Origin of the sequence: Flavobacterium sp. MAHUQ-57, assembly GCF_051908335.1 — a bacterium.
Lineage (GTDB): Bacteria > Bacteroidota > Bacteroidia > Flavobacteriales > Flavobacteriaceae > Flavobacterium.
The window spans coordinates 1,385,912-1,443,582 of the sequence record NZ_JBPZTE010000006.1; the positions used below are offsets into that span (position 1 = coordinate 1,385,912).

59 protein-coding genes (2 of these 59 running past the window's edge) are annotated in these 57,671 nt (G+C 33.9%); 15 read left to right on the plus strand and 44 right to left on the minus strand.

Annotated features, from left to right (window positions below; genetic code table 11):
- The 3 genes in view from ACS8MM_RS06810 to recF are tightly spaced (at most 26 nt apart) and all read right to left on the minus strand, a layout consistent with a single transcriptional unit that may run on beyond the window.
- Positions 1-160 carry the 5' end (the start) of a DUF2461 domain-containing protein gene (locus ACS8MM_RS06810; RefSeq protein ID WP_379714519.1) on the minus strand. Its footprint begins 515 nt before the window's first position, so only the first 160 of its 675 coding nucleotides appear in the window; it begins with the start codon at positions 158-160; the stop codon falls past the left edge of the window.
- The gene (gene trxA, locus ACS8MM_RS06815; RefSeq protein ID WP_379714521.1) at positions 160-858 is read right to left on the minus strand and encodes a thioredoxin; all 699 of its coding nucleotides are present in this window, start codon (positions 856-858) and stop codon (positions 160-162) included. Before trxA ends, ACS8MM_RS06810 begins: the two co-directional genes overlap by 1 nt.
- A gap of 26 nt (positions 859-884) precedes the next feature.
- A complete protein-coding gene (recF, locus tag ACS8MM_RS06820; RefSeq protein ID WP_379714524.1) occupies positions 885-1,964 on the minus strand; it encodes a DNA replication/repair protein RecF in 1,080 nt (359 codons plus the stop codon).
- A 129-nt stretch (positions 1,965-2,093) separates the two neighbouring features.
- Here recF and ACS8MM_RS06825 point away from each other — a divergent pair, with 129 nt between their 5' ends.
- From ACS8MM_RS06825 to ACS8MM_RS06850, 6 genes are all read left to right on the plus strand, one after another.
- On the plus strand, positions 2,094-2,885 hold the full coding sequence (locus ACS8MM_RS06825) for a tetratricopeptide repeat protein (RefSeq protein WP_379714527.1): 792 nt from the start codon (positions 2,094-2,096) through the stop codon (positions 2,883-2,885).
- Between the two features lie 52 nt (positions 2,886-2,937).
- Positions 2,938-3,426: a 6,7-dimethyl-8-ribityllumazine synthase gene (gene ribH, locus ACS8MM_RS06830; RefSeq protein ID WP_379714529.1), complete on the plus strand. Its 489-nt coding sequence runs from the start codon at positions 2,938-2,940 to the stop codon at positions 3,424-3,426.
- 78 nt (positions 3,427-3,504) lie between these two features.
- Positions 3,505-4,275, plus strand: a complete 771-nt coding sequence (rluF, locus tag ACS8MM_RS06835; protein ID WP_379714532.1) for a 23S rRNA pseudouridine(2604) synthase RluF — start codon at positions 3,505-3,507, stop codon at positions 4,273-4,275.
- A 138-nt stretch (positions 4,276-4,413) separates the two neighbouring features.
- Positions 4,414-6,099 carry a hypothetical protein gene (locus tag ACS8MM_RS06840; RefSeq protein WP_379714534.1) on the plus strand — a complete coding sequence of 562 codons (1,686 nt, stop codon included), beginning with the start codon at positions 4,414-4,416 and terminating at the stop codon, positions 6,097-6,099.
- Positions 6,092-7,342, plus strand: coding sequence for a radical SAM protein (locus ACS8MM_RS06845; RefSeq protein WP_379714536.1), 1,251 nt, complete (start codon positions 6,092-6,094; stop codon positions 7,340-7,342). Before ACS8MM_RS06840 ends, ACS8MM_RS06845 begins: the two co-directional genes overlap by 8 nt.
- Positions 7,342-8,049, plus strand: a complete 708-nt coding sequence (locus ACS8MM_RS06850; protein ID WP_379714538.1) for a sterol desaturase family protein — start codon at positions 7,342-7,344, stop codon at positions 8,047-8,049. Before ACS8MM_RS06845 ends, ACS8MM_RS06850 begins: the two co-directional genes overlap by 1 nt.
- Before the next feature lie 4 nt (positions 8,050-8,053).
- Here the strand turns inward: ACS8MM_RS06850 and ACS8MM_RS06855 are convergent, their stop codons facing one another.
- On the minus strand, positions 8,054-9,616 hold the full coding sequence (locus ACS8MM_RS06855) for an NAD(P)/FAD-dependent oxidoreductase (protein WP_379714541.1): 1,563 nt from the start codon (positions 9,614-9,616) through the stop codon (positions 8,054-8,056).
- A 117-nt stretch (positions 9,617-9,733) separates the two neighbouring features.
- Here ACS8MM_RS06855 and ACS8MM_RS06860 point away from each other — a divergent pair, with 117 nt between their 5' ends.
- Entirely contained in the window at positions 9,734-9,970 is a 237-nt protein-coding gene (locus ACS8MM_RS06860) for a hypothetical protein (protein WP_379714543.1), read from the plus strand.
- 60 nt (positions 9,971-10,030) lie between these two features.
- Here the strand turns inward: ACS8MM_RS06860 and recQ are convergent, their stop codons facing one another.
- Complete coding sequence (gene recQ, locus ACS8MM_RS06865) at positions 10,031-12,226, minus strand: DNA helicase RecQ (RefSeq protein WP_379714545.1); 2,196 nt, start codon at positions 12,224-12,226, stop codon at positions 10,031-10,033.
- Positions 12,227-12,309: 83 nt separating this feature from the next.
- Between recQ and ACS8MM_RS06870 the strand changes: the two genes are divergently transcribed.
- The 4 genes from ACS8MM_RS06870 to lptB all read left to right on the plus strand — a co-directional run bounded on the left by ACS8MM_RS06870 (position 12,310) and on the right by lptB (position 15,292).
- Positions 12,310-13,275 (plus strand): KpsF/GutQ family sugar-phosphate isomerase, encoded by a 966-nt coding sequence (locus ACS8MM_RS06870; protein ID WP_379714548.1) that lies wholly within the window; start codon positions 12,310-12,312, stop codon positions 13,273-13,275.
- 1 nt (position 13,276) lies between these two features.
- Positions 13,277-14,107, plus strand: coding sequence for a twin-arginine translocase subunit TatC (gene tatC, locus ACS8MM_RS06875; RefSeq protein WP_379714551.1), 831 nt, complete (start codon positions 13,277-13,279; stop codon positions 14,105-14,107).
- Positions 14,082-14,432, plus strand: a complete 351-nt coding sequence (locus tag ACS8MM_RS06880) for a carboxymuconolactone decarboxylase family protein (RefSeq protein WP_379714554.1) — start codon at positions 14,082-14,084, stop codon at positions 14,430-14,432. The genes tatC and ACS8MM_RS06880 overlap by 26 nt, the downstream gene beginning before the upstream one ends.
- A 119-nt stretch (positions 14,433-14,551) precedes the next feature.
- Positions 14,552-15,292, plus strand: coding sequence for an LPS export ABC transporter ATP-binding protein (gene lptB, locus ACS8MM_RS06885; protein WP_379714557.1), 741 nt, complete (start codon positions 14,552-14,554; stop codon positions 15,290-15,292).
- Between the two features lie 51 nt (positions 15,293-15,343).
- Here the strand turns inward: lptB and ACS8MM_RS06890 are convergent, their stop codons facing one another.
- Together ACS8MM_RS06890 and ACS8MM_RS06895 are read right to left on the minus strand one after the other, a co-directional pair.
- Positions 15,344-16,192, minus strand: a complete 849-nt coding sequence (locus ACS8MM_RS06890) for a glycoside hydrolase family 25 protein (RefSeq protein ID WP_379714559.1) — start codon at positions 16,190-16,192, stop codon at positions 15,344-15,346.
- A 3-nt stretch (positions 16,193-16,195) separates the two neighbouring features.
- Entirely contained in the window at positions 16,196-16,912 is a 717-nt protein-coding gene (locus ACS8MM_RS06895; RefSeq protein WP_379714561.1) for a CDP-alcohol phosphatidyltransferase family protein, read from the minus strand.
- 197 nt (positions 16,913-17,109) lie between these two features.
- Here ACS8MM_RS06895 and ACS8MM_RS06900 point away from each other — a divergent pair, with 197 nt between their 5' ends.
- On the plus strand, positions 17,110-18,102 hold the full coding sequence (locus ACS8MM_RS06900; protein WP_379715012.1) for a PorV/PorQ family protein: 993 nt from the start codon (positions 17,110-17,112) through the stop codon (positions 18,100-18,102).
- Between the two features lie 35 nt (positions 18,103-18,137).
- On the plus strand, positions 18,138-19,238 hold the full coding sequence (locus ACS8MM_RS06905) for a lipoprotein N-acyltransferase Lnb domain-containing protein (protein WP_379714564.1): 1,101 nt from the start codon (positions 18,138-18,140) through the stop codon (positions 19,236-19,238).
- Between the two features lie 19 nt (positions 19,239-19,257).
- On the opposite strand, the gene ACS8MM_RS06910 is transcribed toward ACS8MM_RS06905, so the two are convergent.
- The 11 genes from ACS8MM_RS06910 to ACS8MM_RS06960 form a co-directional block, all read right to left on the minus strand.
- Positions 19,258-20,646, minus strand: coding sequence for an exopolysaccharide biosynthesis polyprenyl glycosylphosphotransferase (locus ACS8MM_RS06910; RefSeq protein ID WP_379714567.1), 1,389 nt, complete (start codon positions 20,644-20,646; stop codon positions 19,258-19,260).
- A gap of 84 nt (positions 20,647-20,730) precedes the next feature.
- Positions 20,731-21,747, minus strand: coding sequence for a glycosyltransferase family 4 protein (locus ACS8MM_RS06915; RefSeq protein ID WP_379714570.1), 1,017 nt, complete (start codon positions 21,745-21,747; stop codon positions 20,731-20,733).
- Positions 21,707-22,933 carry an O-antigen ligase family protein gene (locus ACS8MM_RS06920; protein ID WP_379714572.1) on the minus strand — a complete coding sequence of 409 codons (1,227 nt, stop codon included), beginning with the start codon at positions 22,931-22,933 and terminating at the stop codon, positions 21,707-21,709. The genes ACS8MM_RS06915 and ACS8MM_RS06920 overlap by 41 nt, the downstream gene beginning before the upstream one ends.
- Positions 22,934-23,070: 137 nt before the next feature.
- Entirely contained in the window at positions 23,071-24,144 is a 1,074-nt protein-coding gene (locus ACS8MM_RS06925) for a glycosyltransferase (protein WP_379714574.1), read from the minus strand.
- On the minus strand, positions 24,144-25,187 hold the full coding sequence (locus ACS8MM_RS06930) for a glycosyltransferase (protein WP_379714577.1): 1,044 nt from the start codon (positions 25,185-25,187) through the stop codon (positions 24,144-24,146). The genes ACS8MM_RS06925 and ACS8MM_RS06930 overlap by 1 nt, the downstream gene beginning before the upstream one ends.
- A gap of 77 nt (positions 25,188-25,264) precedes the next feature.
- Entirely contained in the window at positions 25,265-26,359 is a 1,095-nt protein-coding gene (locus ACS8MM_RS06935; RefSeq protein WP_379714580.1) for a glycosyltransferase family 4 protein, read from the minus strand.
- 89 nt (positions 26,360-26,448) lie between these two features.
- The gene (locus tag ACS8MM_RS06940) at positions 26,449-27,591 is read right to left on the minus strand and encodes a glycosyltransferase family 4 protein (protein WP_379714583.1); all 1,143 of its coding nucleotides are present in this window, start codon (positions 27,589-27,591) and stop codon (positions 26,449-26,451) included.
- Positions 27,591-28,241, minus strand: coding sequence for a CatB-related O-acetyltransferase (locus tag ACS8MM_RS06945; RefSeq protein ID WP_379714587.1), 651 nt, complete (start codon positions 28,239-28,241; stop codon positions 27,591-27,593). Before ACS8MM_RS06945 ends, ACS8MM_RS06940 begins: the two co-directional genes overlap by 1 nt.
- 6 nt (positions 28,242-28,247) lie before the next feature.
- Entirely contained in the window at positions 28,248-29,630 is a 1,383-nt protein-coding gene (locus ACS8MM_RS06950) for a hypothetical protein (protein ID WP_379714590.1), read from the minus strand.
- Positions 29,623-30,750 carry a UDP-N-acetylglucosamine 2-epimerase gene (gene neuC, locus ACS8MM_RS06955; RefSeq protein WP_379714593.1) on the minus strand — a complete coding sequence of 376 codons (1,128 nt, stop codon included), beginning with the start codon at positions 30,748-30,750 and terminating at the stop codon, positions 29,623-29,625. The genes ACS8MM_RS06950 and neuC overlap by 8 nt, the downstream gene beginning before the upstream one ends.
- A 1-nt stretch (position 30,751) precedes the next feature.
- The gene (locus tag ACS8MM_RS06960; protein ID WP_379714595.1) at positions 30,752-31,792 is read right to left on the minus strand and encodes an N-acetylneuraminate synthase family protein; all 1,041 of its coding nucleotides are present in this window, start codon (positions 31,790-31,792) and stop codon (positions 30,752-30,754) included.
- A 24-nt stretch (positions 31,793-31,816) separates the two neighbouring features.
- Between ACS8MM_RS06960 and ACS8MM_RS06965 the strand changes: the two genes are divergently transcribed.
- The gene (locus ACS8MM_RS06965; RefSeq protein WP_379714597.1) at positions 31,817-32,026 is read left to right on the plus strand and encodes a hypothetical protein; all 210 of its coding nucleotides are present in this window, start codon (positions 31,817-31,819) and stop codon (positions 32,024-32,026) included.
- Between the two features lie 21 nt (positions 32,027-32,047).
- Here the strand turns inward: ACS8MM_RS06965 and ACS8MM_RS06970 are convergent, their stop codons facing one another.
- The 17 genes from ACS8MM_RS06970 to ACS8MM_RS07050 are packed head-to-tail and all read right to left on the minus strand — an operon-like array spanning position 32,048 to position 47,643.
- Positions 32,048-32,725, minus strand: a complete 678-nt coding sequence (locus tag ACS8MM_RS06970) for an acylneuraminate cytidylyltransferase family protein (RefSeq protein ID WP_379714599.1) — start codon at positions 32,723-32,725, stop codon at positions 32,048-32,050.
- 1 nt (position 32,726) lies between these two features.
- Positions 32,727-33,743, minus strand: a complete 1,017-nt coding sequence (locus ACS8MM_RS06975; protein ID WP_379714602.1) for a glycosyltransferase family A protein — start codon at positions 33,741-33,743, stop codon at positions 32,727-32,729.
- On the minus strand, positions 33,734-34,882 hold the full coding sequence (locus ACS8MM_RS06980) for a glycosyltransferase (RefSeq protein WP_379714604.1): 1,149 nt from the start codon (positions 34,880-34,882) through the stop codon (positions 33,734-33,736). Before ACS8MM_RS06980 ends, ACS8MM_RS06975 begins: the two co-directional genes overlap by 10 nt.
- A complete protein-coding gene (locus tag ACS8MM_RS06985; protein WP_379714606.1) occupies positions 34,883-36,058 on the minus strand; it encodes a glycosyltransferase family 4 protein in 1,176 nt (391 codons plus the stop codon).
- A 5-nt stretch (positions 36,059-36,063) separates the two neighbouring features.
- Positions 36,064-37,056, minus strand: a complete 993-nt coding sequence (locus tag ACS8MM_RS06990; protein WP_379714608.1) for a glycosyltransferase family 2 protein — start codon at positions 37,054-37,056, stop codon at positions 36,064-36,066.
- An 11-nt stretch (positions 37,057-37,067) separates the two neighbouring features.
- Positions 37,068-38,018: a glycosyltransferase family 2 protein gene (locus ACS8MM_RS06995; protein WP_379714610.1), complete on the minus strand. Its 951-nt coding sequence runs from the start codon at positions 38,016-38,018 to the stop codon at positions 37,068-37,070.
- On the minus strand, positions 38,018-38,935 hold the full coding sequence (locus ACS8MM_RS07000) for a glycosyltransferase family 2 protein (RefSeq protein WP_379714614.1): 918 nt from the start codon (positions 38,933-38,935) through the stop codon (positions 38,018-38,020). The genes ACS8MM_RS06995 and ACS8MM_RS07000 overlap by 1 nt, the downstream gene beginning before the upstream one ends.
- On the minus strand, positions 38,936-39,673 hold the full coding sequence (locus ACS8MM_RS07005; RefSeq protein WP_379714616.1) for a DUF1796 family putative cysteine peptidase: 738 nt from the start codon (positions 39,671-39,673) through the stop codon (positions 38,936-38,938).
- Between the two features lie 41 nt (positions 39,674-39,714).
- A complete protein-coding gene (locus ACS8MM_RS07010) occupies positions 39,715-40,746 on the minus strand; it encodes a glycosyltransferase (RefSeq protein ID WP_379714619.1) in 1,032 nt (343 codons plus the stop codon).
- Entirely contained in the window at positions 40,703-41,626 is a 924-nt protein-coding gene (locus ACS8MM_RS07015) for a hypothetical protein (RefSeq protein ID WP_379714622.1), read from the minus strand. The genes ACS8MM_RS07010 and ACS8MM_RS07015 overlap by 44 nt, the downstream gene beginning before the upstream one ends.
- 1 nt (position 41,627) lies before the next feature.
- The gene (locus tag ACS8MM_RS07020; protein WP_379714624.1) at positions 41,628-42,281 is read right to left on the minus strand and encodes an acetyltransferase; all 654 of its coding nucleotides are present in this window, start codon (positions 42,279-42,281) and stop codon (positions 41,628-41,630) included.
- Positions 42,282-42,286: 5 nt separating this feature from the next.
- A complete protein-coding gene (locus ACS8MM_RS07025) occupies positions 42,287-42,922 on the minus strand; it encodes a class I SAM-dependent methyltransferase (protein WP_379714626.1) in 636 nt (211 codons plus the stop codon).
- Positions 42,923-42,924: 2 nt separating this feature from the next.
- On the minus strand, positions 42,925-43,623 hold the full coding sequence (locus tag ACS8MM_RS07030; RefSeq protein ID WP_379714627.1) for a WbqC family protein: 699 nt from the start codon (positions 43,621-43,623) through the stop codon (positions 42,925-42,927).
- Positions 43,620-44,696 carry a DegT/DnrJ/EryC1/StrS family aminotransferase gene (locus ACS8MM_RS07035; protein WP_379714630.1) on the minus strand — a complete coding sequence of 359 codons (1,077 nt, stop codon included), beginning with the start codon at positions 44,694-44,696 and terminating at the stop codon, positions 43,620-43,622. Before ACS8MM_RS07035 ends, ACS8MM_RS07030 begins: the two co-directional genes overlap by 4 nt.
- Before the next feature lie 2 nt (positions 44,697-44,698).
- Positions 44,699-45,475, minus strand: coding sequence for an FkbM family methyltransferase (locus ACS8MM_RS07040; RefSeq protein ID WP_379714632.1), 777 nt, complete (start codon positions 45,473-45,475; stop codon positions 44,699-44,701).
- 13 nt (positions 45,476-45,488) lie between these two features.
- Positions 45,489-46,751: an ABC transporter ATP-binding protein gene (locus ACS8MM_RS07045; RefSeq protein ID WP_379714634.1), complete on the minus strand. Its 1,263-nt coding sequence runs from the start codon at positions 46,749-46,751 to the stop codon at positions 45,489-45,491.
- A gap of 31 nt (positions 46,752-46,782) precedes the next feature.
- Positions 46,783-47,643 carry an ABC transporter permease gene (locus ACS8MM_RS07050; protein WP_379714637.1) on the minus strand — a complete coding sequence of 287 codons (861 nt, stop codon included), beginning with the start codon at positions 47,641-47,643 and terminating at the stop codon, positions 46,783-46,785.
- Between the two features lie 202 nt (positions 47,644-47,845).
- Between ACS8MM_RS07050 and ACS8MM_RS07055 the strand changes: the two genes are divergently transcribed.
- The gene (locus ACS8MM_RS07055; protein ID WP_379714640.1) at positions 47,846-48,583 is read left to right on the plus strand and encodes a tyrosine-protein phosphatase; all 738 of its coding nucleotides are present in this window, start codon (positions 47,846-47,848) and stop codon (positions 48,581-48,583) included.
- Positions 48,584-48,611: 28 nt separating this feature from the next.
- Here the strand turns inward: ACS8MM_RS07055 and ACS8MM_RS07060 are convergent, their stop codons facing one another.
- The 9 genes from ACS8MM_RS07060 to ACS8MM_RS07100 all read right to left on the minus strand — a co-directional run.
- Positions 48,612-50,969, minus strand: coding sequence for a GumC family protein (locus ACS8MM_RS07060; RefSeq protein ID WP_379714642.1), 2,358 nt, complete (start codon positions 50,967-50,969; stop codon positions 48,612-48,614).
- Between the two features lie 9 nt (positions 50,970-50,978).
- On the minus strand, positions 50,979-51,773 hold the full coding sequence (locus tag ACS8MM_RS07065) for a polysaccharide biosynthesis/export family protein (RefSeq protein ID WP_379714644.1): 795 nt from the start codon (positions 51,771-51,773) through the stop codon (positions 50,979-50,981).
- Positions 51,774-51,777: 4 nt separating this feature from the next.
- Positions 51,778-53,700: a polysaccharide biosynthesis protein gene (locus ACS8MM_RS07070; protein WP_379715014.1), complete on the minus strand. Its 1,923-nt coding sequence runs from the start codon at positions 53,698-53,700 to the stop codon at positions 51,778-51,780.
- Between the two features lie 147 nt (positions 53,701-53,847).
- Positions 53,848-54,984 (minus strand): DegT/DnrJ/EryC1/StrS family aminotransferase, encoded by a 1,137-nt coding sequence (locus tag ACS8MM_RS07075; RefSeq protein ID WP_379714646.1) that lies wholly within the window; start codon positions 54,982-54,984, stop codon positions 53,848-53,850.
- An 8-nt stretch (positions 54,985-54,992) separates the two neighbouring features.
- Entirely contained in the window at positions 54,993-55,640 is a 648-nt protein-coding gene (locus tag ACS8MM_RS07080; protein ID WP_379714649.1) for an acetyltransferase, read from the minus strand.
- On the minus strand, positions 55,618-56,361 hold the full coding sequence (locus ACS8MM_RS07085) for an SDR family NAD(P)-dependent oxidoreductase (RefSeq protein WP_379714651.1): 744 nt from the start codon (positions 56,359-56,361) through the stop codon (positions 55,618-55,620). The genes ACS8MM_RS07080 and ACS8MM_RS07085 overlap by 23 nt, the downstream gene beginning before the upstream one ends.
- Entirely contained in the window at positions 56,361-57,413 is a 1,053-nt protein-coding gene (locus tag ACS8MM_RS07090) for a ketoacyl-ACP synthase III (RefSeq protein WP_379714654.1), read from the minus strand. The genes ACS8MM_RS07085 and ACS8MM_RS07090 overlap by 1 nt, the downstream gene beginning before the upstream one ends.
- A 2-nt stretch (positions 57,414-57,415) precedes the next feature.
- The gene (locus tag ACS8MM_RS07095; protein WP_379714657.1) at positions 57,416-57,646 is read right to left on the minus strand and encodes a phosphopantetheine-binding protein; all 231 of its coding nucleotides are present in this window, start codon (positions 57,644-57,646) and stop codon (positions 57,416-57,418) included.
- A 9-nt stretch (positions 57,647-57,655) separates the two neighbouring features.
- Positions 57,656-57,671, minus strand: the 3' portion of a protein-coding gene (locus ACS8MM_RS07100) for a 3-oxoacyl-ACP synthase III family protein (RefSeq protein WP_379714660.1). 995 nt of this gene lie beyond the right edge of the window; 16 of the gene's 1,011 nt are visible here — the last part of the coding sequence; its start codon lies off the right edge, out of view; its stop codon occupies positions 57,656-57,658.

Sequence of the window (57,671 nt, forward strand, 5' to 3'; positions counted from 1 at the left end):
GAGACGGATCCAAAGGTTTCATTTCTTGAAGCACGGAAGTAATTAACTGATGATAATCCTTTTTATAAGACTCATACCGTTTTTTATTGTCATGCATCCATTCGGTGGCATTATTATTTTTTAAATCCTCCAGAAATTGAATCGCTTCTTTAGTAAACATTATAATTTCTTTTTTAAATCTTCCTCACTGATATATCCAAGATTCTTCCAAATTTCCTCACCTTTTTTATATAAAATAAGTGTAGGCAATCCTTCGATTTTAAGTTGTTGCGCTAATAATTGATTTTTATCGGCGTCAATTTTAACAATTACTAAGTCACCTTTCATTTCCGCCTTCATTTTTTCCATATACGGTGCCATTTTTTTACAAGGACCGCACCATTCCGCATAAAAATCGATTAAGACTTTTTTATCCGATTGCGTTATTTTTTTATATTCATCCAGTGACATTCCATTAGCATTTGGTGCCGGCTTTCCTAAACCCAAAGCATTCCATTTGGTAATTCCGCCTTCCATATTGTAGACTTCTTTAAATCCCAACTCAGTCAAATGATTAGCCGCCTTTGAACTCCTACCGCCAGCAAGACAATACACAAAAACTGGCTTGTTTTTATCCAACTGTGCTACTTCTTTGTCAAAAGCAGAATTATTAATATTAATATTGACTGCATTATCCAAATGCTGACCATTGAATTCTTCAGGAGTTCTAACATCCAAAACCTGCGCCCCTTTAGTAACTCCAATTTTCTCTGTAAAAGCTTTAGGATCCAAATCGGTTACCGACTTATCCGTTTGCCCTTTACAACCAGTTAAAGTCACTGATACTAAGTATAAAAAAATGATAATTGTATTTTTCATAGGTTAAAAAATTTATGCTAAGATAATTAAATATTGAAAATCTTGTAGCTCTGATGCGTCTGCTTTACAATGTTTTCTGTACGTTCTGGATGCGTATCCGAAATAAACAACTGACCGAATTGATCGTTGTCAACCATTGAAATAATTTTAGAAACACGTATTTCATCTAGTTTATCAAAAATATCATCAAAAAGTAGAATTGGTTTTTCACCACTTTGTTTTTTCACAAATTCAAACTGCGCCAATTTCAAAGCAATCAAGAATGATTTTTGTTGGCCTTGGGAACCAAATTTCTTAATGGAAAAACCTTCAATTTCAAACAAAAGATCATCCTTATGAACCCCAACACTGGTATATTGCAATGCTCTATCTTTCGCACTATTTTCCTGAAGAAGCGACAATAACCCTTGGTTGTGTAATTGACTTTCATACACTAATTGTACATTTTCAGTCGAATTGGAAATATCTTGATAATAGCTATTAAAAATCGGAATAAACTGATCTAGAAATTCCTTTCTTTTGGCAAAAATTCGTGTCCCAAGAGCATCAAGCTGCTCATTGTAAATTTCCAAAGTTGAAGATTCAAATACACGATTGAGTGCAAAATACTTTAATAATGCATTACGCTGCATGATTATTTTTTGGTAATGAATCAAATCCTGTAGATAAACCACATCCAATTGTGCAATAACACTATCCATGAACTTACGTCTGGTTTCACTACCTTCACGAATCAAATCAGCATCTGTTGGGGAAATAATTACGAGTGGAATAAACCCCAAATGATCCGAAAACTTTTCATATAACTTACCGTTGCGTTTCAGAATCTTTTTTTGTCCCTTTTTGAGGCTACATAAAATTTGCTCTGCGCGACCTTGCTTTTCGAACTCACCATCAATAACAAAAAAATCCTGCCCATGTCTGATGTTTTGTACCGCCAAAGTATTAAAATAGCTTTTCCCGAAGGCCAAATGATAGATCGCATCAAGGACATTGGTTTTACCTATACCGTTTCTTCCTACAAAACAATTGATCTTTTGCTCGAACTCGAAATGAATTTCTTCAAAATTTTTAAAATTTAATGCTGAAATTTTTTTTAAGTACATAAAATACTGCAGATTGTGGGTTTGCAATCAAAGTTGCTAAAGTGCTCGCAAATTATTAAAAATATAGTGAAAACTTGTTTTGTTTTTCAATAAAAATTTTATTTTTGCACCTCACTAATTAAAATACAAATGGCAACTTATAATAAAAGAGGATACAAAGCTCCAAAACCTGAAGCTGAGAATGTAGAAAATGTAGCTGATCTGGAACAAGACATCAAAGTTGATGAAAAAGACAGTACAACCGCTAATGTATTTAACACATTAGACGAAACAGCATCCAAAACGGAAGAGTTTGTTGCTAAAAATCAAAATATTATTTTAGGAATTGTAGGAGGAATTGCACTTGTTGTAGCTGGTTATTTATTGTATCAGAAATTTGTTGCTGGTCCATCTGAAAACAATGCGGCTAGTGACATGTACCAAGCACAAAAATATTTCCAACAAGCAGTAGACGCTCCTGAAACCAATGACTCTCTTTACAATTTAGCCTTAAATGGTGGTGAAGGAAAACAAGGTTTCTTAGACATCATCAAAAACCACGCTGGAACCGATGCTGGAAACTTAGCTAACTATTATGCAGGTGTTGCTTATTTGAACACAAAGCAATTTGATAAAGCAATCTCTCATTTATCTGATTTCTCGACAAAAGATCAATATGTTAATGCTAATGCAATTGGACTTATTGGAGATGCTAAATCTGAGTTAAACAAACCGGAAGAAGCTTTGGAATATTACGTTAAAGCTGCTGAAAGCTCAAATAACAAAGTAACAACACCTCGTTTCTTATTAAAAGCAGGACAAGTGGCTTTATCATTAGGTAAAAAAGAGGACGCTTTAAAATATTTCACTCAAATTAAAGAAAAATTTGAAGATGTTCAAGAAGCTCAAAACATCGATGCTTTAATCGGACTAGCTCAATAAGAAATTGAAATTAGAACAATTCTTTTTCAATTCACCATTCTAAATTTAGAAAATGGCTACAGAAAATAAAAATTTATCGAATTATGATAAAAACACAATCCCAAATGCGAAAGATTTTCGGTTTGGGATTGTTGTTTCTGAATGGAACGAAACCATAACAGAAGGATTATACAAAGGTGCAGAAGCAGCGCTTTTAGACTGTGGCACTTTACCAGAAAACATTATCAGATGGAATGTTCCGGGAAGTTTTGAATTGATTTATGGTGCCAAAAAAATGATTGAAACACAAAATGTAGATTGTGTAATCACAATCGGATGTGTTATCAAAGGCGAAACCATGCATTTTGAATTCGTTTGCGAAGGAGTAACTCAAGGGATCAAGGATTTGAACATTCAAACTGATGTACCCGTTATTTTTTGTTTACTTACAGACAACACCATGCAACAATCCATTGATCGCAGTGGTGGCAAACACGGAAACAAAGGAACAGAAGCTGCTATTGCCGCAATCAAAATGGCTGATCTTAGAAAAAAAGCATAACTCAAAATCTTCAAACTATATAAAATCACCAAAGCCTGCATTTAAAGCAGGTTTTAGTTTTTTTAATACCTTTGCAAAATGGAAGAAAATAAAACACGCATCAATAAATTCCTTTCCGAAACCGGATACTGTTCACGTCGTGAAGCCGACAAGCTTTTGGAACAGGGACGTATTACCATAAACGGAAAAACACCTGAATTAGGAACCAAAGTCTCATTGGAAGATGAAATTCGTGTCGATGGAAGATTAATTCGTGAAAAAACTTCCAAACCAGTTTATTTGGCTTTTAATAAACCAGTCGGTATTGAATGTACTACGAATCAAAGTGTCAAAAACAACATTGTCGATTATATCAATTATCCGAAACGTATTTTCCCAATCGGACGTTTAGATAAAGCCAGCGAAGGATTGATTTTCATGACAGATGATGGTGATATCGTCAACAAAATACTCCGTGCAAGAAATAATCACGAGAAAGAATATATCGTCACTGTTAATAAGCCGATAACTGATCGTTTCATTGACCGAATGGGAAATGGAGTTCCAATTCTTGATACAGTAACTAGAAAGTGTAAGGTAGAACAAGTCAGCAAATCTGTATTCCGAATCGTTTTAACACAAGGTTTGAACCGACAAATTCGTCGTATGTGCGAATACCTAGGTTATGAGGTTACAGCTTTAAAACGCACCAGAATAATCAATATTTCTTTAGACGTACCAGTTGGTCGTTATCGTGATTTATCGGATGCCGAAATAAACGAATTGAATACTTTAATCGCACCGTCTAGTAAAACGGAGGAAGCAAGTTTACCTAAACCTATTTTAAATAGAGGAAATAGAAGACAATAAGCTAGTTTCCAATATAGAGTTACCAAATTCTTAACCCACTTTTTCTGAATAAAAAAAAGAGCAACCGGATTTTTTTTCGTAATTTTACTTGCTTCAAATCTTTGATTTTTAACATTTTACAAACAAAAGCTAAATGTTATGAAAACAAAACAAAGATTATCCGTTTCTAGTCTTTTACATCTGCTTAGAAAAAGCAACAAGACGTTGGCTTATTTTTTTACGTTTTGTATTTTGAACCTCACCATAAGCTGTTCGTATTATGGTATGAAAAGAACCCAAATTAGTAACACAAACTTTTCCTCAGAATACAAAACAGCAACATCAAAAAAGCAGCGTTATATTATCCTACATGATAACAGTTCTATCAAACACCTTACAAATGTTAGCCTTGATGATGAAAAAAAAATCATATCAGCCGATGTAGAGCCAGTGGATCCAAAGTATCACTTATACCCAATTAAAGAAGGAAAAAAAACAGCGAGTTACACCAAATCGAAAGTCAATAAAACGTTAGAACTTCATTTCTATACCAATAAAACAATTAACGAATCGCAACCCGTAAACCTTTCCTATTCTGACATTTACCTAATGGAAGTATACGAACCTAACACTCAAAGAACCGTTTTAAACGCTGTAGGTTGTACGTTGGCTGCGTTAGCATTAGTCGCCATAATAATTGCAGCAACTAAAAGCTCTTGTCCTTTCGTTTATAGCCACAATGGAAAAGAATACACTTTTGCCGGCGAAATGTATCCAGGTGCTATTTTACCTAACCTAGAAAGAATCGATTATTTGCCTTTGCCTAATTGCGTTCCTGATGAAAACAATCAGTTTTCAATAAAAATCACTAACGAATTACAAGAAGTACAACAAACCGATCTTGTAGAACTAATTGTAGTTGAACATCCTGAAAACATCGAAGTGCTATTAGATCAAAAAGGTGGCATACAAACCATATCTCAAAAATTATCTCCAAAAAAAATAATAAGCAATCAAAAGAATTTGATTCTTCAGCCTGCATTACACAAAGACCACAACACCTATTTATTCGATTCTAAATCAAACAACAAAGGCATAAACACTTTGGAATTAAGTTTCAAAAAAGAAGCTACAGAGAACGGAAAACTAATACTCTCCGCTAAGAACACGCTTTGGTTTGATTATCTGTATGGTAAATTCAATGAAAAATTTGGAAGCTACTTCACAACTTTTCAAGAAAAACAACGCAAAACATCGAAAGAAGAACTGGAAAACTGGAGAAACAATCAATCTATTCCTCTTTCGGTATATCTCAAATCCAATGGCGAATGGAAACTAATAGAACAAATAAATCCAGTTGGACCAATGGCATTCAGAGATATAGTTATCCCGATAGAATTTAAAGACATTACTGAACCCACAATAGAGTTAAAGTTAGAAACTGGATTTATGTTTTGGGAAGTGGATTATATTGCCATGGATCAAAATTTAAATTATCCCGTATCAATTTCAACATTACAACCAAATGAAGCTATTGATGAAAACGGAACCGATGTTACAGATCTGCTCATCCATTCAGATCAAAATTATTTGATTCAACCTTCAACAACAAACGAAGTCACCGTAAAGTTCCGTTCAAAAATCCCTAAAAAAAGACATCATCAATCGGTATTTTTAAAAAACAAAGGCTATTACGAATACATTCGAAATTATACCAACCGACCCCATTTTTCTGAATTGAAAACATTTAGAGAACCAGGGAGACTTTCCGAATTTTCTGAAGAAGAATATTTCAAATTCATCACACAAAAAAACATTAACGAAATTGTTTTTAAACATGAATAGTCGAAAAAATCATTTCATTTCTCCTTCAATGAATCTGCTTTATGAGATTACTCATGCGAAACGATTACCTATTCCTAAAAAAATTCAACAAAAGATCATTTTCGGGTTTAAAAAAGAAATTATTGAATTATTTTTCCGCTTCACCATCTTCAGCATAGCTATCAAAACTTACAAAAACCCTGTACTTTGGGTTAAAGTTCCATTAGCATTAGACAGAAAAAGACGTGAAAATATCGGAACTCACCGATTGCAAAAACTTGCACAAATTGAGAAAACCTACTTTTGGGGTTTGTACACACCGGGATGGAGTTGGAAAAGTCAGACATTTAAAAATTTTATCGCCGGAGAGATGAATCGCATCGTTCCATTTTCTAAAAAAAGTAATCGGTTGACTAATGCCTATGTTTCCATTACAAAAAAGTGCGCTTTGCAATGCGAACATTGTTACGAATGGGACAATCTAAACAAAAAAGAAACACTTTCTCAGGAAGAGTTACATCAAACAATAGAAAAACTACAAAATCTTGGGGTTGCTTTAATACACTTTTCGGGAGGTGAACCGCTAATAAAAATAGATTGTATTATCGAACTAATAGCAAAATCAAGAAAAGGAACCGATTTTTGGGTTTTAACATCTGGATTCAAATTAACTTCAGAAAATGCAAAAAAATTAAAACATGCAGGATTAAAAGGAGTTATCGTCAGCTTGGATCATTTCATTCCGGAAGAGCACAATCGATTTAGAGGATTTAAAGACGCCTATTTTTGGGTAGAAACTGCTGTGCAAAATGCCATTCAAAATAATTTAGCTGTTGCACTGTCCATTTGTTTAACTAAAAGTTTTACAACACCTGAAAATCTAATGCAATATGTGTTATTAGCCAAAAAATTGGGAGTAACCTTTGTTCAATTTTTGGAACCAAGAGCCGTTGGTCATTATGCCAATATGGATGTAGATTTAAAGGAAGAACAAATTCAATTACTGGAGGAATTCTATTTAAAATTGAATTATTCATCCAAATACCAAGATTTCCCCTTAATTACATACCATGGATACAATCAAAGAAAAATGGGTTGCTCTGGAGCTGGCAACAGAAGTCTGTATATAGATTCTGAGGGAGAAGCAAATGCCTGTCCATTTTGTCAAAAGAAAAGTGGCTCCTTTGTTTATGATGATTCTTCAGTAGTATTCACATCCCTCAAATCAAATGGATGTCAAAAATTTAATCATAATACAAACTGATGTTTTTTACAGAAGAACATAAGTGGATTTTTGGAGCATTTCTATTTGCTTTACGATTTTATGCTATTGCTGCTGGTTTCTATTTCCTTTTTTATATTTGGAAAACCAAGAAAATAGCTACACATAAAATACAACCCGAATATCCTGAAAGAAAACAACTCAAAAAAGAATTTTTGCTTTCAACATCCACAATGTTGATTTATGGTCTATCAGCTTCCCTTCTTTTATACTGGTATAACAGAGGACTAACAACGATATATACTTCAGTACAACCATTAGGCTATTGCTATCTTATCTTAAGTATTCTTTACATGATTTGCCTTCATGATTGCTACTTTTACTGGACTCATACACTTATGCATCGTGTATCTTTCTTCTACCAATTCCACAAAATACATCATCAATCTCATAACTTAAATCCATGGAGTGCTTTTGCATTTCACCCAGTTGAAGCATTACTTTCTCTTGGAATCATGCCATTGATTATCTTCATTATTCCTGTACATCCACTGGCATTACTTATCTTCTTCACAATTGTGACTGTTTACAACATCATAATACACTTAGGATATAAGATACAATCTGCCGGATTGTCAAACGGCATACAGAATACAGCTGAAAATCACGAATTACACCATCGGGAAGAAAAATACAATTTCGGGCTATACTTTACGTTCTGGGATAAAATAATGAAAACCTACAGGTAAAAAGTTACGAATTTTGGAATTTAGCACACTCAATAGCGCATTTTTCGCCATCAATTGCAGCAGAAATAATTCCGCCAGCATAACCTGCACCTTCACCGCAAGGATACAAACCTTTTATCTCTAAATGTTCCAACGTGAAAGGGTCACGAGGAATACGAACCGGAGAAGACGTCCTGCTTTCAGGCGCGTGCAATATAGCTTCGTTCGTATAATATCCTCTCATTGATTTTCCGAATTGCTGAAAGCCCTCGCGCATAATTTGTGTTAAGAATCCAGGAAAAACCTGTCCTAATTCAACCGAGGTTGTCCCTGGCACATAAGATGTTTTAGGTATATCCGCTGATACTTTACTTTGCGTAAAGTCAACCAACCGTTGTGCTGGTACTTTCTGAGTTTCACCTGCCAAATGCCATGCTTTTTGCTCAATTGCCTTTTGAAATTCCATTCCTGCCAGTGCACCATGTTTAGCAAAAGGCTTAAAATCTTCCAACTTTAATTCCACTACAATACCTGAATTTGCAGTAACTTGATCTCTTTTAGATGGTGACCAACCATTAGTCACTACTTCTCCCGGACTGGTTGCACATGGAGCAATAACCCCACCCGGGCACATACAGAAAGAATACATTCCTCGACCGTTCACTTGCTTCACAATCGAATAGGGTGCCGGTGGTAAAAATTCACCTCTGAAATCACAGGAATATTGAATACTATCGATTAAACTTTGTGGATGTTCTGCACGAACGCCCAAAGCAAAAGGTTTTGCTTCAATCAGTATCTTTTTTCGATCTAATAATTCAAAAACATCACGAGCCGAATGACCCGTAGCCAAAATAATTTTTTTTGCATTAATGATAGTCCCATTTTGAATCATCACTCCTTCGACTTGATTATTCTTTACAAGAATATCGGTCACGCGAGTTTCAAATAAAACTTCACCACCAAATTCTTTGATTTTTTCTCGAATATCCTGAATAATTTGAGGCAATTTATTCGTTCCGATATGCGGATGAGCTTCGACTAAAATTTCTGGTGTTGCTCCGAAGGCTACTAATAATCGCAAAATCCGGTCAACATCGCCACGTTTTTTGGAACGAGTATACAATTTCCCATCAGAATAGGTTCCTGCTCCCCCTTCTCCAAAACAATAATTAGAATCTTCATTTACGATATGATCCCTATTAATCGCTTTTAAATCACGTCGTCGTCCTCGAACATCCTTCCCTCTTTCTACAAGTATAGGTTTAATCCCCAATTCTATGAGTTGTAACGCTGCAAATAAACCGGCAGGACCTGCTCCAACTACAATAACTTCTTGAGCATTGGATACGTTTTTATAATCGGGTAAATCTATCAATTCTTCTATAAAAGACTCACCTTTAAAATATACATTCGCTTTGATATTGATTTTAATTGCTTTCTGTCGTGCATCGATAGAACGTTTCAAGACAGACACTTTTTGAATTTCTCCTTCGGAAACTTGCAACAATTTAGCAATGTGCTGATTCAACAGCAATACATTAGCAGCAATTTCGGGAGCGACTTGTATTTGTAATTCTTTTGGCATTTCGGATTATTGTATTTTCAGATTGCAGTCTTCTGATAAATTTACGACAAAAGTAATAATTTATAAGGACATCATAATAGCATAATCCTTTGTAACTTTACAGCTTTCAATATTAAAATGGAACGCAAAATCAAATTAATTTGGGACTTCAGAGGTCCAGCTGCTGCAAAAACAGCAGAACATCATGAAATTCACTTGAAAGAATACATTATAATTGAACAATTCCCCATCAACATTACGGGTTTTGAAATCATCAATGATATGTATGCACTTGCATATATGGTCGTTAGTGATGAGAATATGATTCAGGTCAGAGACACTTTAAAACCCCACCGAGGAGAACTTTTTGAATAAAAAAAATCTCAAGTTTCAAAATTGAATACTTGAGATTTAATTATATAGTATTAAATAAAATTAATTCGCTACTTCACTAATAAACTTTATACGCATTAAGCGCAATTCTTCGGTATCATAATCTCCGTCAAACTCATCTAAAGCATCTTGGATTTTATCTGAATGCGATTCCATGAAATATTCATGAATTTCTTCTTGTTGATCGTCATCCAGAATATCATCAATCCAATACTTGATGTTCAATTTAGTTCCTGAATACACAATTTGCTCCATTTCTTTCAACAATGTATCCATATCCAACCCTTTAGCTTTGGCAATATCATCCAAAGGCAATTTTCGGTCAATATTTTGAATAATATACAATTTCAGAGCCGAATTTGCACCCGTTGATTTCACGACAAGATCATCCGGACGCATGATATCATTGTCCTCAACATATCTTGCGATCAATTCTACGAATTCCTTACCGTATTTTTTTGCTTTTCCTTCACCAACTCCATGAACATTACTCAATTCGTCTATAGAAACCGGATATTTCAGTGCCATATCTTCTAATGAGGGCTCTTGAAAAACCACGAACGGCGGAACACCTAATTTTTTAGCCACTTTTTTTCGCAAATCGATTAGCATGGTCATCAAAGCTTCATCCGCTGTTCCCGAAGACTTTGCTGCAGTTACAATAGCTTCATCTTCTGCTTCACTATATTCATGATCTTCAGACATCATAAAGGATTGCGGATTTTTGACAAAATCATGTCCTTTTTCAGTCACTTTCAAAACACCGTAACTCTCTATATCTTTCGAAAGCAATCCATCCACTAAAACTTGTCGAATGAGTGCCATCCAGAATTTTTCATCAAAATCTTTACCTTTCCCAAAAAACTTCTGAGCATCTGTACGGTGTGCCTTGATAGTTGCATTTAACTTGCCGATAAGCGTCAAAACAATCTCTTTCGGTTTGTATAATTCCTTTGTATCTCGAATGGTTTCCAATAGAATAACCACTTGATCTTTAGCTTCTGATTTTTTCTTAGGATTACGAACATTGTCATCCATGTCGCCTCCTTCACCAGTTTCGTTGTCGAATTCTTCTCCAAAATAATGAAGTAGAAATTTACGACGAGACATAGAGGTTTCCGCATAAGAAACTACTTCTTGCAACAAAGCAAAACCAACTTCCTGTTCTGCAACAGGTTTTCCTGCCATAAACTTTTCTAGCTTTTCAACATCTTTATACGAATAGTAGGCCAAACAATGCCCTTCACCACCATCTCTACCGGCGCGTCCAGTTTCCTGATAGTAACTTTCCAACGATTTAGGAATATCATGATGAATCACAAAACGCACATCCGGCTTATCGATACCCATTCCGAAAGCAATAGTAGCCACCACAACATCAACATCTTCCATGAGAAACATATCTTGATGCTTGGCTCTAGTTTTTGCATCCAAACCTGCATGATAAGGCACAGCTGAAACACCATTAACTTGTAAAACCTGGGCAATTTCTTCGACTTTTTTACGTGACAAACAATAAATTACTCCTGATTTCCCTTTGTGCTGCTTAATAAAACGAATAATATCACCTTCTACATTTTTAGTTTTAGTTCGTACTTCGTAAAATAAATTTGGTCTATTGAACGATGCCTTGAAAGTATTAGCATCGGGCATATCCAGGTTTTTAAGAATGTCCTCCTGTACCTTTGGGGTAGCTGTAGCTGTCAAACCAATAATCGGAATATCCCCTAACGCTTTGATAATGTTTCTTAGATTTCGGTATTCCGGTCTGAAATCGTGTCCCCACTCCGAAATACAATGCGCTTCATCAATAGCGACAAAAGACAATTTCTCATTACGTAGAAACTCTACATATTCTTCTTTTGTTAAAGATTCTGGGGCCACATAAAGCAACTTTGTCAATCCTGATGAAATATCTTTCTTCACCTGATTGATTTCCGTTTTAGTCAAAGACGAATTCAAAACATGGGCAATTCCAAATTCAGAACCTAAACTACGTAAAGCATCCACTTGATTTTTCATCAAAGCAATTAATGGTGAAACCACAATTGCCGTTCCTTCCTGTATCAACGCAGGCAATTGATAGCACAACGACTTACCACCGCCTGTCGGCATAATGACAAAGGTATTTTTCCCTGAAACGATGCTTCGAACCACTTGTTCCTGAAGTCCTTTGAACTGGTCGAAACCAAAATATTTTTTTAATTCCTTATGAATATCAATTTCGTGTGAATTCATTCTATAATCGAGGTATTTTTATAAATTTGCACTTATAAAGATACAAATTTCTTTTTCACACACAAATTTAAAACTTTTCTGTTTTGATATCAAAAGAAAATATTTTGGCCAGCGCCAAAAACACCATCTTATCGCAAAGTGAATCGGTGGCTCAACTAGTTAATTACCTGTCGGATGACTTTGCACAATCTGTAGAACTAATTTACAAAAGCAAAGGAAGACTTGTCGTAACAGGAATTGGGAAAAGCGCTATAATTGCACAAAAAATGGTTGCCACATTCAATTCGACGGGAACACCAAGCATGTTTTTACATGCTGCCGAAGCCATTCACGGAGATTTAGGCATGGTACAACCTAACGATGTAGTCATCTGCATTTCAAAAAGCGGTAATAGTCCAGAAATCAAAGTCTTGGTTCCGTTATTAAAGCGATATGGCAATCCATTAATTGGAATGACAGCCAATTTAACTTCATTTTTAGGCAAAGAATCTGACTTGGTTTTGAACGCCTTTGTAGAAAAAGAATCCTGCCCTAACAACTTAGCACCAACAAACAGCACCACTGCGCAATTAGTTTTAGGAGATGCAGTAGCCGTTTGCTTAATGGAATTACGCAATTTCAGAAGTGATGATTTTGCAAAATATCATCCTGGCGGCGCATTAGGAAAGAAATTATTATTACGGGTTAGCGACATGCTGGATAGAACCCACAAACCAATGGTCACACCAACATCATCTATAAAAGACGTGATTGTTGAAATTTCAGAAAAACGTTTAGGTGTTACTGCTGTTATCGAAGATAAAAAACTTGTAGGAATCATAACTGATGGTGATATCCGAAGAATGCTAAATAAAAACGAAACCATATCGGGATTGATTGCAAAAGACATTATGACTGTCAATCCAAAAACAGTACAACTAAACTCGATGGTAGTTGATGCGTTCAACACTATGGAAGATTTTTCCATCACTCAAATGGTGGTTGAAGACGATAGCGAATATGTTGGCATCCTACACATTCACGATATTTTAAAAGAAGGAATCATATAAAATGGCGAAGAAAAACTTAAGTGAAATGTCCTTTTTGGACCATCTTGAAGAATTGAGATGGCTATTAGTGAGAAGTTCAATTGCAATTGTAATACTGGCAGTTGCTGTATATTTTGTTTCTGATTATATTTTTAATGAAATTATTTTCGGTCCTACCAAAGTCGATTTTGTGACCTATCGCTTCTTTTGCGATGCATCACATTACTTGGGTTTTGCTGAAACCATCTGTATTGAAGAACTACCTTTCACCATTCAAAACACCAGCATGGAAGGACAAGTCAATGTTTTTGTATGGACTTGTATTACTGCAGGATTCATCTTGGGTTTCCCTTACATCTTATGGGAAATCTGGAAATTTATAAGTCCGGCGTTATATGAAAAGGAGCGCAAATACGCCAAAGTATTTGTATTCACAGCCTCTCTTTTGTTTTTCATAGGAGTTCTTTTCGGATACTATGTAATTGTTCCGATGTCGGTTAATTTCGTAGCCACATTTTCTGTCAGCGAAGTAGTTAAAAACGAATTCAATTTGGAGTCTTACATCAGTATGATCAAAACATCGGTGATTGCCGGTGGTTTATTTTTCGAACTGCCTATCATCATTTATTTGCTGACCAAATTAGGTTTAGTAACACCAACCTTTTTACAGAACACACGAAAATACGCCGTAGTTATCGTTCTTATTATCGCCGCTATTGTAACACCTCCAGATGTTGTGAGTCAGGTTACTGTAGCCGTACCGATGCTTTTAATCTATGAAATAAGCATCTTGATTTCTAAATTCGTAGTAAAAAAACAAGAAAAAAATGAGCAACTTAGTACAAGAGTTTAACGATTATCGTTCAAAAATGAACGAAAAACTATTAGCTGACGACAACAAAGTCATCAAACGCATTTTCAATTTGGACACCAACACTTACGCTGAAGGTGCCTTGGATGTAAAAACCAAAGAATTATTGGGATTAGTAGCTTCTGCTGTATTGCGTTGTGACGATTGCATTAAATACCATTTGGAAACTTGTTATAAATTAGGCATCAATCGCAAAGAAATGATGGAAGCCATGAGTGTAGCCACTCTTGTTGGTGGTACCATTGTGATTCCACACTTGAGAAGAGCTTATGAGTTTTGGGAAGCTTTGGAAGAATCAAAACAATAACCCGAACACAACGTAAGTCAAAATAAATAATTGTTAATTCAGTTATTGATTTATCCGGTTATTCGTTACTTTGTAAAACCTAAGGAATTTAGTTCCTTTACAACTTAGAAACATAAAAAATGATATTAAGAGCTGATCATTTAATCAAGACTTATAAAAAAAGAACCGTTGTTAAAGGCATTTCGGTTGAAGTGAATCAAGGTGAAATTGTTGGTTTATTAGGACCAAATGGTGCGGGAAAAACCACTTCATTCTATATGATTGTAGGCTTGGTAAAACCGAATTCAGGAAATATTTATTTGGATGATATGAATATTACTGATTTCCCGATGTACAAACGTGCTCAAAACGGAATTGGTTATCTGGCTCAGGAAGCTTCTGTTTTCAGAAAAATGAGTATTGAAGATAATATCATGAGTGTTTTACAATTAACCAATCTGACCAAAGCCGAACAAGAAGCAAAAATGGAAGCCTTAATTGAAGAATTTTCATTAGGACATATTCGAACCAATCGTGGTGACTTACTATCAGGAGGTGAACGTCGTCGTACAGAAATTGCCCGATGTTTGGCAACCGACCCTAAATTCATTCTTTTGGATGAACCTTTTGCAGGTGTTGACCCCGTAGCTGTTGAAGACATTCAACGAATCGTAGCTAAATTAAAGAATAAAAATATTGGAATTTTAATTACTGATCACAACGTTCAAGAAACACTTGCTATCACTGATAAGACCTACTTAATGTTTGAAGGTGGTATCTTGAAAGCTGGAGTCCCTGAAGAATTAGTAGAAGACGAAATGGTGCGCCGTGTTTACCTAGGGCAAAACTTTGAGTTGAGAAGAACTAAGATTGAGTTTTAACAACTCAAAAGTAAAAAGCGATTACAGCTATTACTATCGCTGTTTTCGCTTTTATTTTATTAGTATTTCTTTCATTTCAACCGAAGTACCATTGTAAATATTAATATCTACCGGACCTTTGATTCCGTATACTTTACCATTTTCGGAAAATTGCCAAATCGACCATTCATCGTCAATATCTTTGTAAAAAGCAGTATAATTAGCAATCCAGAACGGATAATTTTCAAAGTCATCTTTTAAAAAATCTTCATAGTAACTTTCACTACTATAAATTATCGGTTTCACACCATAGTGCTGTTCTACACGTTCCAACCAACGTCTCAAACCGACTTTCAATCTTTCAATGGATTGTTCTTTTGGTAATTTTTCTATATCCAATACCGGAGGAAAATCACCCTCAACCAAAGTTACTTGTTTTATAAAATTATCAGCTTGCTCAATAGAATTTTCATTAGGGCGATAATAATGATATGCTCCACAAATCCAACCTTTTTCTTTCGCTTTCTTCCAATATTTCTTAAATTTATAATCAGGTCTGTCATTTCCTACACTAGCACGAATAAACACAAATTCAATCGGATAACCACCTTCAATTTCTTTCACTTCATCCCAATCTATCTTATTCTGATACTCTGAAATATCAATACCGAAGGATTTCTCAATATGCGCATCCAAAACCTTATCTATTGGCATAGAACGCGCTTCGGAAAACAAAATTTTATCCGTAGTATAACCCAGATAACGTGCAAAAACACTTTTTTGACTATAGAGGAAAGTCAGTATACCAAAAGTCACAATCAATTTAAAAAAAAGTGAACTGGAAAAGAAAGAAGGTTTCGGTTCAACTCTCTTTTTAGACACAGGTTTTCGAGAAGAAGGTTTGCGCTTGGTGGTTGCCATTAATTAAGCTTCTTTTTTGGCCAAAAAATTATTTACAATTGAAATTAACACATAGAACAAAATCACCAGTGTTACACCTAAATAACCAAAGACCAACAACAACACAACTGAACTTAAAAGAAAAAACAACTGCAATGCATTTTTCTGAAAACTGAAATTTTTCACTTTCAGAGAAAACAATGGAATTTCAGCATTCATTATAAAAGCACTTAAAAAACAAATCAGAACTAATACCCATTCATTATTTAAAATACCATCTAGAAAATCAATATCACTATATAAAATAACCAAAGGAATGCTGATAATGAACAGCGCATTGGCAGGAGTTGGCAAACCGATAAAAGAATCGGACTGACGAGTATCAATATTAAAATTAGCTAAACGGTAGCATGCACCAAGTGTTATTACAAAACCAGCAAATGGCAAAAACTCTAAAGCATCCAAACCTGCAACCAATCTTTTTAAATACTCGTACATCACCAAACCAGGTACCAATCCGCTAGTAACCATATCCGCCAAAGAATCCAATTGCAATCCTAATTCACTTTGCACTTTGAACATTCGGGCAAAAAAACCATCAAAAAAATCAAGGAAAATTCCCAAACAAACAAAAAAGAAGGCCCATTCAAATTCTCCTTTCGAAGCATACGTAACGGCTACACATCCGGAAAAAAGATTTAAAAGTGTAATAACATTGGGAATTTGAGACTTAATGGTCATAGAAAACTATTTTAGAAGGTATTTATATTCGACAAATTTAATACAATAAGTTTATAAGTTGTTGAGTTTATTATATCAGATTTTTATTTCATCTTTGCGAAAATGTTTTTGTATTGAAAAAAAGTATCCTAATAGCGCTAATAACCATTGGTTTAAACGTCTCGGCACAAACAGTTCGTAAGTATTCAAATGAATTTATGAATATTGGTGTAGATGCCCGTGCCTTTGGTATGGCCAATACTATGGTTGCTCACACTGGAGATGTGAATTCGGGGTATTGGAATCCAACAGGATTGTTAAAAATCGAAGACCATGAAGCCAGTTTGATGCATGCCAGTTATTTTGCCAATATTGCGCAATACGATTATGTCGCTTATGCCAAAAAAATAGACGACCGAAGTGCTTGGGGAATGTCTGTCATCCGATTTGGAGTAGACGATATTTTAAACACCACACAGTTGATTGACGCAAACGGAAACATCGACTACAATCGTATCAGTTTATTTTCAACTGCTGACTATGGCGTAACATTTTCATATGCTCGAAAATTACCCATCCAGAATTTCCAATATGGTGTGAATGCCAAAGTAATCCGAAGAGTAATTGGTGAATTTGCCAGCTCGTGGGGATTTGGATTTGATTTCGGTATGCAATACGAAAAAAACAATTGGCAATTCGGCTTAATGGTTCGTGATATTACTACTACATACAATATATGGAATATTAACGAAGAAGAATTTAAAAAAATTCAGGACGCACAAACTGAAGATCCTTTGCAAAATCAGGATCTTCCGGAAAGCAGCGAGATAACTTTACCCAAAGCACAACTTGGATTGGCTAAAAAATTCGAATTCCATAACGACATGAGTCTATTGGCTTCAGCAAATTTAAATATGCAATTCCAACAAACTAAAGACATTATTTCTACTGATTTTGTTAGTATCTCTCCAGCTGTTGGATTCGAATGGGGTTATAACAATTTGGCATTTTTACGATTAGGCGCAGGTAATTTCCAAAAAACATTACAGCTTGAAGGAGGTGAAAAAACAAGTTTCCAGCCAAACATTGGTCTCGGATTTCAATATAAAGGAATTGCTGTAGATTATGCTCTTACTGATTTAGGAAATCAAAGTAGCGCATTGTATTCAAATGTATTTTCATTGAAAGTGGATTTATCCATTTTTAGATAGACTGTCCCACTGATTATTGATCGAAAAATAAAAAAATGAAAAAAAAACTGGCTTTCTTCCTTTTTTCACTACTGCCTTTTTGTTTATTCTCACAAATCAATCCTATAACTCCGCAAACACAAATCAGTATTTTAACTGTTGATGTTGCCAATGAGTCTCATACTTTATATGGACACACCGCCATAAGAGTCAAAGACGATTCGAATCATTTTGATTATGTATGGAACTATGGAATGTTCGATTTCAGAACGGAAAATTTCATTTTAAAATTTGTAAAAGGAGATTTACAATACTATGCCGCCGCATATCCATTTTCTGATTTTGAGTACAGTTACCAACAAGAAAACAGGACAATCTTTGAGCAAGTATTACACATTTCTTTGGAGGAAAAACAACAATTATTCGATCGTTTAACAAAATCCGTATTCACTGAAGATAAATTTTACACCTACAAATTCATTGATCGTAATTGTACGACCAAAGTTATTGATATTGTCAATGAGGTTTTAAAAGACAAACCCATTCGAAACACTTTACATAAAAACGAAAGCTATCGCACCGTTTTATATCCCTATCAGCAAGATCACTTTTGGATGAATTTTGGCATCAATATTATTTTTGGTCACAGACCCGATGAGCAGGCAGAAACCCTATTCCTACCTCTGGATTTGATGAGTGTTTTAGAAAAAACACAATACCAAGGTAAACCATTGGCTTCTAAACCTGCAACAATTTCTGTAAGTTTTGGTACAGAAAAAGAATTCAATTTTGCAAACAGCATTTACGCATTAATAGCCCTACTGGCTATTTTCATACTACTTAATCGAAAATTCACCAATATTATCTATTTTGGAACATTAGGTTGTATAGGTTTGCTGTTCACGTTTATTGGATGCTATTCTCTACACAAAGAGATACTTTGGAATTACAACGTACTTTTATTCAATCCTTTGAATTTAGCACTTATTTATTTCCTACTCAAAAACAACGCTGTATGGGTTAAAAAAATCAGCCGTGTATGTTTAGTGCTTTTAGCCATTTATTTGCTTTACATGCTAAATAAAGTGCATTTAACGATGGTTTTACCCATACTTATAGCTTCGGCTATACAGTTATTCCGATTAAGTAAAAAATAAATTGAACTATTTCTTATTTTTATTGTCCTCGGTAAAACAAAACAGTGCTTATCGTTTTTACCACAATATTAAGATCCAGGAATAAACTTCGGTGTTTAATATAATACAAATCGTATTGCAGTTTAATTAAACTATCCTGAAGTGTTTCGCCATAAGAATAGTTGACTTGCGCCCAACCTGTAAGACCTGGTTTTACTACATGACGAGTTTCATAAAAAGGCATCATTGCGGCAATTTCCTTCACAAAAACAGGACGTTCAGGACGTGGTCCAATAACCGCCATATCACCTTTAAGTACATTTATGAACTGTGGCACTTCATCCAATCGAGATTTTCTCAGTATTTTACCAAAAGTAGTTACACGCGAATCATTTGTTGTAGCAAATACAGCTCCATCTTTTTCGGCATCAATTACCATGGAGCGAAGTTTATAGATCTTAAATAACTTTCCGCTTTTACCAACTCTTTCTTGTGTATATAGTAGCGGCCCTTTATTCCCAATCAAATTACCCAATAAAATCAATGGAGTAATAATCAAGCCTACAAATAGACCGGTTACTGCCATAACTATCTCAACAGTACGTACAAAAATTAGGTATAATTTATTTTGATTACTTCTTGAAAAAGGAAAATATTTGTAGAAATCCTGAGACACATATTGAACCGGTATACGATGGGTTATACTTTCATAGACTTGAGTATATTCTCTGATTGAAACGCCATTTTCCAACAATTTAATTAGGATATTATAGAGTTCTACTGTGATACTTTCTGTTTTTTGAGAAGCAATTACAATCTCTGAAACATAATTTTTCTCTAAATAATCTTCCAAATCGTACAGTTCAATACCATCTATTTCCTTGAATTTAACAGTACTAACACCACTCAAATTAATAAATCCAACCACTTTAAAATGCGGATCCGTTTTTTGAATACCTCTAATTAATTCTGGCAATTCATTTTGATGACAAATAAAAACTGCCCTTTTCCAAAAACGATTGGAAGCAATAAATTTCACATAGACAATGCGCCAAAAAAGCAAGGAGCAAAAGATTCCAATATAAAAAAGAAATATTTGAAGTCGATTTTCCGGTAGCGCAGGTGTAATTTTGGGCGTTAACAAATAAACTAAAACCGTCAAAGAGGTAGTAAGTACAGTACTCTTTATGACCTGATATTGATTACTGGCTACCTGAAGATTGTACATCTCGAATACAGTACCGAAAAACAATAGATAAATTGACAAAACCAAAGTCCAATAGTAATTTACCGGAGAAATGGTAAAATAATTAAAATCAAAAATTGAACCTACAAGGTGAAGCATTCCCAATACAAAGACAACATCAACAACACGGAGCAATATCTTCCGTTCAGAAACCTCAAAATGTATCTTATTATTTGATGTCATTATAATGAATATGCTTTATCGAAATTAGCAAATATTTAACAGAAACCTTCCTTTTATTGGGCAAATAATCCAACTTCTTGCGCGTCAAGCATCGCTAAAAACATCAACCCATTGATTTCTAACTACTTTCCAATCCATGTCTTCTATTTTTTTACGAGCATTTGAAGTAATTTTTTTGGTCAGGCCTTCTTCTTGAACCAATTCCAAAACTGCTTCAAACATGGCTTCTGCATCATTATCATCTACCAGCAATCCATCTGTTTTATGTTCTAATAAAAAAGGAATACCGCCAACATTGGTTGAAACTACCGGTAAACCTAAAGCCATAGCCTCCATAACACTTACCGGCATATTATCAAAATGAGTTGTATTTACAAATACATTACAACATTCTGACAATGAAATCCATTCTTCTTTTTGTAAACCACCAGTAAAAGTAACTTCAACGTTTAGAGATTTTGCATAAACTTTAGTAGCATTAAGCGATCCATCTTTATCCGGCCCGACCATACATAATTCGGCATTAGGGTAAACTCTTTTTACTTTCTGAAATACATCAATAGCCATTTTAGGATTGTAAATACGAGCAAAAGCGCGTACCCACAAAATTTTGGGAGATTCAATTATTCTTGGAGTAAATGAGTAGTTTTCAATAGCTATTGAATTTGGAATATGAACCACATTAGAGTAACCATTACTTTCAAAAATGGATAGTAAGTATTTTGAAGGTGCCACATTCTTATAAGAATTCTTAAAAACAAGTGCTGTCAAAAAAGGATTTTTTCGTAAACGTGCTGGCAGATTACCACCATGAAGTATCGGAACATAGGGTATTCTTACAATTCGACATATTTGACTGACTAAAAAAGCATACCAAAAAGCAGATGTACTGTAAGTATCGATCAAAACCAACGATACAACATTTCTATATCGAAACACCGAAAAACACATATCAAACAATCTCAAAATTGGGTTTTTCTTTGAAGAAGCGTACTTTATTACAAAACCCTCATTTTGTAAAGCAGCGCCCAAGGTCTCGATTGTGGTTGCATTCAACCCTTTACCCGACAGTTTGTTCCCTATGTATAGCAGGTTTTTCAATAGTATAAACTTTTAATAAAGATAAAGCATAAATAAAAGCTGGTGCCGCAATACGCATGGCGGCGTGATTTATAGTAAGGAGCCAAAAAATTACAAAAGGTAAAATAAAAATATTCATTCTGTTATTAAAAGCCATTAGTAAGGGTGTAGAAAAAAGTATGAACAAACAGAACATTCCGAACATACCATGTTCGGCCAACATTCTGGATATTTCGTTATGAGATGCGGCTTCAATTCCAGTAGTTTCCTGACGGTACTCCCTATTTTTCCCAACACCTACACCAAGAAACGGGTTATCCAAAAACATTTGAAATTCCGACTCAATAAGCTTTTCCCTTCCTGTCAGTTTACTGGCTTTAACTCTTCCTTTGGCATCCTGATTGGCATAACGTTTATCAATTAGCCCACTTGTTTGTATTGAACTATAAGTCCAAATACCTGCAAATGCCAAAACCATTAAAAGAGCAAATCTAAATAGTACAGACTTGGCTTGTGCCTTGGTATTAAAAAAAATGATTACCATTAAAACAAAAATCATGATTCCACCTGCTATTACACCTCCTCTAGAAAAAGTCACAATTCCCCTAAATACAATCACTACAAGCAAAATAACGTCTATAATTCTATTTTTTTTAGATTCGGAAAATAAAACTATTTTGGTAAAAAATAGAAAAATCCCCAATCCAAGTATCGTAGACATTTGATTGGGTCCATATCCTCCGGAAGTAGCAAAATTAGACTCTGTATTGGTAACTACTTCTTTTATACTTGGGGTGTATAAAAAAAGGTAAACCACAATACAAATAATTGGAAAAGAAATTGCATGGAGTATATTTACCACTTCCTTCAACGTTACCTTTCTCCCAAAACAATAAATCGCTGAAAATGCCAGTGTCAGCGGACCAATAATATTGAAAGTGATGGCTTTTCGCACATCGGTATCGTAATTGAGTGTATACGCACCTACAATAACTCCTGGTATAAGTAAAATTATAAAAACTAAATAAGGATAAGCCACCTTCTCCACACCTTTATAAAATATCCCCAACAATAGAATCCCAATAATGGCAAATTTTGCATATTGCTCTATAAAATTGCCTTCCGTCATTCTTAAAAAAACCTCAACTCCTGTTAGATAACTTCCAACATACAAAGCTTCATTGTTCTTGTTTTCTGTCTTAATCACAATATAAAAACCAAAAAACAAAATGAGTAAAGCGTATAATTTTGATAAAACAGGCAACATAAACACGACAACACCGATAAATACGTGTAGCAAAACAAGTTGAAAATATGATATTTGTCTCCCTTCAGAATTCATAATTATACTGATTGATAAAAATCCAATGCTTTCTCAATAATTTTTTGGCTTGAGAAATTTTCATAAACATAAGACTTTAAATTCGAAGAATAAAACGTTCGCAACGATTCATCTTCTGTTAAACTAACAAATGCCTTAACCAATTCATTGGGCGAATGAGGATTAAACAACAAACCATTTCTTTGATCAAGAATAATTTCTGAACATTGACCTACATTAGTGCTAATAACAGCCAAACCTGCCTTACCATATTCCAATAAAACCACCGGAAACCCTTCAAAAGTCGATGCTAAAACACCTATAGATGCTTGTAATAAAATTGTATGTATAGCGTTCTGAGCACCATATAAAAACACGAATTCTTCAAGTTTATTCTCTTTTACGAACTGTTTTAAGGCATTAGAATAATCATCACCTGCATCATTACCCACAAGATGCAAACTCCAACCTTGTTCAAAAACCTTGGACTCCAGGAAGGCCTTTAGTAAAGTATGGTGGTTTTTGGGATTTCTCAAATTGGAGAGGCAGACAATTCTTTTTCCTTCTTCTCCTCTAAGAAGTGTTGCGTCCGATTTTTCTTTAATTTCAACGGTAAAATTAGGAAGATAAATAGAGTGTTTAGAAAAAAGACTTTTTTGAGCCCATTCTAATAATTCATTATTACAAGCAATTACGCCACTAAAGAAGAGTGAAGCTATTTTTATATACCAATTATTGGAAAGGCTATTTTTAATTCGATCACCATAATGATCATGCCAAATTAATTTCACTTTAAAATATATGATTTTCACCAATATACCCACAAAAAAGGAACTTCCATGAGCATGAATAACATCTATTTTATTTTCAGAAAGAAACGTTCTCAACCTAAAAACAGTCTTATAATCAAAAGCCCTTTTTTTATGAAGACAAATAAAATTCACATTTGAATGAATTTGATCTTTCAAAACACCTTCTTTTCGAGTAGCAACAATACCCGAAAAAGAAATTTCGTTCGCAAGAACATTAGCATAATTAACTGCCATTCGTTCTGCGCCACCTGCATCTAGACTATCTATAATTTGAACTACTCGCACTACTGTTGCTTTACTAATTTTGCTATTTCCTTTTCAAAATAGTCGATAGTGTACTTTCTGGACCATTCTGTAGCATGTTGACTAATCTGCTGGTACTGATCAGTATTATTCATCAATTCTATAATTTGCTTAATATCCTGATTGATATCCATTTTTAAAATACCACCTCTTTTTCCATTATCCAACATAAATGGGATACAAGACACTGCTGTTGAAAGAGGAACACACCCCCAAAACATTGCTTCGGCAACAGCTTTTGGCCAACCTTCACTTTTTGAAGGCAAAATCAGGAAGTGACTAGTTTGATACATTTCTTTCACGAATGCCAATTCTTTATTTCCATACAATGTAACCAAATCATTCAATTGATTCATTTCACAATAAGCACTTATTTTACTTCTCATTACTCCTTCACCTAAAACAGCCAACTTGACATCATATCCTTTTTTATATAAAGTTTCGACAAATTGGACGGCATATAAAGGTCGTTTCCCCTCCGATAATGTACCTACAAATAGGAATTGAATTGCACTGTTAAAATCCCTCTGAATAATTGGAGCTTTGGCATCTAATTCATGGTAGGTAGCTGTAAAAAAAGGCGTTATATTTTTTGATTGATTGTCCCATTCACCGTAAACCAAAACCTGCATATTTTTAGTTAAAAACCGATTGCTTAGTAACCATCGTTGTAATTTATAAGTCCATGGCTGTTGTGCATTTGGATCCCAATTTCCAGCATATTTAGCAGTCTTCGTTTTCCAAGGAAAAAAAATCTGAACAATAGCACCTATTAAACCCATATTTCCTGGACATCGCAAATGGATATGATCGGCCTTAGCCATGGCAAGATAAGTAACGTAGGCAATTTTAGGAACTAGGAACAACGCTCTAAAAATATTTTTGAAAGTAGTAATGTCGAATTCGGGAACTTTCTTCAAGCTGATGTTATCATACGAATAAGCTTCATGAATTTCATCAATTTCCTGAACAGCTAAAGGAGCGACAATAGTTACGCTATCCACATGACGCAACCAAATATTCATTTCCCTAATATAGGGAGCGTAACCATAATATTTATCATGTTTACTAATATGCCTAATATGAGTAATTATACAGAAATTCAAAATAATATTTTTGAAATGTTATCGAAGTATTGTTCGTTTGTAAATTTTGAAAGGAAAGTGGCCCTTGCTTCTTCCTGCATCTCACGGTGCATTTCAATATTTTTTTCTACCCTTAAAAAAACGGAACAAATCTCATCGTGGGTAGGATCAAATTTATAACAATCTTTTCCATCCGTAAGATATTTCGTCAATCCAGTTCCATTGGATATTAACAAAGGTGTTTTATTCATTAAAGATTCGATTCCGACTGTTGGTAAGTTATCAAATTTAGATGGAATAATCGTAAAATGACTAGCATTCAAATAGGCATCAACTTTATCATAAGACAAAGCACCAATAAATTTTATGTTACTAACTTCTTGAACTCTTTTTAACACTTGTTTTTCAAGATTACCACTACCCGCAATATTTAAAATGATTTTAGAATTTAAGTTCGTCCGTTGATAATCTTCAAATGCATCAATCAATTCCAAAATTCCTTTGGTATGATCCAGTCTCCCTAAATAAGAAATCTCAATGAAATCATTAGACAAATTTGGTTTGTTTTTTAATCGGTCTGCAATAGAATTCACCACCACAACTCCTTCTACGGAAAAATTCGCCTTCAAATCGGTTTTTCCAAATTCGGATGGACAAATAATTATATCGCAAAATAAATTATAAAAAAGTCGTTTTCGAATTCTCAATATTTTTTGCAGAACTCCATTTTTTTCCAGATCAACACTAATTGCTGAAGAGATTGTATGATAATAAACAACCGTTTTTATTCTTCCAAAGGAGGCCAATTTTGAAACAATCGAAGTGATATTACTACCAACAAAATGACCAATGACAACTTCGGGCTTGTACTGTCGATAAATCTTTAAATACCATAAAAAATCCGTAAAAGTAACTGGTCTTTTTTCAGAATGCCAAGATGTGACAATTATTTCACCAGTACCCACTTTAATATTTTCCTTTTCAGAAAAAAATGGTTTGTGAGAAATAAAAATTACCCGATTCCCTTTTTGTGCTAAATCGTAAGCTAAATAATAGCTCATGGCCGACACTGATTTAGCAATGAAATTGTGTGCTATTAATACGGTTTTCATATCTATTCTTGGGTTCTATACAGTTGAGAGTATCAAAAAAATCCCTTTCTTGATTTCTAACGGATTCTAAAAAAAGGTGTATTCCAATTTTAAAGAAGTGATTTATAGAATTTAAGGTTTTCAACCACTAATTTAGATAATTCAAAACGGTTTAGAACACTTTTTCTTGCTTCTTTGCTTATTTCATTGGCTTTTTCTTCGTGTTGCAATGCCCAAATTATTTGTTGAGCGATGTCTTTTGGATCATGAGGATTACAAAGTAAACCATTTTCACCGTGTTGAATAACTTCCGGACCTGGTCCTTTATTAGTAAAAATAACTAATTTCTCTACAGCCATTGCTTCAGGAGCAACTAAACCAAGTGTTTCAATATGAGAAGGAAATATACATAATTTGGCTTTAGCATAAATCTTTGGCACTTCAGAATATTCTCTAACCCCTTGAAAAATAACATCCGCATCAAAAGGATAAATTGAAGGTAAAACTTCTTTTTTTAGCATTTCTATATATGAACTCCCATCCGGAAAAAACCAATCCCTACCATAAATATTAAGTTTTACATCTGGAAATTCATTTTTCACAATTGGAAACGATTGAATTAACTGCCGAATTCCTTTCTTTTCACAAACTGAACCAGCAAAAGTGATATTACACGGCTCAACAGGAATATTCTGGGGCGAAAACACTTCCAAATTTATTGGATTAAAGATAACTTCAACTTTTTTATTATGATAACTTAAATACTTTTCCGTGTGATTTTTTACATACTTTGATACAGCAATAAAAGCATCTGCATGGCCAAAAGATCTCATTTCCTGAAATCCTTTCCATTTATTGATTCCTCTGTTTTCGCCTTCTGCAAAGAAATGATGCCCTCCATGCAAACGGATTACGTATTTAACTCCTTTAAATTTATTAATAAAAGCCAAATCCAACTCAGCCGATTCAACAATTTGAATAGGATTTTGCTTATGAATTTCCGCTAATTTTTTATTAATTGCCCATGAATTTAACAACCAGGCAATTCCTTTAGTTCTATTTCTTTTGATTCTATGAATCACGACTCCCGATTCAACTGTAGATTCACTTTGAGAGGTATAGTTTAAACCGACAATGCTTACTTGTATCTCTCTTTTAACCAATGCTTCTGCGATAGTTTTCACAAAACTTCCCAATCCTCCATGTGGAAAGCCAGGTTTTGGATATTCATGTGTTATAAAACAAATATGCATTAACTGTATTTTTTTATGAATTCTTCAATTGTTAGATAAAAATCATTTACTTTATCCTTAACTTCTTTGTCCTTCCAATCCCACCAAGCAATGTCATTCATTTTTCTAATTGTATCGTCATCATGCTTCATTTTGATAATTTTGGAAGGAACTCCTCCAACCACAGCATAATCCGGAACATTTTCCGAAACAATTGCACCAGCCAAAACAGTTACTCCATTACCTATTGAAACTCCTGGTAAAATAGTTGCACCATGACCAATCCAAACATCATTCCCTATACTTATATCCTTTTTTAGAGGAACAATCCTTTTTGTTATTTCATTTACTTTATAAAAATTCCCTTTTACAATTACAGAATCATTTTTATCTAAGATCTCATGAAAAAGTGGAAATGTTGTCACTTCACTTTCATTGTGATACCCTGAATCGCAAATAAAATTGACATGACTGGCGATAGAACAATACTTTCCAATTTCCAATTTAGAACTTTGATACCACCTCCAAACAACTGCTCCATTATCATAGGTATGATTCCCAAGAGTAACCCATTTTGCATCCTTCAAATTAGTTTGATTCTTATACTTCAGGTAATCATAATAACTAGTTCCTAAAATTTTCCAAGCAAGTTTTCGAATAATACCTATCATACTTTTTTATATTTCTAACACCTTTCTTATTCTTTGAGAAGAGGTCAGATGGTTTCCAATTACTCTTTCTTTCCAATCGGCAATATGATTTGCTGAATAATTATTTAATGCCTTATGAATCTTACTGACAATCTCTTCTTTATTGTTTAACCATATAACAGCTCTGCTATCTGGCATGCTCTTAAAATGTTCAAACTGGTAAATAGTATCCACTGACCATTTCTTTACTTTTTTTTGGGGTTGGTCATAATTAATAAAAATACACGGTTTATTAAACATCCCAAAATCAAAAGCCATCGTTGATCCAACATTGAGAACCACATCACAATAGTAAGCAGTTGAAACCAAAAGTTTTACATCTTCAAACAGTGGGTAAATAACTGTCCAATCATTTTTGTCTCTAAAATTCCAAACCGGAGGCGCTACTTTAATCAAATCTGGATATTTTTGAATCACAAGGTCAAATCGCCCGGATAAATCTACAGGGCATCTACGTAGTAAAATCTGGTATTCATCTTCTAAATTATGTTTCTGTAATTCATCGGCCAAATTTTCCAGATACATAGGATCATCAGGTGAAGTTAAAGCATCATCTCCAGAATAACATATTATTTTTTTATCAGTATCGAGGTTATATTGTTTGTAAAAAATATCTTTGGGTATAATATTGGATGGATTTCCATAGAATTCAAATTGTGGTGTTCCTGTAACCAAAACATCTTCTTCTGAAATTTCAGGATAATAACCTTTCATTTCCTGTTTCATATAGTCTGACCAAACCAAATATTTATCAGCCTTAACTGCCATTCTTGCTTTAGGCAAATTATCCCATGAAAAAACCACTGTTGTTGTTTTAATTCCCAAATCTGATGCTGCTTCGAATATTGGTGCTGCCTGAACTGCTCTTTGGTGAGAACAAAAAACAACATCGGGTTTAATTTCTTGAATTTGACGGGTAACTTTTTCGTAAAAAGGATTATTTCGCATCGATTTTTGATGCATATGTTCCAGTTTGAGAATAGTATCATAGTTTTTTACACCTAATGATACCCACTCAATTAACTTATAAAATAGTTTTTTGGATAGTTTTTTATGGTTTGTATTCCAATTGGTCAAAAGGGTTGAATTTGCCAACTGCTTGGCATTTTGCTTCAAACGGCAAAGACATATTAATTCCCGTAGAAATTTTTCTTTTGCCGATTCGGAGTATTTTGGGATTACAATATCCTTTGCTATTCCAGTCGTGTTTTTTATGTCAACAACTGTCTTTTGATCAAAGCTATGGTATAAAACCAATTCTGCATCCGCATTTTTAAAGATGTCAGAATAAAGATAGTTTCGAATACCTACTCCATCAGGAAACAACAACAAAATTCTTTTTTTACCCATGTATATCTCTGAACTGTTTTTGATGATTCAGTTGCCAAATATCGTTCTTTTCCAACGATTGCAAAAACAATTGCGCACTGTTTCCCTTTCCGAAATCGCTATTGGTAACCTGTACCTTATGATTATCAATTAACTGTAACGCATCAATTATGCTTTTCTTATCATAACTGACATTAATAATATCAGCATGGAGCGATCTGTTTTGCTGTCTTGTGCCGATATTGATAATGGGTAAACCATAATAAGGTGCTTCGCGGATACCGGCACTACTATTACCGATGATAAACTGCGATTTTTTGAGCAATGTTAGGAAATATTCAAAGCGTAAGGAAGGAAAAATACGGAAACGCGGATTTTCTTTCAGTTTTTCATAAGCATTCAGAATAGCATTACTTCCTAAATCATTGTTAGGAAAGATAATTACATAGTTATGATGGTCTTCCAATAAAGCTTCCACAAAATCATTGGCATACTGCTGCATGTATTTAGCTTCGGTGGTTACCGGATGAAACATGGCGACAGCATACTGTTCAAATTCGATTTCGTAGTATTTTTTTGCCGTATCCAAATCCGGCAATGTATTCGAGAACATGATATCCACATCAGGTGATCCGATAGTAAAAACAGATTCTGACAGTTCACCCATTTGAATCAGGCGATTTTTAGCCAAATCATTAGAAACAAAATGGACATGACTCATCTTACTAGTTGAGTGACGAATTAACTCATCAATAGTTCCTGATACTTCTCCACCTTCAATATGTGCCACTAAAATGTTATTCAGCGACCCTACAATAGCACCAGCTAAAGCTTCTACCCTATCCCCGTGGATGACGATCATATTAGGATTGCATTCTTTAACATAAGATGACAAACCTTCTATGGTTTTTGCCAAAGTCAAATCCATGGTTGTTTCATGGGTATGATTTTCGAAAGTATGCACGTTAGAAAAACCGCATCGCTCTATTTCCAGGAGTGTATAACCGTATTCTTTTTGCAGATGCATACCCGTCACGAATACAAACACTTCAAACTCGTCATGACTTTCAAGTATTTGAATCAGTGATTTGATTTTACCAAAATCAGCTCTAGTTCCGGTCAGGAAAAGTATTTTTTTCATGTTAACTGAAATCACTCCAATCTAATTGTTCATCGTTTTCAATGGCACGAGTTGCTTTTTTACCCAATAATTCTTCAAAATGTTCGGCAAGGATTTTCCCGGTACCTGGTCTTTTCACCCAGATATTGTCTTTGGTTAAAACCTCACCCTTGGCGATGGGTTGAATTGTACACACTGTTGCGAAAGCAAAATCAATGGTAACTTGTTCTTCATCCGCTGGTTTTTTTGTACCACCACGCATCAAAGCCATTTCGGCACTATTGACAATTAATTCTTTGCATGCCTGTTCATCCATGCTGCAAACGATATCCGGACCAGTGCGTTGCATATGATCGGTGAAATGTCTTTCCAATATTGAACCACCCAATGCTACTGCACCCAAACAAGCATTGTTGTTCAGGGTATGATCGGACAATCCGAAAACTTTATCCGGAAACGCCTGATGCATTTCCATCATGGCGCCGAAACGCACCAAATGGATTGGTGTAGGATACAAGTTAGTTGTATGCAGTAATGCTACAGGCACTTTATGTTTATCAAAGATGGCTACTGCCTTTTGAATACTTTCGATGGTATTCATTCCGGTACTTAGAATGACCGGTTTTCCGAAAGAAGCAATATGTTCCAGTAACGGATAATTATTACATTCACCCGAGCCGATCTTATAGGCCGGGATATCAAATTTTTTCAATCTTTCCGCAGCAGCGCGTGAGAACGGCGTCGAAATAAAGATCATACCGTTGCTTTCCACGTAGTTTTTCAGTTCCAACTCTTCTTCTTCATTTAAAGCACAACGCTCCATGATTTCGTAGATAGAAACATCGGCATTACCGGGAATTACCTTTTTAGCAGCACCACTCATTTCATCGGCAACGATGTGTGTTTGGTGTTTTACCACTTCCACTCCGGCTCTTTTGGCAGCATCTACCATTTCTTTGGCAACCAATAAAGAACCTTCATGATTGATTCCTATTTCTGCAATGACTAAAGGCGGATAATCTTGGCCTATTTTACGGCCTGCTATTTCTATATATGGATTCATATTTTGAATTATGAGTTATGAATTATGAGTTATGGTTCAACAAACTTTATTATTGGCTCAACAAACTTTACTGTTGACTCAACAAACTTTATTATTGACTCAACAAACTTTATTATCGACTCAACAAACTTTGCTATTGGCTCAACAAACTTTACTATTGGCTCAACAAACTTTACTGTTGACCCAACAAACTTTACTGTTGACCCAACAAACTTTATTTTTGGCTCAACGTAAAATTTATGTCAATTATAAAAACTAAAGATTAAGAACGAACTTTTGGTACAAATATAAGGCATAATCAAAGTCTTCCTGTGTGTCAATATCCACGATTGCGAAAGGATGATTGACAAGCAAAGGAAACGCTTCGTTACTAATGATGATATCTTGTATAATCAAGGAAGCTTTAGTAATATAGAGCAATCCGTTTTCGAAATACAACGGTTCGAGATCCTGGCTACGCTGTCCTACTTCATAATTGAAAGGTACAAATTGATCGTTTACAATTCTCCCAAACTTTTGATGATTACGAGTTACCGTAAACAAACTATCATGGTTATTTTTATTGAATAGTTCAAAGGCTTCGTTGAGTAAATTTTCAGGGCGAAGCGGATTAGTGGGTTGCAACAAAATTACATTCTCTACGTTCTCCACATTATCTTCACTACTTTGCAAAACATGTTTGAGAGCAGAGACAGTAGGTTCCAAATCGCCTGAAATAGCAGAGGGTCTATCGACCACTTTAGCTCCGTATTCCACAGCTACTTTTTTAATCGCTTCATCATCGGTGGAAACATACACCTCATCAATGCAACTTTGATTTTGAGCATATCGAATACTGTGAGCAATGAGTGGTAAATCGCCCAACAGTTTAATGTTCTTTCCGGGTAGTCTTTTAGAACCACCACGGGCAGGGATTATGGCTATTGTTTTCATATTAATACCTAATGGACTCCGTTTTAGTTAACCCCTTACTTTGCAGAAACAGTTCCCACAATGTTTTTCTGAAAATCAGTCTAGAAAACAAGCCGTTTTTAAACCAATTTGAAAGGGCATTGCTTGTACAACTTTTTAAAACAGGCGGAGGCACAAACTCATGATTTTCATTTAGTTTCCCTATTTCTATCTCCATCCATTCTTCTAAAGTATTTCCCATATGCAGCGTATGATTATCCAATGTTGATAGTCTCCAATATCCATTATCTACAACTGGTTTGTCAAGTAAATCAGTTTCACTAGTGCCACCTAGACTAAATGATGAATACCTCATTTTTATAGCATCAAAAATATCACCTCTGTATGTTGCTACAAAATGTCCAGATCCAACAACTGCTTTCTTTTTATTCTTTTCAACAGTAAGATATTTATTCAAATGCAGCTCATCAAAAAGACCTGGTGACCCAATACTTTTAGCAAACATATCCATTGCTTGTGGATTGACAACCTCAGTAAATTTGATTGTATTTGAAAAGAAACTATCAAAAATCACATTAGAAGTAAAATATTTACACATCCTAGAATTGGGTGTTGTAGCAACTGAGCCTGCTTTTGGGAAAGCGTCAAAAACTTCATAAGTAGCTTTTTGCCATTCATTTTGAAACAAAACATCAGCATCGGTTATAGTAATCAATTTAAATTGATGCCCTATTAATCCTTTAAGAATTGCATTTAGTTTACCAATACCCGTGGTATGAATTACCTCTTGAAGTTTTCCCTTGTGGTATAAATCATCCAGGTAATCCTTAACATCGGTGCAACTTCCGTTATTAACAACGGTAAAATAGGTTTGACTATAACTCGTTTTAAAAAGAGACTCCAGACACAATTTTAAGATTTGCAGACTGTCTTTAAAGTACCCCACTTGATTTGGAATATACACCGGGATTATCACCTGGTGAAAATAGTCCGATTTATCCAGTAATTTATCTTTATTCGGATTATAGCCTATTCGCATAATTCATTTTCAATTCGGTGGTATAAAGCTACTATTTTTTGCTGAATAATTTGATAATCGAGTCTTTCTGTTGCTATTTGTTGATTGATTTCAAAAGCCTTTCTCTTCAATTCATCATCTTTTAAAGCCTGACTAATTTTAATCCTTATTTCTTGAATATCATCGGGGTTGTTTATCAATAAACCATTTTTACTGTTGTCTATTATTTCTGCTGTCACACCACCTGGATTGGATTGAATTGGAAATGCCCCCATGATAATTGCTTCCAAAAGCGTATTTGGCATTCCGTCTGAACTACTATTTCCAATATAAATCACCGATTTCCCCATTAGTGCTATTATTTCTAAATGAAGTAATGCATTTCGGTCATAAATCCTAAAAGGCAAGTTATTTTCCTTTATATACTCCGTAACAGATTGATGTGCACCAAATACAACCACCTCAAATTCATTTATATCATATAATAGCTCGTGAAGTGCTTTGACACTATTTAAGCCTCTGCCAATTCCGTGTTCATATCCTTTCACAAGAATTATTTTTCGATCTTCATGTGTCATTATACTCGATTCAAACCTATCCAAATGAAAGCCTCCACCCCCAGGAATTACTCCGGAGAACACGCCTTCAAATCCCAGGCTCGATGCCAAGTTATAATCTCTTTCACAATCGGTATGAAGATAATTAATTCGACTTAAAACGCCCTTAATTTGTGGCAGATCCCGTTTAGAGTTCTGATAATAAAACAAATCGCTACCCCAACAGGAATACAGCCAATTCAGTTTAGGATATTGACGCATTGTTTTCAACAGCGGATAACTACAGTTTTGCATTTCAAAACTATGCACCAAATCCGGTTGGATTAGATGTATGATTTTAGTCAACTGTTCATCAACGGTTGTTTCTAGAAAAGGTTGAATAGTATGATACAGCGCGGGTAATTTTTTTCGAAGAAAATATTCCCCTTTAACGTGAGGCAGTTTTCTTTTCTTCCATCCGGTAATTTGAGTGATTGGGACCGAAACCTCCATTTCGCCTCTGTCCAGGATATCAAACCAATACAAATCATGGCCGCTACCGGATAGATTTTCAATCCAACGGACAACATGTATTGAGGGCATGGAAATGAAAAGTATTTTCATCTATGAATATTTTTCAAATAGTGCTTTTAATCTTGAGCAATAATTTTCCAAACTGTATTTCTTTACCATTTCTAGGTGTTGGTCGCCTATCTTTTTTCTGAGCATTTCATTTTCAAACAATGTAATTAATTTATTTTCCAAAGCAACTACATCATTTTTAGGGATTAAAAAATCAGACTCTCCCATTAACAATCTGCATCCAACGTGATCTGTGGCTATAATTGGTTTTCCGTATAACATATACTCCATTAAAACTGTTGGAGCTCCTTCAAATTCTGACACCAGTACCCCTACATCAATACAACTTAATACTTTCTCAACTGATTTTCCCGAAAGCAACGTTACTTTATCTTGAATATTCAGTTGCACTGATAAATCCACTAATTTTTCATATTTGGCGAGTGTAGAAGCGTCATTGTCTTTATTTCCTAAAAACAATAAATGTACATTCTTTCCACTTTCCATTTTACTAAAAGCTTCCATCAATAGTTCTGGATGTTTTTGATCTCTGAAATGCGCTATCATTCCATAAACTATACTTTCTTCCGGAATATTAAATTCTTTTTTTACATCTATTGGATTATGATCAACCCTTTTGAATGAAACGTATTGCGTTAACAAATGACAATCTTCTCTTTTGATGCCGTATTTTGTGATAAATGTTGTAAAACCGTCTTCTGCATTAGCACAGATAAAAGGAATTTGTTGAATCGCCTTTTTTTCAAGTTTATCATAATAATAATTATCACTTTCGCCCAATTCATGCCAAAAAGTATACTTAGCTCCCACGTCTTTATAGATTAGGGCTGACAATTTTGATGCAAAGTTCATATACGGAATAATAACATCCGGTTGCATTTTCTTTATTCCTCTTTTTACTTTTGCCAAATATAAATAGGCACGTAGTGTTTTCTTAAAATTCTTGTAATTAAATCCTTTTCGAATGGCTAATGAAGGTGTTCCAAAGAATTCAATAGTATCGACCTCACATTCTAAAGCAAATTTTCTAAACTCATCTGTTTGCGAATCAGAATGAGTAGCCACAAAATGGATTTTACAATTGTATACTTCCTTCAGATGAGCAGCCAAGCCTAAAGCCTGTCTTTCTGCACCAGCCAAAGAACAAACCTTAATGATAAAAACAACTGTCTTATTTTTAAAAGTGAATTCACTCATACCTTTTACTTGTAAATTATTTTCATTAATTTAAACAAACCTATCCCTTTAACGAAGTACAATTGAAACAACACCCGCTGAACAAAATTGTACTTTATACTTTGCCATTGACTTAAATAGTTCTTTTGAGACAAAATATTTAAAATCTGTTTATTTTGATTACCTAAAAGTTTGACATCTTCAATAACAACCCCTTTGAATAATTTTTTATACGAACTAACGATCAGACCTTTAACTTTTATTTTTTTGAAGTCATCAATTTTCTCAGTTAATAGAAAAGCATCAATACTTTGGATAAAGGTACAAAATGACTCCAGCATTCTTAGTTTAGCGTTAGAATTGGAATATTTTTTCACATAGTCTTCATCATTTCGGTAATAACAATCGACAATGTCAAAAAATTTATACCGTCCTGATTTCAATATGACTTTAACGGCCAATTCAAAATCTTCAAAATTCGTTAGCTTTTCGTCGAACCCACGGACTGATTTCAATAATTGCGTTTTATAGATTGGACTAGTTATTGCCCAAACCCCGTGCAAATGAATAAAAGAGTGTAAGACTAATTCTTCAGAAATATCAAATTTTATCCTTTTTACAGAATAATCGGGTTGCGTTTGAAAACGTTGCATTTGAAAAACAAGAAAATCATTGTCTTTATTCTCTTCGAAGTATTTCATCCTATTTTCAAGACAATCCGATGAAAGCAAATCATCGGCATCTAAAAAAAGGACAAATTCACCTTTTGCTTTTTGAATTCCTAAATTTCTGCTTGAAGAAGGCCCTTTTGGTAATTTTATATCTTTTGGTAAAAAAACAAAACGAGGATCAGAGTTTGCAAAATCCTTAATAATTAGTTCCGAATCATCTGTCGAGCCATCATCAATGATTATACATTCCCAATTCAAATAACTCTGATTCAAAACACTTTGAAGAGTATCTTTTATAAAACTCGCTTTATTATAACTCGGAATGATAATAGAAATTATTGGGTTCAAGACTTTGCTTTTTATCTGAACAAAAATGGGAAAAGTTTTCTTCTCTGCCTAATTATTGGACAGTATTTAATCCATAATGATGAACCAACTAATTTAGGATTTTTTATGATTAAGTTGAACCAATATTTCATCTCGGTTCGTAATGTATACTTTTCTTTGTTGCGGTAATAAAAAAGAAAGTTCAACAACAAATCAATATTCCTTTTCGGCTGATTCTGTTTCAATCCCCATCCAATAACTGACCTATACATCGCATCTCTGTGCTGTTTATATACAGAATCCTGATTAAACACATTCGTTTCATGTACCCCTCTCATAGCAACTGGGACTTTGATCTCTCCCGAAACCAATACACAACCCATTGCCATTTTCAAAAGCCAATCTGTATCTTCAGCTACCACTAAATGAGTTTCAAAATAACCAATTTGCTGTAAAACATCTTTTTTTATTGTTAAACCATCAATGGAAAAATACCCTTTCTTACCGTGAAGTAAACATTCAAACAGTTCATTTGGTTCAATGGATTCTGTCACCGTTGTCATTTCCAATTCACTTTGCTCATCAGCATTTGATTTTCTGTAAAAACAAACTCCAATTGCATTATAAACTCCATCAATATTTGGTTGCGACTTAAATTGTAGTTCATCTACCGTAAATCGGTTGTTCAAATAAAAATCATCCGCATCTAGAAACGAAATATAGGGTTGTGTCGCTTTAAGTAGAGCCAGATTACGGCTAGCAGATCGTCCTTTATTACTATTATTAAGATGTTGATATATTTTAATTCTATCGTCTTCATTTTGAAGTTTTCGAATTATTTGCAATGAATTATCTAGACTTCCGTCCTCGACAATTACTATTTCTTTCACGGCTTCGAGTGCTAAAGCAGATCGAACAGCTTTTTCCACAAAAGCTGCTGCATTATAAACAGGCATGATTACTGAAACAGAAAAGTCTATCATTATTTTTTATAAAATTTGAATCTAAAATAACGGTTACATAACTTCAAAGTAGCCAGAAAAAAGCCGGATTTCAAAAGCTGGTTAATCAACTGTATTGCAACTTTAAAATTGAGTGTATTGTTTAATTTTAGTTTATGAGCAAATTCTAAAATTAAAAACTCCCGTTGATCCCTAGTAAAATGTTGGCCCGTTTCTTTTGCTATTAAAAATTGGTAAAATTCCAGTGTTGCCTTATTCTTTAGTGCAACATTATCCTTTTTACCTGTTATACTGTTTTGAGATACTCTTACCGACACCATAGCTTCATTAATGGTAAAAATATTTTGATACTCACTAAATTCTAACCAAGCTCTGTCATCTGAATGCCAAGCCAACGGATAATCATAAAAGAAGTACTTTTCGTAGGTTGTTCTTAAAAATATATGTTCTGATAAAGAACTTCTAGATTCTCCCATTAAATTTCGGAAATAAGAATCTGTGGCTTTTTCTACTTCGGGATGATAATAAGGAAAATAACCTTTGAGCAATTCATTATATTCATCAATATATTGTGAAGCATAACGAATTACTTTGCAATCGGACAATTTCGCCTTATCGATACAATTATAAAATAAAGATATACAATTTGGATCCAATACATCATCATCGCCTAAAACCATAATCCATTCTTCATTTTGAATTAAATCAATACATCTTTGCCATTGTTTCACTAATGATATTGCACCTAAATTGGTTTCAAATTTTCTATACTCAATAGCGATTTGAGATTGGAATTTTGCTACGATTTCACAAGGATTATTTGGACTAGCATCATCACCTATATAAACACGAAAACGCTTGTCTGTTTGAGAAGCAAGCGATTGAATGGTCCTTTCAAAGAAAGCGATGTTATAATATGGAATAACTACTGCTAACATCTAAAAAACTTTCTTTTTAATAATTCTAAATTTGGGCCATCCTATACTACGCACTATCCCTAAATCATTGAGTAATTTTTCATACTTTGTCTCATCCCCCCAAATACCAAATTTCTCACGTTCTCTAACATAAGTTATCATCCTACAGTTTGGCAACTCATTTACACGTTTGATTACAGCCTTACAATACTCTTGATTTTCAGAGACAGACTCATCGCAACGTAAGTATATTGATAATTCATCTTTAGGTTTTAGAAGCGTTATAAATTTTTGGACAGAAAGAATAAAGTCTTCTACTTTTGTTTTACTGTCAAAATTTACACTTGTAGTATTGTGCACAAAATAGCAGTTTTTGCTTTTATAAATTTCAAGTAATTTTTCACAGCGCTGATGGATTTTCTCTCTTAATGCTTTATTTGTAATCAAATCGTCAAAATGATAAAACAAAGCGTCAGGATAGGAAGAAGCGAATACTTTTTGCTGGTCATTTACGGCCAATTCGTGCATAAAAAACTGAAAAGAATTGCTGATATTTTCAAAAGCATATTGCAAAGCGACTGTTGTTTTTGTATCCAACCAATCGAAAGGAAGGCTTTGTTTTCTCAATTCCATTTTCGTTAGCATATAAGCTGGGTGACAATCGCAACCGATTGGGATCACACTTTTTTTAGTATGGGATTGATTACTGATCCTTAGCTTATAAACAAAACTCTTCGATTTCCAAAAAATTACATCCATGTAATAAATTCTAAACTAATTAAAGTCAACCGACAACTAACTTATCTCTTAATAACCGTTTTAATTATTCCTTTTAAATGATATTTAAAAGTTTGCAATTTATTTCTTTCGATATGCAGCTTTTTTTCGGTAAGTTTTTCAGAAACAAATGGCAGATATAAAACAAGAAATTGTTTCAAAAAAGCGTTATCTTTTTCTTTATTCAATTGTTGCAAAAGTAAACTTGGCGTGCCATTATCAATATGAAAATTAAAGAATTTCAGACTTCCATATATTCTATTGAGCAATATAGCTACTATATCTTTTTTATCTTTTAAAGCAGAAGCGATTAAAACGAATGTTTTTATTGACTTATACAGCATGACATCAGAATTATTCCCTGAGAAAACTCCAACTCCATATCGATAAACAGCCATAGGTTTTTCAATATGTTTTAATTTCCCATATTGCGCCAGGAGCATATACAAAAAATAATCACCAATAGGGGTTTGGGCAAACTCAATTGGCATTGACTTGAGGCAATTTCTGTAAACTACAGATGGTGTGTGAATATAGTTTCCAAATTTTGCTAAAGTTTCTACAGTTTCATAATTGTTAGGAATAGTCGTAATTGAATCTTCAACTAAATCCCCATCCATTTGTAAAACTTGTACTTGATGAAAACTTAATACATACTCCTGATTAGCTTCTAAGAAATCGACTTGTATTTGGAGTTTATGAGGATCGGTCCAATAGTCATCTGCTTCCAACATAGCAATATACTTAGCCCCACTTTCAAAGCACTCTTTGTAAATTTGCAGAGCATTCTGAGTCCCTCCGATATTTGTTTCATTTAAAAAAAGTTCGATTTTGTCAGGATATTTTTCCTTCAGCTCATTACATATTTGTCTCGTAGTATCAGTTGAACAATCTTCCCCAATAAATAATTTATAATTGAAATTGGTTTTTTGCATCATAACAGATTCAACAGCCTGTTGAATGAACTGTTCATGATTATATGTAACCATCCAAATGGCTAAAAAAGGAACTTTACTCCCAAACTGCATATCCGAATCCCGTTTTTCCAAATCCATTACCATTATAGAGCATTATCAGTTCATTGTCATTTTTAAAAACATAGGGATAAGACATCATTTCGGAATCCCATCCTTCTTTTGAAATTTCAATACCAACTTCATTGTCTTTTCTTACCCAATCAACACCATCAGAGGATTCTGCATATCCAATTTTATAACTATTATCGACATTATTTCTATAATCACTTTTCTTCCTTTTACCAAACCACATCTTGTATTTCCCTTCTTCTTTTATCACAGATGCGCTTACCAAACCTCCTTCATCATTTTTTAATTCGATAGCTACTTTACCTGTTTGATTCCACTTGATTCCATCGGGAGATTCAGCATATTTTATATTATAAATTGGTTCTGCCTTACCCTCTATTTTTTCCCACTTGATACATGACAAATACCACATTTTAAACAAACTATCCTCAAAAAAAACAAATGAAGTTCCGGAAAAATAGGGTTCAATAAAGTTAATTGAAATTATTGGTCCTTCAGAAAATCTGGTAAAAGTTGCACCACCATCCTCACTTACTGCCAATCCGACCGCATTCTGAAACGGAACTGTACCTCTTGTTGTCCACCCGATATAATACAGATATTTCTTATCACCAAGGGTAATTATCGAAGAGGGCATAATTCCAGAATCATCGAATGCACCTAAATTACCTAGCTCAAAAAGAGGCTTGGTATGCTTATATATTATTTTTTCCGGGTTGTATTTTTCAACTTCTATGTAGGAAACATTACTTCTACCCAATGTATCTCTAGAAGCGTAATAAATTCTAATTCGGTCTTCCAACAAATCAGCAACAGGTACTTGTGCATGACTTTTATTCCAATCAAAAGCCCCATCCACATTGAAAATATTACCTTTTTTTATCCACATTTTACAGTTCTTTTGTTGATTTCTCCGACTTAACAGCAGGATTACCTTTGTATAATCCCCATGGTTCTGTATTTTTAATAATACTAGCCGCCATGGCGACAAATGTTCCTTCAGCAATAGTCACACCATCTCTAATTGTCGCATTAACCCCCAAAGTACAGTAGTTTTCTACCACACAGTGACCGGACAAAACCACTTGTGATGTAAACATAATGTGGTCTTTTAGTACTGAATGATGCCCGATATGATTTCCACTCCATAATATCACATTATTTCCGATAGTAGTAAAAGGCTGTATGGTATTGTTTTCCAGAATAAAGCAATTATCACCAATAGGATTACCAAACAATGTTGCCTTACTGCTTACATAGCTAATGAATTCATATCCTTTAGATTTTATTTCACTATAAATTTGCTCCCTTAACCTATTCATTTTTTGGGGTGACATTGGAGCAAAAAAGTGATATTGAGAGGAAGGATATACATTTTCAATATTTTCAAAGGCAACTATAGGCAGATTTTTAAAAAAGGTATTTTCAGGCATGTATTGTTGATTTACACAAAACGCGACCACTTCATGTTCCGAATCATTCTCTAAATAATAATGTGCCAATTCAGCAAAATCCTGAATTCCGAATATTATAACTTTAGCCATATTGCTTATTTTTTTAAAACATATACAGTATATTCATACAGGCCATAATCATTTCTTATTATATAATTGCGTGTCAAGTTTTTACATAAAAACTCACTCAAAAGATCATGTGGCACATGAAACAAATCCTCCCTTTCCCACTCCACACTTTTTGACATTACATTGAATGCAATTCCTTTAGAAGCCTTTTCATAAACTAAGATTATCAATTTTGTAAAATAATCCCACATTTGATCAAAAGTCAACTCTCTCTTTTCTGTAAAGACACCATTCATCACGATATAATCAAAAGTAGGCATATTAGATTTAGTCTCAAAAATATCGCAACAATAAAAATCAACTGTAGGAAATTTTTTTTGAGCAATATCCACAAACTTTTGAGAAATATCGAGTCCTGAATATTGAATGTTTTGATATTGATTTTTAATAATATACTCAAGCAAATGCGCTGTACCACATCCAAAATCTAATACTGTTGGAGATTTTAGATTTTGTTCATCGAACTTGATTATATCTAACATTACCTTATATCTTTTATCCACATCCTCAATTTTGGGCCAATCGACCCCCAAATGATTGTCTCCATGTATTTCCAAACATTTTTCGTAATGGGAAATTATTTTACTATAAGGCTTTTTCATAATTAAATTAATTCGAATTTATTTAAAAACTTCCTAGACTCTTCTATTGAATTAAACATAATTACATCAATAATAGACAGCCATGGCCTAAACTCATCTTTAAATTGTTTATAAGCAATGTTTTCGGATTTCAAGAAATGTAATTTTATTTTCTTTTCCATAAAATGGGCTTTAGTGTATAACTCCATCCCTCCAATTGCATTAATATATTCAGATGCATTCAATTTAACACATATATCTATAATTTTACTCTCCCCTTTCAAATCATTATTCTTTCCGATTTCAGAAGACCTTACTAATTGAGTATCAATTTTCAAGTAATCACAAAGTTCTTGTATAGAATACATAATATATGCAGCTAAGTTCGATTCCTCAAAACTTATTATTCTCTCCAACATCGGGAAAACGTCCTCATAAAATGGCGCTTTTTTATAGGATAGATTTAAGGTTTTCAAAAGGTCTTTTTTCCATTTATTTACATCGGAAACAGATATTTCATTTATGAGTTTATTTTGACTCGCGTCCTTCAATGACACGCTAAAAAGGAAGGATTTATTATTCACTAAAATAGTGTTCCTATTTATCCACCCCTTTTTTATATAATTTACGTCATCATAAATAACAAATACATCTACTGCATTAATCAATTGAAAATAGCCAATATATGGCATAAAATAAGGCTGCATTATAGCAACTCTCATTTCACATTTGAATTAATCAATGAAACAATTCGCTCTAATTCAAGAGTACTTAAGCCGACATACAATGGCAAACACAATATACATGAAGCGATACTTTCAGAAACTTTCATTTCAGGAGCCTTTACATACTCTACTTTATTTAGAGAAGGGTAAAAATACCGTCTGGGAAATATATTCTCATTATTTAAACTTTCCTGTACTTTCAACAACATAGCTTCATTTTCAAAAATTACTGGATAATAACTGTAATTCCATTGTGAATTTTCTCTTATTTTTAAAACTCTAAGTTTTGACTTATTTAAGTTTTGATTGTAAAAATCCACTACCTTTTTTCGTTCTTGCGAAATAGTTTCCATGTAAGGCAAAACACTTAACCCCATAGCCGCTTGCAACTCTGATATTTTACCATTAATACCCAATCCATGAAAATTCAAGGGGCCATTATGCCCAAAATTGTGGCTGTAGAACAGTTGGTGATGTAACTTTTCATCTTTAGTGAACAAGGCACCTCCTTCACCAGTATGAAACAATTTTGTGGCGTGAAAACTGCATGTACTCACATCACCATATTCAAAAATAGATTTTCCATTATATGTAATACCGAAAGCGTGAGCAGCATCATAAATCACTTTTAAATTATGTTTTTGTGCAATGGCATCTATTGCCTCAACATTACACGGATTTCCAAAAACATGAGTCGCGAGGATAGCTGTTGTTTTATCATTTATTGCTGCTTCAATCTTTGTCTCATCTATGGTTAAATACTCAGGATGTATATCAACAAATACAGGCTGACAGTTTTCCCAAATTATAGAGGCTGTTGTAGCCACGTAACTAAAGGGTGTTGTGATAATTTCTCCAAAATTCCCTAACACCTTCAATGCTATCTGTAGTGGAATTGTACCATTATTTGTAACAATTATATTGGATACTGACAAATAGTTTTTCAGCTTTTCCTCTAACTCCAAAACCAACATACCACGATTGGTTAACCATTGGTTTTGCCAAATTCGCTGTAATTGCTCTTGGTAATCTTCCAAAGGAGGCAGAAAAGTTTTGGTAACATTAATCATATTTAAATATTAATTGTATAGCTATCAACTACACCTCCTTTTTTAACAAACGCTAGTTCAACTAACCAAAGCACTTTAGGCTGAAAAGGGCGATTTAAGTCTGTTATTTCAAAAAGTCTATATCCATTTTCATCCATGAAATTAATCATTTTCAAAAAACTATTATCAAAAACTTTATTTACAACCCCTACTTCAACCATAAATATTTCTGTTTTCCCAAAAAGTGAGTTGGCACCTTTTAAAACATCGATATCCAATCCTTCCGCATCAATTTTAACAATATCAGGAATGGGCAAGTTACTCTTTTCATTCAACTCGTTCAAGGTAACGATAGGAATTTCAACCTGTTTAAAGCCATTCGCCTTTGCTTCTTCTTCAGTATAACGGAAGGAACAACTATCATCCCTATCAACTATTGTGAAATTAAAAAACCCTGACTTTGCACCAGCCCCCACAGCATTAAAAGTGATTTTATCATTAGTATCCAACAAATCTTGCAAAGAAGGTTTTAACCATTCCTGGGGTTCCAAAAGAGTATAATAGGCATTTGGAAAATACTTAAGCGTTTCTCTTGTCCAAGTTCCATGATTTGCGCCAACATCAACAATATGTTTTGGGCTAAACCCCATCTTTTTTAAGTTTAAAAAAAAAGTCTCCAATAAATTATTCTTATCTGATTCAGCACTCTTAATTTGTACTTCGGCAGATTTCACATAACCTAAACGGGTTACAATTGGATCCAAAAACAAGTGCACAATTTTTTTTATTTTCTTTTTCATTTTTTTGCAAAGTTTAAAGGCGCGTCCATTCGAAAACTGGTTTTATAAACCCAGGCTCTTTACCTAGCCAGGCTCCGAAACCTCGTTGACCTTCCTGAATCACGAAACTCATAATATCGGGTTCATGAAACACGGTCCTTTTAGCATCTTCGATAATATAAAAATCCAGATAATAGTTTCCGATATTTAAAAATCCTTTTGGGAAGCAACACTTGAGATGATTTGTTCCATCTTTTAGCTGCAAGCCGGCATTCACATTTGAAAATGCAAATAAAGGATTTCCTTCTTCATTCTTTAAAACATAGGTCAGATGAAATCTTTCAGAATTCTCTTTGATTATAATTCTTGTATTAAATTCTAATTCTTGATATTCATCCAAATTTTCATCAGAGGTTTTCCCTTTAGGATTTATGTATATCTCTAATAACTGAAACTGTTCACAATTATATTCTTTTCCGAATTTTTTATGATTAAGACTCTCCGAATCACCACTCAAATAATTAGTTACAGCATTATGAGCTAATCCTTCATAAAAAACCTGTCCGTTTTTTAACACCAATCCTTTATTACACAAACTCTTTACAGCAGCCATATTATGACTCACAAACAACACAGTTCTTCCTTCACCTTTGCTGACATCATTCATCTTTCCCAGACATTTCTTCTGGAATTCTGCATCACCAACAGCCAATACTTCATCAACAATAAGAATTTCCGATTCCAAATGGGCTGCAACGGCAAAAGCCAATCGAACATACATTCCGGAAGAATAACGTTTTACAGGTGTGTCAATATAACGTTCCACCCCAGAAAAAGCGACAATTTCATCAAATTTTCTAGTAATTTCGCTTTTTCGCATCCCCAATATAGCTCCGTTCAGATAGATATTTTCTCGACCTGTCATTTCTGGATGAAAACCGGTACCCACTTCCAATAACGAAGCAATTCTTCCTTTGGTATAAATTTTACCAGTAGTGGGTTGGGTTACCTGACTTAATATTTTTAAAAGCGTACTTTTTCCCGCGCCATTACGACCAATAATTCCTATAGAATCCCCTTGACCAATTTCGAAATTAATATCTCTGAGTGACCAAACGTATTCACTTTCACCTTTTACCGAGCGATTATTAGCTTCACCTATTTTTAAAAAAGGATCTTCATTTCCCCTAACATTGTGCCACCATCTCTTTAAATCATCCTTAACTGTACCAGTACCAACTAATCCTAATCGATATTGCTTTGAAATATTTTCCGCTTTTATAACTATCTTACTCATGTTCTATTATATTCTTCAATCCAATAATTGATTAGACTGTATCCATGAAAGTCCTTTGTGTTTTATTAAAAATCACAATACCTATCGCTAAGATCCCGATTCCAAACAAACTTGGGTATACTAATGAAGACACTGTAAACTCACCTATTCCTAAATAGGCGTGTCTCATATAATTGAATAATCCAACCAATGGATTGAGATTAATAATCCATTTATAATCAGACGGAATGGATGAACTTGGATAAATAACAGGAGTTGCATACATAAACAACTGTATTCCAAAGGAGATCAACTGGTTTAAATCTTTATACTTCGTAGTCATTGAAGACAAAATAAGCCCTATTCCCATGGCTATTATTGCCATTATACAAATCACGATTGGCGTAATCAATATCCAATTATTAGGCTGTATTTCTTCTTTACACCAATAGTAATACAACACAAAGAGAATGAACATCGCAAACTGCACACCAAATTTCATTAAATTAGAAATAACAATCGTTAATGGCATGATTAATCTTGGAAAATAAACTTTCCCGAAAATTCCGGCATTGGCATTAAAGACACCTGCAACGGAAGTTAAACAAGTAGAAAAGTAATTCCACAAAGTAATTCCTGCCATATAAAAGACCAGTTTGGGAGCATTTTCTGTGGATAACTGTGCCACATTCCCAAAAATAACGGTAAATGTAATAGTGGTTAGAATCGGTTGAATAAAAAACCAAAGAGGTCCCAAAATGGTTTGTTTGTAAACAGTAACAAAATCCCTTCTCACAAATAAAAAGAGTAAATCTCTATAATGCCAAACTTCCTTTAAACGCAAATCAAACAAAGAAGTCCGAGATTCTATGACTTGATCCCAGTGCTCTTCTTGTAACGTTTCTTGCTTCATTTTTCAATCTATTATTTACGTTGCAACTTAACAATAAAAAGAATGGAAAACAAATATAAAAAACCCTCCAAAGTATCCGATATAAATGTCATTTCATTCATTCAAAACCTTAATAAAAATCAAAAAAAGGCTTTTATTTAATTATTAACAGGCCTTAAACTTATTGTAATTGACAAATCCCTACATTTGTAAAAAAAAATCCATGTTCTTTTTCAAAAAAAACAAACCCGTACTTAAAGATATTATCCCGGATGGTTATACCGACATCCATTCTCACCTCTTACCCGGAATTGATGATGGCGCAAAAGACATTGAAGAAACTCTTTATTTGGTCAAGAGTTTAAAAAGTTTCGGATTTGAATCGTTTACAACTACACCACATACTTTCAGCGGATTTTACAACAATACCAAAAGTGGAATTCAGAAAGTGGAAGCTGAAACGCAAAAAACATTGACTGAAAATCATATTCACAATCCATTCAAAGCTGCCTCTGAATATTTATTGGACGACCATTTCATAAATTTGTGCAAAGCAGGTGAAGTTTTGACCATTAAAGACAATTTAGTATTAGTTGAAATGTCTTATCTAAATGCACCAATTCATCTTTATGATTTGCTTTTCGAAATGCAAGTAGCAGGATACAAACCTATTTTAGCACATCCGGAGCGTTACATGTTTTACCACAAAAAAACAGATGAGTACAAAAAACTAAAGAATGCGGGATGTCATTTCCAGCTTAATTTACTATCTACCGTTGGTTATTACGGCAATGAAGTAATGCAGGTTGCCGATTTTCTTTTAAAAACCAATTTAATAGACTTTGTGGGCTCCGATGTACATCATAAAAAACACATCGAATCCTTTGATAAAAAAATAGAATTAAAAGAAATTGACAATTTAAAAAGTGTTATTCACAACAATCAATTTTTCAAAGAATAAAAAAAGGGACTTTTAAAGTCCCTTTTTTTTATCCAAATATTTTCGTTAACCAATTCTTTTTCTTTTGATCATGGACACCATAACCGTAACCATATCCATACCCTTTAATAACATCAGTATCATTAAGTAGCATACACATACTTGGTAATTTTTTGTCTCTGTATAAAGACTCTGGCATTCTCAACATTTCTTTATCTAGATAATTTGCTCTAACCACATAAATAAAAGCGTCGGCAAATTTAGAAATCAGTAAGGTATCAGTAACCAAACTCACTGGAGCTGTATCAATAATTATATAATCGTATTGTTGCTTTAAATCTTCAAACATGGTTTCCAGCTTCACACTCATTAACAATTCAGCAGGATTTGGCGGAATAACTCCAGCCGGAAGGATGTCAAATTGTTCATATCCGGTTTGTGAAACAATATAATCTTCAATAACTGCATCTGCTGTTGATAAGAAGTTTGTTAAACCTTTTGTTGGTAAAGTTACATAATCATCAATTCGAGGATTACGAACATCCATACCGATAAGTAAAACTTTTTTCCCTGAAATCGCCACTGTAGCTGCCAAATTAACCGCTATAAAGGTTTTTCCTTCAGCCGGTAAAGTGGAAGTTAGCATAATTATTTTCGCTTTACCAGGTTCTGAATTATTTAGTATAAATTCTAAATTTGTTCTTACTATACGAATTGCTTCAGCCGAACTAGTTCTACTATCTGATTTAATGATTTCGTTATGCGATTCAGAGTGCGGAACATCACCAATAAATGGAACACCTAAATGATCCAGATCATTTCTGTCTTTGACTTTTGTATCCAACAGACCTTTCACATAGATAAACGAAAAAGGAACCAACAATCCAAGCACCAAAGAAATAAGATATATTATTTGTCTTTTAGGTGATACCGGCATATTTGGAGAATAGGCTTCATCAACAACTTTAGAATTTGGCGCAGTACCCGCAAGGGCAATAGCAGTTTCTTCTCTCTTTTTAAACAAATACAAATACAATTCTTCTTTAATTTGTTGTTGTCTAAAAATATTCCTGAATTCTCTTTCCTGTTGTGGTAAACGCGATATTCTTCCTCCCAATACATTTCCTTGATTCTGTATATCTCTATCCTTAACAGACAATGAAGACTTCAATCTCAATAAACTTTCATTGATTGAACGCTTTAATGCTGTAATCTTATCATTAGTTCTAACTACCAGTGGATTTTCAGGAGTAGAACTTTTAAGAATTCTATTTCTCTCTACAACAAGATTATTATAACTACCTATAAGTTCTGCAGCATTTACATCTGAAGGCACGATATTGGCCGGAATTACATCTGAATCAGCATTTGATTTCATGTATTGAATCATAAGATCAACCACTTTAATCTGAGTACCAATTGAAATTTCCTCTGCTTTAAATTCACTTGCACTTTGAAGATTCAGTTCCGCTTCAGTAGGCAAGTCAGTAATTTTATTTTTCTTTTTATAAGTCTCTACATCTTTTTCAACATTACCCAATTCATCTGTTATGATAATTAATCGCTCGTTAATGAACTTTGCTGTTTTTTCAGAAATTAAATTCTTATCATTAATTGCCTCACGATTATAAATCTGGACTAGTTTATTAAGAAAATCTTCAGCTCTTTTACTTACTTGATCGGTTATAGAAATCTCAACCACATTGGCAAATTTCGAAAGAGTAATCACGTTGATTCTCCTTTTAAAATCATCTACAGTAGCTTTAAGATTTGAAATCTCAATAATCACTCTTGATTTTTTAAGTGGTTCCGGTTCGTCAAACTCATTTAAAACAATACGTCTGTCAATTTTATAATCGCCTAATGTTTTTGACTTTATGATTTGTCCGAAGGTAAAAGTTCCTAACTTATTGTTATCCTGATTGAATAAATGAAACTGATTCCCAGATACAATTTCAACATTTAGAACCGTATCTTTTTTAAACAATCTTCTCTCTTTATTGAAAAAATTTATTTTAACAGGGTTACCACCGTAAGCATCAGATGATTTAATGCGTCCTTCTGCAATATAACGAACATTAAACTCCCCTTCTTTAACTGTTTTTTCAATTAATTTTCTAGATCGTAAGACTTCGATTTCGTCTTCGATTTTACTTTTGGTACCAGAAAAAAGTTCCAAATCTTGAAAAGCTGATAATTCAGAAGCTAGATTATTTCCGCTATCATCTTTGATTAAGATAGTTGTGGTTGAGTTATAAAGAGGTACAGAATAACGTAAATATAATTTTGCCAACGCAAAAAAAGCAAGAATACTCAATAAAAACCATTTCCAGTGCATTAAGTATTTAAACAATAAATCTCTCAACTTCAAAGAGTTTTCCTCTTTATTATTATTGATAGGCAACATACTTAAATTTTAGTTTTTATTGATTAAAAGTATAGAGAAAATAGCCGAAGACAACAAAGATGCTATAGATATCCATACAGTAGTATTTTGGTTAAATGTAGACGAGCTACTTTTAGCTCCGTTTGGCTCTACATACACCATATCGTTTTGTGACAAATAATAATAAGGTGAATTAATAAAATCAGCTTTAGTAATATCAATACGTCCAATAGATTTCTTTCCTTGAACTTCCCTTACAATCACTATATTATTTCTTTTTCCGTAGATTGTTAAATCCCCAGCCATACTTAAAGCCTCAATAAGAGTAACCCTTTCACTGTTCACTGGATAAGTTCCAGGCTTGTTAACTTCTCCCTGTACCGTAACTTTATAATTCATTATACGAATATTAACAATTGGATTTTTAATGTATTGAACCAATTTATCCTTTAATTGAATTACAACTTGGTCTTTCGTTAATCCTCCCATTTGTAGTTGACCCAAAATAGGGAAATCAATCATTCCTTTTTTATCAACCAAATACAATTGCTGTTGGCGTTGCGCCATGGAAGCTTGTCCTGATACAGTCGGTATATTTTCAGTAGTAAGATTAAAAGGGGCTGCTGCTTCTGGATCTTGAGCAGATACTATAATTAACAATAAATCATCAGGTTGAATCGTAGGTTCAAAACTTGAACCATCCAAAGCAGATAATTGTTCAATATTTTGAAAATATGCAATTTTTTTTTGCTGACTGCAGCTGGTTAATCCGATTATGGCTGACAATAGGAACAAAACAGCAGCAATCTTGGGTAATCTGATCATAATTTTAATTATTTTTTTTATCTAGGATTTCAAAAATTGAATTCAAACTTTTAAACTCTGGTACCAAAATCTTCATCTTGGTAACTACCAAATGATTATTATATTGTGAAGCTGCTTCTAAAATTTCAGCAATTGATATGGAAACATTTTCAAAATAATCTATTTCTTCTTGTGTAACCATTATTTTATCATGATGGGTTGGCAGCGTTTTTGAGGTATCATTTAGTAATTCTTCGTACAATTTTTCACCAGGACGCAAACCTACAACTTTTATTTTAATATCGCTATCCGGCACATAACCCGCCAATCTGATCATTTTTTTGGCTAAATCATATATTTTAACTGGTTTCCCCATATCAAAAATATAAATTTCTCCACCATTACCCATTGCTCCTGCTTCTAAAACGAGCTGACAGGCTTCGGGTATTGTCATGAAATAACGGATAATCTCTTTATGTGTAATTGTAACGGGACCTCCCTCGGCGATTTGCTTTGAAAACAAAGGCACAACCGAACCATTTGACCCTAATACATTCCCAAATCTAGTTGTAATAAATTTTGTTGTCCCTTTGTTTTTTTTAAGTTCATAAAAATACAATGATTGAACATATTTTTCTGCTATTCGTTTGCTGGCTCCCATCACATTACTAGGATTAACAGCCTTATCCGTAGAAACCATTACAAATTTCTCAACACCAAACTGCAGTGCTAAATCTGCAAGATTTTTGGTTCCCAACACATTAACAAAAATTGCTTGTGAAGGATTGTCTTCCATCAAAGGAACATGCTTATAAGCAGCGGCGTGATAAATCAGATTAGGTCTATACAATTCAAATATTTTTTCCAGTCCAATTTTATCTCTAATATCAGCAATAATAGAAACAATATTGGTGGTAATCTTCAACTTTTGAAGTTCTAAAGTCAAATCATGCAAAGGAGTTTCCGCCTGATCTAGAACTATTATTGTATTCGGATTAAATTCCATTACCTGACGGACAATTTCACTTCCGATAGAACCCGCCGCACCAGTAATTAAAATTGTCTTATTTTTTACCTGCGATGAGATTACTTTATTATCAAGTACAATAGGTTTGCGATCTAGCAAGTCTTCAATTTGAAAACTCTTAATTTTTTTTGAAATCTCCTTTTGATCTTCCCAGTTTGAAATCAAAGGAACAGTATAAACTTTCAGATTAAACTCTAAACATTCATCAACGATAGCCAATTGCTCCTCTTTTGACAAACCTTTATCTGCTATAATCAAAGCCTTTGCATCAAGCGATCTCATGACAACTGAAATCTTTTTCTTTTGGTTAATGATAGGAAGTCCTAGAATTTGTTTGGATTCATTATGGCTGTATTTATCAATAAATCCAAGTAACTTAAATCTTCTTGGAATTTCAGATTGTAACGCATTGGAAACCGAAATTGCATTTGCATCGGCACCATATACTAGAGCATTCACCAAATTTTCGCCCTGAATCCCTTTGATATAAACTTCAAAAACCTGCTTAACAAGAACCCTATAAAGAAACAGCAAGCAAAAAGAGAAGATAACATTGATCAATAATGCAGTTGACAGGAAAAGATTTTCTTTATAAACAATTGAAAAACCTAAATTGATCAATACCAGAAAAAAGAAAGTTATAACTTGTGAAAATAATATTTTAATAGCATCTATAAAGGAAGAATGCCTGATAATACCAGAGTAGGTTTTAAACCACCAAAAAAAGAAAACATTAAATCCAAAATACAATACGATTTTTAAACCATTGTGTCTACTACTAAAGTACTCAAGACCAATACCTTTAAAAAGATAATAGGTTACTGCACCTGAAAAAGCAATAGCAAAAACATCTAATAGAAGAATAACCCATCTTGGCAGATAACCAAGATTTTTAAGGTTAAACCAATTTCTGTCAAGCATTAACAACTGCTTTACAACCGATTTGATAGTAGCTTTTTCTTCTATATCCAAAATAACAATATTTAAAACTCACCTCCCATTATGCAATTCATTAAAAATGAACACATTAAAACTTCGTAAAATTATTCCAAATGAACCCGCAAAGTACTAAAAAAATCGTTTGAGTGCTGTATATATCCTATTTTTTTCTTCTTCAGTTATGTTAGAGCCTGAAGGCAAACACAATCCATTTTCAAACAATTGCTCTGAAACATTACCTCCATAATATGGACACATTTCAAAAACAGGCTGCAAATGCATCGGTTTCCACAAAGGTCTGGTTTCAATCATTTCTTCTTCGAGTGCTAAACGCAAATCCTCTCTGCTTTTACCACCAACTTTGTCTTTATCAACAACTATTGCTGACAACCAATGATTTGAAAAATAATCCGATGAGGGCTCTGAAAAAACAGTTACTCCCTCAATTTTTTCAAAAAAGTCTCTATAAAAATTATGCATTTTTCTTCTTAATGAGATATGCTGATCTAAAACCTCCATTTGTCCACGCCCTATTCCTGCACAAATATTACTCATTCTGTAATTATACCCCACTTGACTGTGTTGATAATGCGGTGCATTATCCCGAGCTTGTGTAGAAAGAAAAACTGTTTTATCCTTAATCTCTTTATTTGACGAGACCAAAGCCCCACCTCCTGAAGTTGTTATAATTTTATTACCATTAAAAGACAAAATACTGATATCGCCAAAAGTCCCACATTTTTTATTTTTATAGGTGCTACCTAAAGCTTCCGCACTATCTTCAACAATTGGAATAGCATACTTAATCGAAACAGCTTTTATTTCATCATATTTAAAAGGCATTCCATACAGATGCACCCCAATTATAGCTTTCGGTTTTTTCCCTTTTGCCAATCGGTCTATAATTGCTTCCTCCAAAGCCTTAGGGCACATATTCCAGGTATCCGACTCACTATCAACAAAAACTGGAGTTGCACCCAAATACATAATCGGATTAGCTGATGCTGAAAAAGTCATACTTTGACAAATCACTTCATCTCCCGCCTGAACACCCAACAGAATTAAAGCAAGATGCAACGCTGCAGTTCCAGAACTCAAAGCTGCTACATAAACATCATCACCCAGATAATTTTCTAAATCACTTTCAAAACCGTTAACATTAGGACCAAGAGGCGCTATCCAATTTGTATCAAATGCTTCTTGTACATATTTCTGTTCGTTTCCTCCCATATGTGGAGATGAAAGCCATATTTTTGATATACTCATTTGATTCATTAAAAAATTTTCTTTGCAGGATTTCCGAAATATGTTCCTTCTTGTTTTATTGTTCTAATCACTACCGCTCCGGCCCCAACAATTGTATTATCAGGAATTTTCACCCCAGGCAAAACAATTGCACCTGAACCAATAAAAACATTATTACCAATTTGCGCTCCCCCGCCAATATCAACATTAGCCATTATACTTGTATAATCACCAATAACTACATCGTGACCGATTTGGGATCCACTATTAACAAACACTAAATCACCAATTTTTGAATCACACGAAATAATTGAAAAAGGACACAAAACTAGCCCTTCTCCCACAACAGTTCTCTCTCCAACCAAAGCAGTATGATGAGTATAACCGACTGTTTTTACATTATATTCTTTTGACTTTTCAAACAATTTTTTCTTAACACCTCCGTCTGCTATCCCGAATAAAACAGATTGAAAATCTTTAATTTGTGAAAAATCTATTTTTCCTAAATTACTTTCTTTCACATCATAACCGTCCAACGCATTCAGATTGTCATCCATAAATCCAACCACCTCAAGACTCTTATTCTCTGCAACCGTAATCCAACTGACAATTTCCCTTGCCAATCCACCAGCACCAAGAATAACAACTTCGATATTATTGTATAGTGTATCCGCCATCTATAATTAAATTTTGCCCTGTAATCCATTTTGCTCCATCAGACAATAAAAAACTTACTGCCTGAGCCACATCTTCGCAAGTTCCTAATCCTAAAGGATGCTGCTGTTCTATCTTTTCATTTGCCTCAACTGAAAGCTTTAATTCTTTTGCAATCGACATTTCCGAATCCTTAACATGTCCTGGTGAAACTGCATTAATCCTCACTCCTTTTCCTGACAATTCCAGTGCCATAGATTTGACCATTGCAATAATAGCTCCTTTGCTTGCAGAATAGGAAGTCAATCCTTTATTTCCAACCACCCCCATGACAGATGAAATCAAAACAAAACTTTGTTTTTCGTCTCTGTATTTTTTCTTAATCAATCTTTTCAAAAATTCAACAGGAGAAAAAACATTAATGTCAAAAATATCACTCATATGACGATGTGTCAACTGTTGCAAAAGTATTGTTTGCTCAATACCGGCAGAATGAACAAATCCGTAAATTGGTCCGAATTCTCGAAATACTTTTTCTACAATACCATCATAAGCATCAAAATCACATAAATTTTCACTAATAATCAGTGTTTTATTTTCACACAAGACTTGAACTTCTTTTAATCTTTCCAAATCCCTACCAATCAAGACACATTTAGCTCCAAGTTTACTTAAACTAATTGCAATGGATTTTCCTATTCCGGAAGAAGCTCCGGTAATAATAATTGTTTTATCCTCTAACATTAAATTTCTATTTTTTCAAAAGAATCAAAAGATGTATTTTCTAAAATACAATTACCCCAATTCAAACCAACCCCATATCCGCTTAGCAGTAATGTTTTTGAGGTACCGAATTTTTTCGGATAACTAGAAAAAAGCAAAGGAATTGAAACTCCACTTGTATTCCCAAATTCCGAAATATTCAATAATACTTTTTCAGAATCAACACTTAACTGAGAAGTAATTTGTTTAATTATAAATTGATTAGACTGATGAAATAAAAAATAATCTACTGACATCCTATCAACTGCCGAGTCTTTCAAAAGTGACTCAATACTTGGAGCAATTTCCCTTAAGGTAAAATCAAAAACTCTTGGCCCATCCATAGAAAGATGTAACTTACTTCTTGTATTCCCTTTCTCATCTTCAATCAGAGATAGACTATCTTGAGTTGTCCCATTTCTGCACCCCCCGTCAGGTATCTGAATAGCATCAGCATTACCTCCATCAGAATAAAAATTAAAATAAGACTTACATTTAGCATTCCCAGTGTTTTCAATTAATACTGCTGAAGCTCCATCTCCAAAAAGAGGGGTTGTACTTCTGTCTGATTCTGACAAAATTTTAGACAAAGTCTCAGCAACTATAAATAAAACCTTCCCTTTATCAAGAGATTTTGCAATAGAATATGAAACACTTAAGCCTTGAACAAACCCTGCACAACCAGCATTAATATCTAAACATAGAATATTTTGCTTCAAGCCCAATCTTTGTTGTAAAATATTAGACGTAAAAGGAAGTTTAAAATCAGGAGTTTGACTTAAAAAAACCAAACATTCTATTTCTTCCAAATTCACTCTACTTTTCTCAAATAGATTTATAGCAGCAGCATATCCTAAATCAGAAGCAGTGATTTCTTTATCCGCCCATCTTCTTTCCAATATCCCAACTGTCTTTTCGAAAATTCTCAATTCTTTTGAAGACAGCAAATGGGAAAATGAATCATTCCCAACTTTATTTTTGGGAACACAAGAAGCAACAGCTTTAATCTCTACACCCTGAAATTCCTGATACATATTTAGTCGAATTTTTCAACGCCGATTTTTTCAATCAGAGATGATATCGTTGTTATTTTTTTTATGTCCTCAGCATTTAAAGTAACACTGAATTCGTTAGAAACATATCCAATCAGTAACATTGCAGTCATTGAATCCCATTCCTCCAATTGTTTAATATCAGTATCAAATTCCAATGCTGTTTCCAATTCCAACTCCTCTTCCAATCCTTTTATAAAATCTTGCTTTGTCATTTTAAAAAATTATAATTTATTATTT

Bases quoted from the DNA above. Each gene is read 5' to 3' on its own strand.
- trxA (WP_379714521.1), bottom strand. From the start codon at position 858: ATGAAAAATACAATTATCATTTTTTTATACTTAGTATCAGTGACTTTA.
- recF (WP_379714524.1), bottom strand. From the start codon at position 1,964: ATGTACTTAAAAAAAATTTCAGCATTAAATTTTAAAAATTTTGAAGAA.
- ACS8MM_RS06825 (WP_379714527.1), top strand. From the start codon at position 2,094: ATGGCAACTTATAATAAAAGAGGATACAAAGCTCCAAAACCTGAAGCT.
- ribH (WP_379714529.1), top strand. From the start codon at position 2,938: ATGGCTACAGAAAATAAAAATTTATCGAATTATGATAAAAACACAATC.
- rluF (WP_379714532.1), top strand. From the start codon at position 3,505: ATGGAAGAAAATAAAACACGCATCAATAAATTCCTTTCCGAAACCGGA.
- ACS8MM_RS06840 (WP_379714534.1), top strand. From the start codon at position 4,414: ATGAAAACAAAACAAAGATTATCCGTTTCTAGTCTTTTACATCTGCTT.
- ACS8MM_RS06845 (WP_379714536.1), top strand. From the start codon at position 6,092: ATGAATAGTCGAAAAAATCATTTCATTTCTCCTTCAATGAATCTGCTT.
- ACS8MM_RS06850 (WP_379714538.1), top strand. From the start codon at position 7,342: ATGTTTTTTACAGAAGAACATAAGTGGATTTTTGGAGCATTTCTATTT.
- ACS8MM_RS06855 (WP_379714541.1), bottom strand. From the start codon at position 9,616: ATGCCAAAAGAATTACAAATACAAGTCGCTCCCGAAATTGCTGCTAAT.
- ACS8MM_RS06860 (WP_379714543.1), top strand. From the start codon at position 9,734: ATGGAACGCAAAATCAAATTAATTTGGGACTTCAGAGGTCCAGCTGCT.
- recQ (WP_379714545.1), bottom strand. From the start codon at position 12,226: ATGAATTCACACGAAATTGATATTCATAAGGAATTAAAAAAATATTTT.
- tatC (WP_379714551.1), top strand. From the start codon at position 13,277: ATGGCGAAGAAAAACTTAAGTGAAATGTCCTTTTTGGACCATCTTGAA.
- ACS8MM_RS06880 (WP_379714554.1), top strand. From the start codon at position 14,082: ATGAGCAACTTAGTACAAGAGTTTAACGATTATCGTTCAAAAATGAAC.
- lptB (WP_379714557.1), top strand. From the start codon at position 14,552: ATGATATTAAGAGCTGATCATTTAATCAAGACTTATAAAAAAAGAACC.
- ACS8MM_RS06890 (WP_379714559.1), bottom strand. From the start codon at position 16,192: ATGGCAACCACCAAGCGCAAACCTTCTTCTCGAAAACCTGTGTCTAAA.
- ACS8MM_RS06895 (WP_379714561.1), bottom strand. From the start codon at position 16,912: ATGACCATTAAGTCTCAAATTCCCAATGTTATTACACTTTTAAATCTT.
- ACS8MM_RS06900 (WP_379715012.1), top strand. From the start codon at position 17,110: ATGAATATTGGTGTAGATGCCCGTGCCTTTGGTATGGCCAATACTATG.
- ACS8MM_RS06905 (WP_379714564.1), top strand. From the start codon at position 18,138: ATGAAAAAAAAACTGGCTTTCTTCCTTTTTTCACTACTGCCTTTTTGT.
- ACS8MM_RS06910 (WP_379714567.1), bottom strand. From the start codon at position 20,646: ATGACATCAAATAATAAGATACATTTTGAGGTTTCTGAACGGAAGATA.
- ACS8MM_RS06930 (WP_379714577.1), bottom strand. From the start codon at position 25,187: ATGAATATTTGGTTGCGTCATGTGGATAGCGTAACTATTGTCGCTCCT.
- ACS8MM_RS06935 (WP_379714580.1), bottom strand. From the start codon at position 26,359: ATGAAAACCGTATTAATAGCACACAATTTCATTGCTAAATCAGTGTCG.
- ACS8MM_RS06940 (WP_379714583.1), bottom strand. From the start codon at position 27,591: ATGCATATTTGTTTTATAACACATGAATATCCAAAACCTGGCTTTCCA.
- ACS8MM_RS06945 (WP_379714587.1), bottom strand. From the start codon at position 28,241: ATGATAGGTATTATTCGAAAACTTGCTTGGAAAATTTTAGGAACTAGT.
- ACS8MM_RS06950 (WP_379714590.1), bottom strand. From the start codon at position 29,630: ATGGGTAAAAAAAGAATTTTGTTGTTGTTTCCTGATGGAGTAGGTATT.
- neuC (WP_379714593.1), bottom strand. From the start codon at position 30,750: ATGAAAAAAATACTTTTCCTGACCGGAACTAGAGCTGATTTTGGTAAA.
- ACS8MM_RS06960 (WP_379714595.1), bottom strand. From the start codon at position 31,792: ATGAATCCATATATAGAAATAGCAGGCCGTAAAATAGGCCAAGATTAT.
- ACS8MM_RS06965 (WP_379714597.1), top strand. From the start codon at position 31,817: ATGAGTTATGGTTCAACAAACTTTATTATTGGCTCAACAAACTTTACT.
- ACS8MM_RS06970 (WP_379714599.1), bottom strand. From the start codon at position 32,725: ATGAAAACAATAGCCATAATCCCTGCCCGTGGTGGTTCTAAAAGACTA.
- ACS8MM_RS06975 (WP_379714602.1), bottom strand. From the start codon at position 33,743: ATGCGAATAGGCTATAATCCGAATAAAGATAAATTACTGGATAAATCG.
- ACS8MM_RS06980 (WP_379714604.1), bottom strand. From the start codon at position 34,882: ATGAAAATACTTTTCATTTCCATGCCCTCAATACATGTTGTCCGTTGG.
- ACS8MM_RS06985 (WP_379714606.1), bottom strand. From the start codon at position 36,058: ATGAGTGAATTCACTTTTAAAAATAAGACAGTTGTTTTTATCATTAAG.
- ACS8MM_RS06995 (WP_379714610.1), bottom strand. From the start codon at position 38,018: ATGATAGACTTTTCTGTTTCAGTAATCATGCCTGTTTATAATGCAGCA.
- ACS8MM_RS07000 (WP_379714614.1), bottom strand. From the start codon at position 38,935: ATGTTAGCAGTAGTTATTCCATATTATAACATCGCTTTCTTTGAAAGG.
- ACS8MM_RS07005 (WP_379714616.1), bottom strand. From the start codon at position 39,673: ATGGATGTAATTTTTTGGAAATCGAAGAGTTTTGTTTATAAGCTAAGG.
- ACS8MM_RS07010 (WP_379714619.1), bottom strand. From the start codon at position 40,746: ATGGATTTGGAAAAACGGGATTCGGATATGCAGTTTGGGAGTAAAGTT.
- ACS8MM_RS07015 (WP_379714622.1), bottom strand. From the start codon at position 41,626: ATGTGGATAAAAAAAGGTAATATTTTCAATGTGGATGGGGCTTTTGAT.
- ACS8MM_RS07020 (WP_379714624.1), bottom strand. From the start codon at position 42,281: ATGGCTAAAGTTATAATATTCGGAATTCAGGATTTTGCTGAATTGGCA.
- ACS8MM_RS07025 (WP_379714626.1), bottom strand. From the start codon at position 42,922: ATGAAAAAGCCTTATAGTAAAATAATTTCCCATTACGAAAAATGTTTG.
- ACS8MM_RS07030 (WP_379714627.1), bottom strand. From the start codon at position 43,623: ATGAGAGTTGCTATAATGCAGCCTTATTTTATGCCATATATTGGCTAT.
- ACS8MM_RS07035 (WP_379714630.1), bottom strand. From the start codon at position 44,696: ATGATTAATGTTACCAAAACTTTTCTGCCTCCTTTGGAAGATTACCAA.
- ACS8MM_RS07040 (WP_379714632.1), bottom strand. From the start codon at position 45,475: ATGAAAAAGAAAATAAAAAAAATTGTGCACTTGTTTTTGGATCCAATT.
- ACS8MM_RS07045 (WP_379714634.1), bottom strand. From the start codon at position 46,751: ATGAGTAAGATAGTTATAAAAGCGGAAAATATTTCAAAGCAATATCGA.
- ACS8MM_RS07050 (WP_379714637.1), bottom strand. From the start codon at position 47,643: ATGAAGCAAGAAACGTTACAAGAAGAGCACTGGGATCAAGTCATAGAA.
- ACS8MM_RS07055 (WP_379714640.1), top strand. From the start codon at position 47,846: ATGTTCTTTTTCAAAAAAAACAAACCCGTACTTAAAGATATTATCCCG.
- ACS8MM_RS07060 (WP_379714642.1), bottom strand. From the start codon at position 50,969: ATGTTGCCTATCAATAATAATAAAGAGGAAAACTCTTTGAAGTTGAGA.
- ACS8MM_RS07065 (WP_379714644.1), bottom strand. From the start codon at position 51,773: ATGATCAGATTACCCAAGATTGCTGCTGTTTTGTTCCTATTGTCAGCC.
- ACS8MM_RS07070 (WP_379715014.1), bottom strand. From the start codon at position 53,700: ATGCTTGACAGAAATTGGTTTAACCTTAAAAATCTTGGTTATCTGCCA.
- ACS8MM_RS07075 (WP_379714646.1), bottom strand. From the start codon at position 54,984: ATGAGTATATCAAAAATATGGCTTTCATCTCCACATATGGGAGGAAAC.
- ACS8MM_RS07080 (WP_379714649.1), bottom strand. From the start codon at position 55,640: ATGGCGGATACACTATACAATAATATCGAAGTTGTTATTCTTGGTGCT.
- ACS8MM_RS07085 (WP_379714651.1), bottom strand. From the start codon at position 56,361: ATGTTAGAGGATAAAACAATTATTATTACCGGAGCTTCTTCCGGAATA.
- ACS8MM_RS07090 (WP_379714654.1), bottom strand. From the start codon at position 57,413: ATGTATCAGGAATTTCAGGGTGTAGAGATTAAAGCTGTTGCTTCTTGT.
- ACS8MM_RS07095 (WP_379714657.1), bottom strand. From the start codon at position 57,646: ATGACAAAGCAAGATTTTATAAAAGGATTGGAAGAGGAGTTGGAATTG.